This window comes from Streptomyces sp. MBT53, assembly GCF_016654115.1.
Lineage (GTDB): Bacteria > Actinomycetota > Actinomycetes > Streptomycetales > Streptomycetaceae > Streptomyces.
Genome location: NZ_JAEQAZ010000020.1, coordinates 1 through 55,060 on the forward strand (window position 1 = coordinate 1; position 55,060 = coordinate 55,060).

At 70.9% G+C, this 55,060-nt stretch carries 53 protein-coding genes, 1 tRNA gene, 1 pseudogene and 1 riboswitch (1 of these 56 cut by a window edge); of the genes and pseudogenes, 17 read left to right on the plus strand and 38 right to left on the minus strand.

Annotated elements, in window-relative coordinates; translation table 11 throughout:
- Positions 1–42: 42 nt before the first annotated feature.
- Positions 43–849 (plus strand): MBL fold metallo-hydrolase, encoded by an 807-nt coding sequence (locus JHN45_RS10275; protein ID WP_201048780.1) that lies wholly within the window; start codon positions 43–45, stop codon positions 847–849.
- A 2-nt stretch (positions 850–851) separates the two neighbouring features.
- The gene (locus JHN45_RS10280; protein WP_201048781.1) at positions 852–1,262 is read left to right on the plus strand and encodes a nuclear transport factor 2 family protein; all 411 of its coding nucleotides are present in this window, start codon (positions 852–854) and stop codon (positions 1,260–1,262) included.
- A 22-nt stretch (positions 1,263–1,284) separates the two neighbouring features.
- Here JHN45_RS10280 and JHN45_RS10285 read toward each other — a convergent pair whose 3' ends face one another.
- Together JHN45_RS10285 and JHN45_RS10290 are read right to left on the minus strand one after the other, a co-directional pair.
- The gene (locus tag JHN45_RS10285) at positions 1,285–2,211 is read right to left on the minus strand and encodes a helix-turn-helix transcriptional regulator (RefSeq protein ID WP_200712952.1); all 927 of its coding nucleotides are present in this window, start codon (positions 2,209–2,211) and stop codon (positions 1,285–1,287) included.
- 4 nt (positions 2,212–2,215) lie between these two features.
- Complete coding sequence (locus JHN45_RS10290) at positions 2,216–3,115, minus strand: helix-turn-helix transcriptional regulator (protein ID WP_201048782.1); 900 nt, start codon at positions 3,113–3,115, stop codon at positions 2,216–2,218.
- Between the two features lie 241 nt (positions 3,116–3,356).
- Between JHN45_RS10290 and JHN45_RS10295 the strand changes: the two genes are divergently transcribed.
- Both JHN45_RS10295 and JHN45_RS10300 read left to right on the plus strand, forming a co-directional pair.
- On the plus strand, positions 3,357–4,208 hold the full coding sequence (locus tag JHN45_RS10295) for an aldo/keto reductase (protein WP_200712950.1): 852 nt from the start codon (positions 3,357–3,359) through the stop codon (positions 4,206–4,208).
- Positions 4,209–4,278: 70 nt separating this feature from the next.
- Positions 4,279–4,908, plus strand: a complete 630-nt coding sequence (locus JHN45_RS10300) for a flavodoxin (protein WP_200712949.1) — start codon at positions 4,279–4,281, stop codon at positions 4,906–4,908.
- A 40-nt stretch (positions 4,909–4,948) separates the two neighbouring features.
- Here JHN45_RS10300 and JHN45_RS10305 read toward each other — a convergent pair whose 3' ends face one another.
- From JHN45_RS10305 to JHN45_RS10315, 3 genes are all read right to left on the minus strand, one after another.
- Entirely contained in the window at positions 4,949–5,686 is a 738-nt protein-coding gene (locus tag JHN45_RS10305) for an SDR family oxidoreductase (protein ID WP_307783069.1), read from the minus strand.
- Between the two features lie 22 nt (positions 5,687–5,708).
- Positions 5,709–6,518 (minus strand): SDR family oxidoreductase, encoded by an 810-nt coding sequence (locus JHN45_RS10310; protein WP_201048784.1) that lies wholly within the window; start codon positions 6,516–6,518, stop codon positions 5,709–5,711.
- 108 nt (positions 6,519–6,626) lie between these two features.
- Positions 6,627–7,508 carry an aldo/keto reductase gene (locus JHN45_RS10315; protein WP_201048785.1) on the minus strand — a complete coding sequence of 294 codons (882 nt, stop codon included), beginning with the start codon at positions 7,506–7,508 and terminating at the stop codon, positions 6,627–6,629.
- 157 nt (positions 7,509–7,665) lie between these two features.
- On the opposite strand from JHN45_RS10315, the gene JHN45_RS10320 reads away from it, so the two are divergent.
- The gene (locus JHN45_RS10320) at positions 7,666–9,069 is read left to right on the plus strand and encodes an MFS transporter (RefSeq protein WP_201048786.1); all 1,404 of its coding nucleotides are present in this window, start codon (positions 7,666–7,668) and stop codon (positions 9,067–9,069) included.
- 320 nt (positions 9,070–9,389) lie between these two features.
- On the opposite strand, the gene JHN45_RS10325 is transcribed toward JHN45_RS10320, so the two are convergent.
- Positions 9,390–9,463: transfer RNA gene (locus tag JHN45_RS10325), tRNA-Pro, on the minus strand.
- 158 nt (positions 9,464–9,621) lie between these two features.
- On the opposite strand from JHN45_RS10325, the gene JHN45_RS10330 reads away from it, so the two are divergent.
- A complete protein-coding gene (locus JHN45_RS10330; protein WP_201048787.1) occupies positions 9,622–10,329 on the plus strand; it encodes a transketolase in 708 nt (235 codons plus the stop codon).
- A gap of 55 nt (positions 10,330–10,384) precedes the next feature.
- Positions 10,385–11,305: a transketolase family protein gene (locus JHN45_RS10335; RefSeq protein WP_201048788.1), complete on the plus strand. Its 921-nt coding sequence runs from the start codon at positions 10,385–10,387 to the stop codon at positions 11,303–11,305.
- A gap of 23 nt (positions 11,306–11,328) precedes the next feature.
- Here the strand turns inward: JHN45_RS10335 and JHN45_RS10340 are convergent, their stop codons facing one another.
- The 9 genes from JHN45_RS10340 to JHN45_RS10380 all read right to left on the minus strand — a co-directional run bounded on the left by JHN45_RS10340 (position 11,329) and on the right by JHN45_RS10380 (position 18,461).
- On the minus strand, positions 11,329–11,688 hold the full coding sequence (locus JHN45_RS10340) for an MmcQ/YjbR family DNA-binding protein (protein WP_200708942.1): 360 nt from the start codon (positions 11,686–11,688) through the stop codon (positions 11,329–11,331).
- A gap of 30 nt (positions 11,689–11,718) precedes the next feature.
- On the minus strand, positions 11,719–12,258 hold the full coding sequence (locus JHN45_RS10345; RefSeq protein WP_201048813.1) for a GNAT family N-acetyltransferase: 540 nt from the start codon (positions 12,256–12,258) through the stop codon (positions 11,719–11,721).
- A gap of 5 nt (positions 12,259–12,263) precedes the next feature.
- A complete protein-coding gene (locus tag JHN45_RS10350; RefSeq protein WP_201048789.1) occupies positions 12,264–12,842 on the minus strand; it encodes a helix-turn-helix domain-containing protein in 579 nt (192 codons plus the stop codon).
- A gap of 35 nt (positions 12,843–12,877) precedes the next feature.
- Complete coding sequence (locus tag JHN45_RS10355) at positions 12,878–13,780, minus strand: LysR family transcriptional regulator (RefSeq protein ID WP_201048790.1); 903 nt, start codon at positions 13,778–13,780, stop codon at positions 12,878–12,880.
- Between the two features lie 60 nt (positions 13,781–13,840).
- A complete protein-coding gene (locus tag JHN45_RS10360; RefSeq protein ID WP_201048791.1) occupies positions 13,841–15,034 on the minus strand; it encodes a glycine C-acetyltransferase in 1,194 nt (397 codons plus the stop codon).
- 36 nt (positions 15,035–15,070) lie between these two features.
- Complete coding sequence (tdh, locus tag JHN45_RS10365; RefSeq protein WP_201048792.1) at positions 15,071–16,099, minus strand: L-threonine 3-dehydrogenase; 1,029 nt, start codon at positions 16,097–16,099, stop codon at positions 15,071–15,073.
- A 164-nt stretch (positions 16,100–16,263) separates the two neighbouring features.
- A complete protein-coding gene (locus tag JHN45_RS10370) occupies positions 16,264–16,638 on the minus strand; it encodes an SgcJ/EcaC family oxidoreductase (RefSeq protein WP_201048793.1) in 375 nt (124 codons plus the stop codon).
- Positions 16,639–16,653: 15 nt separating this feature from the next.
- Positions 16,654–17,367 carry an SDR family NAD(P)-dependent oxidoreductase gene (locus tag JHN45_RS10375; RefSeq protein ID WP_201048794.1) on the minus strand — a complete coding sequence of 238 codons (714 nt, stop codon included), beginning with the start codon at positions 17,365–17,367 and terminating at the stop codon, positions 16,654–16,656.
- A 173-nt stretch (positions 17,368–17,540) separates the two neighbouring features.
- The gene (locus JHN45_RS10380; RefSeq protein ID WP_200708949.1) at positions 17,541–18,461 is read right to left on the minus strand and encodes a LysR family transcriptional regulator; all 921 of its coding nucleotides are present in this window, start codon (positions 18,459–18,461) and stop codon (positions 17,541–17,543) included.
- Between the two features lie 138 nt (positions 18,462–18,599).
- Between JHN45_RS10380 and JHN45_RS10385 the strand changes: the two genes are divergently transcribed.
- Both JHN45_RS10385 and JHN45_RS52850 read left to right on the plus strand, forming a co-directional pair.
- On the plus strand, positions 18,600–18,893 hold the full coding sequence (locus JHN45_RS10385; RefSeq protein WP_200708957.1) for a muconolactone Delta-isomerase family protein: 294 nt from the start codon (positions 18,600–18,602) through the stop codon (positions 18,891–18,893).
- A gap of 30 nt (positions 18,894–18,923) precedes the next feature.
- Positions 18,924–20,195 carry a YbfB/YjiJ family MFS transporter gene (locus JHN45_RS52850; protein ID WP_236583540.1) on the plus strand — a complete coding sequence of 424 codons (1,272 nt, stop codon included), beginning with the start codon at positions 18,924–18,926 and terminating at the stop codon, positions 20,193–20,195.
- On the opposite strand, the pseudogene JHN45_RS10395 reads toward JHN45_RS52850, so the two are convergent.
- From JHN45_RS10395 to JHN45_RS10420, 6 genes and pseudogenes are all read right to left on the minus strand, one after another.
- A pseudogene (locus JHN45_RS10395) lies at positions 20,164–20,652 on the minus strand (TetR/AcrR family transcriptional regulator); the annotation flags it as partial. The gene JHN45_RS52850 and the pseudogene JHN45_RS10395 sit on opposite strands and share 32 nt — an antisense overlap.
- 23 nt (positions 20,653–20,675) lie before the next feature.
- On the minus strand, positions 20,676–21,251 hold the full coding sequence (locus tag JHN45_RS10400) for a GAF domain-containing protein (RefSeq protein WP_201048796.1): 576 nt from the start codon (positions 21,249–21,251) through the stop codon (positions 20,676–20,678).
- Positions 21,252–21,312: 61 nt separating this feature from the next.
- Positions 21,313–21,930, minus strand: coding sequence for an ATP/GTP-binding protein (locus tag JHN45_RS10405; protein WP_201048797.1), 618 nt, complete (start codon positions 21,928–21,930; stop codon positions 21,313–21,315).
- Positions 21,908–22,279, minus strand: a complete 372-nt coding sequence (locus JHN45_RS10410; RefSeq protein ID WP_200708959.1) for a DUF742 domain-containing protein — start codon at positions 22,277–22,279, stop codon at positions 21,908–21,910. Before JHN45_RS10410 ends, JHN45_RS10405 begins: the two co-directional genes overlap by 23 nt.
- A 2-nt stretch (positions 22,280–22,281) precedes the next feature.
- Positions 22,282–22,716, minus strand: coding sequence for a roadblock/LC7 domain-containing protein (locus JHN45_RS10415; RefSeq protein WP_019069670.1), 435 nt, complete (start codon positions 22,714–22,716; stop codon positions 22,282–22,284).
- A 71-nt stretch (positions 22,717–22,787) separates the two neighbouring features.
- The gene (locus tag JHN45_RS10420; RefSeq protein ID WP_236583541.1) at positions 22,788–25,250 is read right to left on the minus strand and encodes an ATP-binding protein; all 2,463 of its coding nucleotides are present in this window, start codon (positions 25,248–25,250) and stop codon (positions 22,788–22,790) included.
- Between the two features lie 489 nt (positions 25,251–25,739).
- Between JHN45_RS10420 and JHN45_RS10425 the strand changes: the two genes are divergently transcribed.
- Complete coding sequence (locus JHN45_RS10425) at positions 25,740–26,186, plus strand: hypothetical protein (RefSeq protein ID WP_201048798.1); 447 nt, start codon at positions 25,740–25,742, stop codon at positions 26,184–26,186.
- A gap of 73 nt (positions 26,187–26,259) precedes the next feature.
- Here JHN45_RS10425 and JHN45_RS10430 read toward each other — a convergent pair whose 3' ends face one another.
- Positions 26,260–27,486 (minus strand): MBL fold metallo-hydrolase, encoded by a 1,227-nt coding sequence (locus JHN45_RS10430; protein ID WP_201048799.1) that lies wholly within the window; start codon positions 27,484–27,486, stop codon positions 26,260–26,262.
- Positions 27,487–27,741: 255 nt separating this feature from the next.
- Here JHN45_RS10430 and JHN45_RS10435 point away from each other — a divergent pair, with 255 nt between their 5' ends.
- The gene (locus tag JHN45_RS10435) at positions 27,742–28,920 is read left to right on the plus strand and encodes a Glu/Leu/Phe/Val dehydrogenase dimerization domain-containing protein (protein ID WP_201048800.1); all 1,179 of its coding nucleotides are present in this window, start codon (positions 27,742–27,744) and stop codon (positions 28,918–28,920) included.
- A 44-nt stretch (positions 28,921–28,964) separates the two neighbouring features.
- A complete protein-coding gene (locus tag JHN45_RS10440) occupies positions 28,965–29,579 on the plus strand; it encodes a TetR/AcrR family transcriptional regulator (RefSeq protein WP_200710432.1) in 615 nt (204 codons plus the stop codon).
- A 239-nt stretch (positions 29,580–29,818) separates the two neighbouring features.
- On the opposite strand, the gene JHN45_RS10445 is transcribed toward JHN45_RS10440, so the two are convergent.
- The 4 genes from JHN45_RS10445 to JHN45_RS10460 all read right to left on the minus strand — a co-directional run bounded on the left by JHN45_RS10445 (position 29,819) and on the right by JHN45_RS10460 (position 37,514).
- Complete coding sequence (locus tag JHN45_RS10445) at positions 29,819–30,604, minus strand: SGNH/GDSL hydrolase family protein (RefSeq protein ID WP_200710440.1); 786 nt, start codon at positions 30,602–30,604, stop codon at positions 29,819–29,821.
- 189 nt (positions 30,605–30,793) lie between these two features.
- A complete protein-coding gene (locus tag JHN45_RS10450; RefSeq protein WP_201048801.1) occupies positions 30,794–31,720 on the minus strand; it encodes a LysM peptidoglycan-binding domain-containing M23 family metallopeptidase in 927 nt (308 codons plus the stop codon).
- A gap of 4 nt (positions 31,721–31,724) precedes the next feature.
- Positions 31,725–31,887, minus strand: a riboswitch (cyclic di-AMP (ydaO/yuaA leader).
- Between the two features lie 301 nt (positions 31,888–32,188).
- On the minus strand, positions 32,189–34,261 hold the full coding sequence (locus tag JHN45_RS10455; RefSeq protein ID WP_201048802.1) for an alpha-galactosidase: 2,073 nt from the start codon (positions 34,259–34,261) through the stop codon (positions 32,189–32,191).
- Between the two features lie 121 nt (positions 34,262–34,382).
- Complete coding sequence (locus JHN45_RS10460; RefSeq protein WP_201048803.1) at positions 34,383–37,514, minus strand: BTAD domain-containing putative transcriptional regulator; 3,132 nt, start codon at positions 37,512–37,514, stop codon at positions 34,383–34,385.
- A 158-nt stretch (positions 37,515–37,672) separates the two neighbouring features.
- Between JHN45_RS10460 and JHN45_RS10465 the strand changes: the two genes are divergently transcribed.
- Together JHN45_RS10465 and JHN45_RS10470 are read left to right on the plus strand one after the other, a co-directional pair.
- A complete protein-coding gene (locus JHN45_RS10465) occupies positions 37,673–37,966 on the plus strand; it encodes a helix-turn-helix domain-containing protein (protein ID WP_200710439.1) in 294 nt (97 codons plus the stop codon).
- 123 nt (positions 37,967–38,089) lie between these two features.
- On the plus strand, positions 38,090–39,118 hold the full coding sequence (locus tag JHN45_RS10470; protein WP_200710438.1) for a zinc-binding alcohol dehydrogenase family protein: 1,029 nt from the start codon (positions 38,090–38,092) through the stop codon (positions 39,116–39,118).
- 384 nt (positions 39,119–39,502) lie between these two features.
- Here the strand turns inward: JHN45_RS10470 and JHN45_RS10475 are convergent, their stop codons facing one another.
- The 5 genes from JHN45_RS10475 to JHN45_RS10495 all read right to left on the minus strand — a co-directional run bounded on the left by JHN45_RS10475 (position 39,503) and on the right by JHN45_RS10495 (position 46,298).
- Entirely contained in the window at positions 39,503–40,435 is a 933-nt protein-coding gene (locus JHN45_RS10475; RefSeq protein WP_200710428.1) for a catalase family peroxidase, read from the minus strand.
- A gap of 134 nt (positions 40,436–40,569) precedes the next feature.
- The gene (locus tag JHN45_RS10480; RefSeq protein WP_200710427.1) at positions 40,570–41,145 is read right to left on the minus strand and encodes a sigma-70 family RNA polymerase sigma factor; all 576 of its coding nucleotides are present in this window, start codon (positions 41,143–41,145) and stop codon (positions 40,570–40,572) included.
- Between the two features lie 177 nt (positions 41,146–41,322).
- Positions 41,323–41,589: a zf-HC2 domain-containing protein gene (locus JHN45_RS10485; RefSeq protein WP_200710426.1), complete on the minus strand. Its 267-nt coding sequence runs from the start codon at positions 41,587–41,589 to the stop codon at positions 41,323–41,325.
- Positions 41,590–41,633: 44 nt separating this feature from the next.
- The gene (locus tag JHN45_RS10490; RefSeq protein WP_201048804.1) at positions 41,634–43,028 is read right to left on the minus strand and encodes an FAD-binding oxidoreductase; all 1,395 of its coding nucleotides are present in this window, start codon (positions 43,026–43,028) and stop codon (positions 41,634–41,636) included.
- Positions 43,029–43,181: 153 nt separating this feature from the next.
- The gene (locus JHN45_RS10495) at positions 43,182–46,298 is read right to left on the minus strand and encodes a BTAD domain-containing putative transcriptional regulator (protein ID WP_236583542.1); all 3,117 of its coding nucleotides are present in this window, start codon (positions 46,296–46,298) and stop codon (positions 43,182–43,184) included.
- A gap of 137 nt (positions 46,299–46,435) precedes the next feature.
- Between JHN45_RS10495 and JHN45_RS10500 the strand changes: the two genes are divergently transcribed.
- The 3 genes from JHN45_RS10500 (at position 46,436) to JHN45_RS10510 (ending at position 48,558) form a co-directional block, all read left to right on the plus strand.
- On the plus strand, positions 46,436–46,732 hold the full coding sequence (locus JHN45_RS10500; protein WP_200710423.1) for a Dabb family protein: 297 nt from the start codon (positions 46,436–46,438) through the stop codon (positions 46,730–46,732).
- Positions 46,733–46,842: 110 nt separating this feature from the next.
- A complete protein-coding gene (locus JHN45_RS10505) occupies positions 46,843–47,637 on the plus strand; it encodes an SDR family NAD(P)-dependent oxidoreductase (RefSeq protein ID WP_201048806.1) in 795 nt (264 codons plus the stop codon).
- A gap of 123 nt (positions 47,638–47,760) precedes the next feature.
- Positions 47,761–48,558, plus strand: coding sequence for a tyrosine-protein phosphatase (locus JHN45_RS10510; protein WP_201048807.1), 798 nt, complete (start codon positions 47,761–47,763; stop codon positions 48,556–48,558).
- 29 nt (positions 48,559–48,587) lie between these two features.
- Here the strand turns inward: JHN45_RS10510 and JHN45_RS10515 are convergent, their stop codons facing one another.
- The 7 genes from JHN45_RS10515 to JHN45_RS10545 form a co-directional block, all read right to left on the minus strand.
- The gene (locus JHN45_RS10515; protein ID WP_019069690.1) at positions 48,588–48,713 is read right to left on the minus strand and encodes a DUF6126 family protein; all 126 of its coding nucleotides are present in this window, start codon (positions 48,711–48,713) and stop codon (positions 48,588–48,590) included.
- Positions 48,710–49,342 carry a helix-turn-helix domain-containing protein gene (locus JHN45_RS10520; protein WP_201048808.1) on the minus strand — a complete coding sequence of 211 codons (633 nt, stop codon included), beginning with the start codon at positions 49,340–49,342 and terminating at the stop codon, positions 48,710–48,712. The genes JHN45_RS10515 and JHN45_RS10520 overlap by 4 nt, the downstream gene beginning before the upstream one ends.
- 74 nt (positions 49,343–49,416) lie before the next feature.
- Positions 49,417–50,802 carry an aspartate aminotransferase family protein gene (locus JHN45_RS10525; protein ID WP_200710419.1) on the minus strand — a complete coding sequence of 462 codons (1,386 nt, stop codon included), beginning with the start codon at positions 50,800–50,802 and terminating at the stop codon, positions 49,417–49,419.
- A complete protein-coding gene (gene dxs, locus JHN45_RS10530; RefSeq protein ID WP_201048809.1) occupies positions 50,799–52,706 on the minus strand; it encodes a 1-deoxy-D-xylulose-5-phosphate synthase in 1,908 nt (635 codons plus the stop codon). The genes JHN45_RS10525 and dxs overlap by 4 nt, the downstream gene beginning before the upstream one ends.
- A 26-nt stretch (positions 52,707–52,732) precedes the next feature.
- Positions 52,733–53,890 (minus strand): flavodoxin-dependent (E)-4-hydroxy-3-methylbut-2-enyl-diphosphate synthase, encoded by a 1,158-nt coding sequence (gene ispG, locus JHN45_RS10535; protein ID WP_201048810.1) that lies wholly within the window; start codon positions 53,888–53,890, stop codon positions 52,733–52,735.
- 4 nt (positions 53,891–53,894) lie between these two features.
- Positions 53,895–54,917 (minus strand): adenosyl-hopene transferase HpnH, encoded by a 1,023-nt coding sequence (gene hpnH / locus JHN45_RS10540; RefSeq protein WP_043671446.1) that lies wholly within the window; start codon positions 54,915–54,917, stop codon positions 53,895–53,897.
- A 5-nt stretch (positions 54,918–54,922) separates the two neighbouring features.
- On the minus strand, positions 54,923–55,060 hold the 3' end of the coding sequence (locus tag JHN45_RS10545; protein ID WP_200710416.1) for a 1-hydroxy-2-methyl-2-butenyl 4-diphosphate reductase. Its footprint extends 504 nt past the window's final position; only the last 138 of its 642 coding nucleotides appear in the window; its start codon lies off the right edge, out of view; it ends in the stop codon at positions 54,923–54,925.

Here is a 55,060-nt window from a genome sequence, read left to right on the forward strand (position 1 = left end):
GCCCCCCACCCCACCCCATCCCCTGCGCAAAGGAGCCCCCGCATGAGCACGCTCGCCTTCAAGGTCCTCGACCTCGACTTCCCGGCCGGCAGCAAGAACAAGACAGCCACCCTCGTCACCGGCGAAAACGAGGCGCTGCTGGTCGACGCCGCCTTCACCCGCGCCGACGGCCACCGCCTCGCCGCCGAGATCCTCGACTCCGGCAAGAAGCTCACCACCGTCTTCGTCAGCCACGCCGACCCCGACTTCTACTTCGGCGCCGAGGTGATCGCCGACGCCTTCCCCGACGCGACGTTCCTCGCCACCCCACTCGTCATCGAGCACATCCGGCACTCCTACGAAGGCAAGCTCAAGGCATGGGCGGCCCTCGGCCCCAACCTCCCCACCCGCCTGGTCGACCTCACCCCACTGACCGGCGACCTCACCCTGGAAGGCCACACCTTCCAGCTCAAGGGCGGCCCGGCCGCCCTGCCCGACCGCCACTACCTCTGGCAGGCCGAGCACCGCGCACTCCTCGGCGGCGTCCTGCTCTTCCAGCAGGAACACGTCTGGGTCGCCGACACCCCCACCCCGGACGACCGCGCATCCTGGGTCGACCTGCTGGACGAAATGACCGCCCTGAAACCGGAGTTGGTCGTCCCCGGCCACCGCCTGCCCGGCACCGCCGCCGACGCCTCCGCCATCACCGCCACCCGCGACTACCTCCTCGCCTTCGAGGAGGAACTCGGCAAGGCGACCGACGGCGCCGCGCTCACCGAGGCACTGGTCAAGCGCTACCCCGACAACGGCATGCTGATCGCCGCCCAGATCGGGGCGAAGGTCGCCAAGGGCGAGATGAAGTGGGGCTGACCATGACCGAGTTCGACACATCCACGGCACCTGCGGATGTCGTACGCCGCCAGTACCTGGCCTCCGCCGCCGGTGACCTCGAAGCCCTCCGCGCCACCCTCGCCCCCGACGTGGAGTGGACGGAGATGGCCGGCTTCCCCCTCGCCGGCACCTACCGCACCCCCGACGCGGTCACCTCCCACGTGATGGAGAACCTCGGCCAGGACTGGGACGACTGGACCGCCCACGACGACACCTACGTCGTCGACGGCGAGAACATCGTCGTCCTGGCCCGCTACACCGCCGTCAACAAGTCCACCGCCAAGCCGATCGACGTCCGCGTCGCGCACCACTTCGTCGTACGCGGCGGACTCATCGTGCGCTTCGAGCAGTTCGTCGACACCGCACTCGTCCGCGACGCCATGACCCGCTGAGCGAACGGGAGTTCTCTGCTGCTCAGTCGGCCGCCCGGCGCCGGGACAGCTGCCCCTCCTCCACGTCGAGCCCCAACTCCCCACGTTCCGCGTCGAGTTGGATCAGCTTGTCGTGGTCGGAGGTGCCCGGCTCGGCGAAGAACACGACGAGCCGCTGCTTGTGGCTGTGCTCCAGCGGCATCGACTCGTAGCCGAGGTGGAGGTCGCCGACCTCGGGGTGGTGGAAGGTCTTGGGGTCCGGGGCGTGCGGTTTGACGTCGAAGCGGTTCCACAGGTCGGCGAAGTCCGGGCTCTTCGCCAGGAGTTCGCCGACCAGGTCGGCCAGGTCCGGGGCATCCGGTTCGGTGCCTGCCAGGGCGCGCAGCCGGCCGACGCAGGCACGGGCCTGCTCGTCCCAGTCGTCGAGTACGTCGCGGGCGAGGGGGTGGAGGAAGGCGTAGCGGGCGAAGTTCCGCCGCGGCGGCGGCCAGTCGGCCAGGCCGGCGAAGAGCCGGAGCGCGCCGGGGTTGAAGGCGAGCAGGTCCAGGGTGCGGCTGACGACGTAGGCCGCGTTCGGGCGCACGGATTCAAGGAGCGCCAGCAGCTGTGGTCTCACGGTGTGGCCGGGTGCGGGCGGCGCTACGGGGGCGTAGGCGGCACGGGAAGCGAGCTCGCGCAGGTGCCCGTGCTCGGACGCGTCCAGGAGCAGGGCGCGGGCGAGGGCGTCGACGACCGTGGGACCGGGGCGGGTCTCCTTGCCGCGTTCCAGGCGTACGTAGTAGTCGATGCTGATCCCGGCGAGTGTGGCCAGCTCCTCGCGGCGCAGGCCCGGCGTGCGGCGCGGGCCGGGGGCTGCGGTCAGCCCGGCCCGCTCGGGGGTGACCTGCGCACGGCGGGCGCGCAGATAGGCACCGAGGTCGCTCGTGGCACCGGTTGGGTGGCCCTTGGACTTCTCCGTTGCGCGCTCCATGCGTCTATTTTGCCCGCTCTTGAAGGGATGTGGGCCGCCTGCCGGGGTCGGGAACGGTCATGTCCAGCAGGAGCAGGGCGTCGTGGTCGGGGGTGCCGGGTTCGGCGGCGTAGGCGACGAGGCGCTGGCCCGGTGTGCCGTCCAGGTCCATGGACTGGGCGGCCAGGGTGACGTCGCCGACCTGTGGGTGGTGGAACGTCTTGTGGGTGGCCTTGCGGCCCGTGACGTCGTAGCGGTCCCACAGCCTGGCGAAGTCGGGGCTCTTGAGGACGAGTTCGCCGACGAGGGTGGTCAGGTCGGGGGCGTCGGGGGCGGTGCCGGCCAGGGCGCGCAGCCGGGCGATGCAGGCGCGTGTCTGGATGTCCCAGTCGGGGAACAGCTCGCGGGCCGCGGGGTGCAGGAAGAGATAGCGGGCGAGGTTGCGCTGGGTGGCGGGCCAGTCGTCGAGGCCCGCGTACAGGGCGAGGCCGCCGGGGTTGAAGGCGAGCAGGTCCATGCTGCGGCTGACGACGTACGCCGGGTTCGGACGCATCGCATCGAGCAGCAGCTTCAGGTGCGGGCGCACCGTCCGGCTCGGGGCGGGCGGCGGCTCGGGGGCGTACCGCGCGGCGCGGACGGCCAGTTCGCGCAGGTGCTGGTGTTCGGCGTCGTCCAACTGCAGGGCGCGGGCGAGGGCGTCGACGACGGAGGGACTGGGCCGGGTCTCCTTGCCGCGTTCCAGGCGTACGTAGTAGTCGATGCTGACCCCGGCGAGCGTGGCCAGCTCCTCGCGGCGCAGGCCCGGCGTGCGGCGCAGGCCAGTGCCTGCCTTGAGGCCGACCTGTTCGGGTGCCGTCTGTGTGCGGCGGGCACGCAGGAACCGGCCCAGCTCGGCGCCGCCGTCACTGCTCTGCTCAGCTGCCATGCCCTTCAGTGTCACACCGCTCTGACCTGCGCGGCAGGGATGTGAGGGGCCCTGTCACTACCCGGCTCGCCACCCCCTGGCACGGCTCGGCCTGCCACCGGCGGCGAAAGAGCGCGAAGGTGAATTCCGGCGGGCTTCGCACCGGTCGCGTATGGACCTACCTCCCGCCCGTGTTCGAGCGTCGCCCGGCATCCGGCCCGTGCTTGCTCCACACCCGCGTCCCGCTCGAAAGGCACCCCTCATGCAGAGCGTCACCCTGAACAACGGTGTCGACATGCCGATCCTCGGCTTCGGCGTCTTCCAGATCCCGGCGGAGCAGACCGAACAGGCCGTCGCCGAGGCCCTCGCGGCCGGCTACCGGCTGCTCGACACGGCCGCCTCCTACGAGAACGAGGAGGCCGTCGGCCGCGCCATCAAGAACAGCGGCGTACCGCGCGAGGACCTGTTCGTCACCACCAAGTTGTACGTCCAGGACGCACCGGCCGAGGAGAACACCAGGCGGGCGTTCGAGACGTCGCTGGCCAAGCTCGGCCTGGACCACGTCGACCTGTATCTGATGCACCAGCCCTACGGCGATGTGTACGGCCAGTGGCGTGCCATGGAGGCGCTGAACCGAGAGGGCCTGGCCAAGGCCATCGGTGTCGCCAACTTCTACCCCGACCGGCTCCTCGATCTGATCATCAACAACGAGATCACCCCGGCGGTCAACCAGATCGAGACCCACCCCTTCTTCCAACGCGCCGACTACCAGGATCTGATGCGCGAGCACGGGGTCCGGATCCAGTCCTGGGGCGGGTTCGCCGAGGGCAGGAACGACCTGTTCACCAACCCGCTGCTGAGTGAGATCGGCAAGCAGCACGACAAGTCCGTGGCCCAAGTGGTTCTGCGCTGGCTGGTCCAGCGGGACGTCGTCGCGATTCCCAAGTCGGTCCGGCCCGAGCGCATGGCGGAGAACCTCGACGTCTTCGGCTTCGAGCTCACCGACGAACAGATGTCGGCCATCGCCACCCTGGACACTGGCGCCTCGCTGTTCTTCGACCACCGCGACCCGGCGATGGTCCAGTGGCTCAGCGCGCGACGCGTGAACGGCTGAGCGAGCACCGGCGATGAGTCGTACCCCTCGCCGCGCGGTGCTCCGCGGCCTGCTCACAGGAGGAACCGTCATGACGGCCGGTGCCGCGATCGGCGCTTGTTCCGCCTCACCTGCCTCACCCCGACCGGACGAATCCGAGTCAGCCGCACGGTCCGGCACACGCACACCGGGTGCCCGCACCGTCCTGCTGGCCTACTTCTCCCGGCCGGGTGAGAACTACTACAACGGCGGCCGCCGGACCATCGAGATCGGCAACACCGAGGTCCTGGCCCGGATGATCGCGGACCGGATCGACTGCGACGTCCACCGCATCCGGGCCGCGGACCCCTACCCGTCCGGCTACGACGCGACGGTCCGACGCAACGTCCGCGAGCAGGACACCGACGCACGTCCGGCCGTCGCCAACCCGCTGGCCGCCATCGGCCGTTACGACACGATCCTGCTCGGCAGCCCCGTCTGGAACGTCCGCGCCCCCATGATCATGACGACGTTCACCGAAGCCCTCGACTTCCGCGGCAGGGCCGTCGTCCCGTTCACCACCCACGCGATGAGCGGCCTGGGCACCATCGCACGCGACTACGCCGCCTCCTGCCCCGGCGCGACGATCGCCGAGGGCCTCGCGGTACGCGGCGAGGAAGTCCGGGACGCCGCTGCCGCCGTCGACGCCTGGCTGCGGCGCATCGGACTGCCCGCCGCGTGACCGGACACAGGACCTTCGGCCGGGACGGGGGCCCCGCCGGTCACCGCTGCTGACGGGTCGGACGGAACAGGATCTCGTTGACGTCGACTTCCTGGGGCTGGCTCATGGCGAACTCCACGCAGCGGGCGAAGCTGTCCGCGGGGATGGCGTAGTCCTGGTAGAGGCCGGCGACCGCCTCCGCGACGCCTTCGGCCTTGACCGAGGCGGGCAGTTCGGTGTCCACCGCGCCGGGCGAGATGACCGTGGTGCGGATGTCGTACGGCTTGACCTCCTGGCGCAGTGCCTCGGAGATGACGCGCACGGAGTACTTGGTCGCCGAGTAGATCGCTCCGCCGGGGCTGATGACGTGTCCGGCCACCGACGAGACGTTGATGAAGTGGCCGGACCGCTGCTCCTTGAAGTGCGGCAGGGCCGCCGCGATGCCCCACAGAACGCCCTTGATGTTGACGTCGATGGCCTGTTCCCACTCGTCGAACCGCTCCATCTCCAGTGGGGACAGCGGCATGAGACCGGCGTTGTTGAGCATGACGTCGATGCGGCCGTGCAGGTCGACGGCTCGCTGGACCAGCGCCTTCACCTGCTCGCGGTCGCTAACGTCGGTCCGCACGACCGCCTTGCGGTCAAGGCCGAGTTCGTCGGCGAGTTCCTCCAGCCGCTCCAGACGGCGGGCTCCGAGCACGACCTTGGCACCGCATGCGGTCAAGTGCCGGGCGGTCGCCGCGCCAAGTCCGCTGCTGGCGCCCGTGATGACGACGACTTTGCCGGTGATGTTCTCCACGATGGGCCTCCCTGAGAAGCGGTCAGGCGGGCCGGACGGCTTCCAATTCCTGCCGTACGGCTGCGGGTTCGGCGTCGAGCGGCATGTTGGCGCTGTCCAGGGCGGCGTCGAGGGAGCCGGGCGCATCGGCGGTGAGGCCGGCGAACAGCGGGTCGAGGTCGGAGGGGGCGGGCCCCTGCTCGGCGACGAGTTCGAGGGTCTTGTGGTCGGCCTCGGGCGAGGTGAGCGCGGAGACGAGGACCTGGGCGATCTGCCGACGGGAGATGACGCCGTCGGCAGGGCTGCCGGCGTGCCGGGTGTCGCCCTGAAGCATCGTCAGGGCGAGCTGGCCGGGAGCGTTGTAGTCGAACCAGCCCGGGCGGACGATCGTGTACGGACGCCCACTGGCGCGGACCAGGCGTTCCCCGCGGCGCTTCCACGCGTGGGCGTCGGTGATCATGTCGTCGCAGACCGTGCCGTCGGTGTTCCTGGGGCGGCCCGTGACGCCGATCGCGGTCATCAGCGAGATCCGGGCCGGCTGGTCGCCCAGTGCCGCCAGGGTGTTGCGGCCGGCCCCGTAGTCGATGCGTTCCGCCTGGCCGGGCCCACCGTGGGAGCCGTGGGTGAAGACCACGGCGTCGATGCCGTCGACGGCCTCCTTGAGGGAGTCGGCATCGGTGAGGTCCCCGCCGACGAGCCGAGCGGCCTCAGGCAGCACGGCCCGGGCGCGCCCGGGATCGCGGACGAGGGCTTTCACCTGGTGGCCCTGTTCGAGGGCTTCGGCGACGACGAGGGTGCCGACGCTGCCGGTGGCGCCGACGACCAGGACGGTCAGAGGGGTGGGGCGGGTCATGGCGGAGGCTCTTCCGTGACGTGAGGACGGGAGTCAGCGGTACGTCGGTGTGCTGAGTCGATGTGCAGAGGGGAGGCGTCGGCGAACTGCACCGCCTGCACAGCGACTTCACGCCTCGGGAATCTCGATGCCGTAGGCCTCAAGGGTGATGGCGTCCGGCTCCGGACCACCACGTACGCCGGTGTCGAGCGCGTCGATCGCGGCGAGCTGCTCGGTGGTCAGCTCGAAGTCGAAGACGTCGAAGTTCTCGGCGATACGGGCGGGCTTGACCGACTTCGGGATCGCGGAGCGGCCCTCCTGCAGATGCCAGCGCAGCATCACCTGCGCGGCCGACTTGCCGTGCCGCCCGGCGATCTCCAGCAGGACCGGGTCGTCAAAGGTCCGCTTCTCGCCGCCGCGGTAGGAGGTGATGCCGCCGATGGGCGACCACGCCTGGGTCAGGATGCCGTGCCGGCCGTGCAGGCGCTGCAGCGCGGTCTGCTGGAAGTAGGGGTGGACCTCGATCTGGTTGACCACGGGCACGGCGGACGTCTCGGCCAGCAGCCGTTCCAGGTGCTCGGGCATGAAGTTGCTGACGCCGATGGCCCGTACCCGGCCGTCGGCGAGCAGCTTCTCCAGCGCCCGGTAGGCGTCGAGGGTGCGCTCGAAGGCGGAGGGCAGGGGCTGGTGGAGCAGCAGCAGGTCGAGCTGGTCGACGCCGAGCTTGCCCGCGCTCTTGTCGAAGGCGTGCAGCGCGCTGTCGTAGCCGTAGTCGCTGATCCACAGCTTCGTCTCGATGAATACCTCGTCGCGGGCCAGGCCGGAGCGGCGGATGCCCTCGCCGACCTCCCGCTCGTTGCCGTAGGCGGCGGCCGTGTCGATGTGGCGGTAGCCGACGCGCAGGGCCTCCTCGACCGAGGCGGTCGTGACATCGGGCGGTGTCTGGAAGACGCCGAGCCCGAGAGCGGGCATCTCCACACCGTTGCTGAGAGTGATCGTGAGGGGGGACATGTTTCGACGATAGGCAGGCGTCCGACGCCCCCGCATCTCATCTGAGGGGCCCTGTCACTACCCCGCATCCCACACCCCCGCACAACCCGGCCTGGAACACCCGCCGCTCCGCTCCCACGCTGAGAGCTCGAAGGATCACGTCACCAGGAGAGTCCCGATGACCAGCACGCAGGCGCCCGCTCCGGGCAGCGCCGCCACCACTCCGGCCGACCGGGGCAGGACCGCCGCCCCCGCCTTCGCGCTCGGTGCCGCACTGCTCGGCTTCTTCGTCATCACCCTGGACGCGCTGATCGTCAGCGTGGCCCTGCCCACCGTCGGCGCCGATCTCGGCGGTGGTATGACCGGGCTGCAGTGGGTCGTCGACGGCTACACCCTGGTGCTCGCCGCGCTGCTGCTGTCCGCCGGGTCCGTCTCGGACCGGATCGGCGCCCGGCAGGCGTTCGGCGTGGGCATGGGGCTGTTCCTGATCGCCTCGGCGGCCTGCGGCCTGGCGCCCACGCTGCCCGTCCTGGTCGCGGCCCGCCTGGTCCAGGGCGCGGGCGCGGCGGTCATGATGCCCGCCACCCTCGCCCTGATCCGCGAGGCGTACCCGGACGCCGCCCAGCGCGCTCGCGCCCTCGGGTTCTGGGCGCTGGGCGGCTCGGTCGGCTCGGCGGCGGGACCGCTGCTCGGCGGTGCGCTCAGCGCCGTGGACTGGCGGTGGATCTTCTTCATCAACCTGCCGGTCGGCGCCGTGGCCCTGGCACTGCTCACCCGCGTGGCCCGCTCCCCGCGGCGGCCCGTGCCCTTCGACTGGACCGGCCAGCTCAGCGCGGTCCTGGCGATGGGCGGTGTGACGTACGCGCTGATCGAGGGCGGCGAGTACGGCTTCAGCGACACCCCGGTGATCGCCGCCTTCGCGGTCGCGGCACTGTCCCTCACGGTGTTCCTGCGCTCCCAGGCCCGCGGCCGCCACCCGATGCTGCCGCTCGCCTTCTTCCGCTCCCGCCCGGTGACCGTCACCCTGCTGGCCGGGTTCACCCTCAACATCGGCTTCTACGGCCTGACGTTCCTGCTCAGCCTCTACTTCCAGCAGCTGCGCGGCCTGTCCGCGCTCGCCACCGGCATCGCGTTTCTGCCGATGACGCTGCTGACCGGCGTCGTGGCCCTCCAAACTGCCCGACTGGTACGGAAGTTCGGCGCCCGGCTCGTCATGACCGCCGGAATGTGGATCATGGCGGCGGGCCTGCTGCTCCTGTTCTTCCTGCCCGGGACGACCCCCGTCCGGCTGGTCGCGGTCCTGATGATCCCGGTCTCACTCGGCGGCGCCCTCGCCGTACCCGCGATGACCGGACTGATGCTGGAGAGCGTGCGGCCGGAGCAGGCGGGCCTGGCCAGCGGCGCCCTCAACACCTCCCGCCAGTTCGGCGGGGCCCTCGCCGTCGCCGTCTTCGGCGCCCTGATCGCCGACCGGGCCGACTTCCTGCACGGCATGCGCGTCAGCCTGTTCATCGGCGCGGCACTGCTGGTGGCGACCGCCACGGCCGGCGGACTGCTGCTCAGGCCGACGGCGAGCCGGTGATCCGGCGGATCAGAGCAGGGACTCGGCAGAGATGGGCAGCTCGCCCTGGCCTACGACGCCTGCCACTGCGGCGAGAGCGACGGCAAGCCGCGCTTGGACGAGGTCCCCGGCGACCGCGTCGAGGACATCCGCTGCGGCGTCGGCTTACTCCCCCATCGCCCGCGAGGCCGTCGACACCATCCAACAGAGCCTCACCCGGGCCGAGCAGAAGAACCACCGGCAGGCCCGGCTGAAAGGCCTGCGACCACCACCCCCGCAGACACGACAAAGACCGCTCTCCCATCGCCGAGAAAACGGCCTCTGACCTGCGACTTCAAAAGTCGGGACGACAGGATTTGAACCTGCGACCCCTTGACCCCCAGTCAAGTGCGCTACCAAGCTGCGCCACGTCCCGTTGCCCGTCTGACCTGGGGTTTCCCCTGGTCGAACGTGCATGGAAACAATACCGCACTCGCGTCGTTGATCGCGCACGCCTTTATCGGGGGCGGCTTCCCGCCGACCCGCCCCGCAGCGCTTGACCTGAAGTTTGGTTGAGGTTGCACGATCGTCCGCATGACCACCACCACGGAACACAGCCGCCCGTACACGCACGGCGACCTGCCCCGGCTCATGAGCCTGATGACCGGCGACGAGAAGCACGGTCCGGCGGCGACCTCGACGCTGGATGTCCTGTGGGTGCTCTACGACCGGGTGCTGCGGGTCGACCCGGAACGCATGGGCGACCCGGAACGGGACCGGTTCCTGCTCTCCAAGGGGCACGGGCCGATGGCGTACTACGCCGTACTGGCCGCGAAGGGATTCGTCCCGGTGGATTGGCTCCCGGACTTCGGCTCGTACGACTCTCCGCTCGGGCACCACCCGGACCGGGTGCTCGTGCCGGGTGTCGAGATCGGCAGTGGGTCGTTGGGGCACGGGCTGCCGATCGGCGTCGGGACGGCACTGGGGCTGCGCGCGCAGGGGCTCGCCGAGCCGCGGGTCTGGGTGCTGGTCGGGGACGCCGAGCTGGACGAGGGCAGCAACCACGAAGCCATCGCCTTCGCCGGGCCCGCCGGACTGGACCGGCTGGGCACCGTCGTCGTCGACAACTCCTCGGCCACTCATGCCCGGCCGGGCGGCATCGCCGCCCGCTTCGAGGCCGCGGGCTGGTCGACGGTGACGGTCGACGGCCGCGATCACGACGCGCTGTACGCAGCCTTCACCGCGCCGCATCCCGGGCGGCCTCATGTGGTCGTGGCCCGGGTGGAGCCCAAGTCCGCCTGATCGTCCGTCCGTTCACCCACCCACTCACCGATGACTCAAGAAGGGCTCCTTCTCCATGGACACCATGCGTGACCGCTTCGCCCCGGTCGTCTCCCGGCTTCTCGACGAGGATCCACGCGTCGCGGTCGTCCTCGCCGAGATCGGCGTGGCCACTCTCGCCGAGGCTCAACTCCGCCACCCGGACCGGGTGATCAACGTCGGGATCCGCGAGCAGCTCCTCGTCGGGGCGGGCGCGGGACTCGCGCTGACCGGGATGCGGCCCGTTCTGCACACCTTCGCGAGTTTCCTCGTCGAGCGGCCCTTCGAGCAGGTCAAGCTGGACCTCGGGCATCAGGGCGTCGGCGCGGTGCTGGTGAGCGCGGCGGCCTCGTTCGACTGGCCCGCCGGCGGGATGACGCACATGGCTCCGGGCGATGTGGCCCTCCTCGACACACTCGACGGCTGGACCGTGCATGTGCCGGGCCACCCGGACGAGGCCGAGACCCTGCTGCGGCACGCGGTCGCCGCGGGCGACGACAAGGTGTACGTACGGCTGTCGGTGCAGTCGAACGCCGACGGTCTCCCGGTCGACGGCGAGCACTTCATAGCCGTCCGCGAGGGCCGCTCCGGTGTGGTCGTCGCGGTCGGGCCGATGCTCGGCGCCGTGCTCGACGCGACGGAGGGCCTCGACGTCACCGTCCTGTATGCCACGACCGTACGGCCTTTCGACGCGCCCGCGTTGCGCCGTGCCACGCGGACGGCCGGGACGGATGTCGTCCTCGTCGAGCCGTATCTCGCCGGCACCTCGACGGCCGCCGCGAACGACGCCCTCGCCGACCGGCCCCACCGGGTACTGGGCCTGGGTGTGTCCCGTCCCGAACTGCGCCGCTACGGCACGGTCGAGGAACACCTGGCCGCCCACGGGCTCGACGCCCGGTCACTGCGCGAACGCATCGCCGGTTTCGTCGGGGGCGGGCGCGCCGGTACGCGGGGCTGAGACCGGCCGGCGCCTACGGAGGCTCAGCCGTCGGACGGCAGGCCCAACTCCGGGTAGGACTCCAGGAGTCGGGGCGGGGCCGCCTGGCGCCAGGAGTCGGCGAGGATGTCACGCAGTTCCTCCTCGCTGTCCAGCGCGGCGAGCCGGGCCCGGACCCAGGCGAAGCCCGCCTCGTGGTCGGCGACCCAGAACTTCTCCGGCTCGGCCAGGACGAGTTCGTCGCGCTCCTCCTTGGGGCAGCGCACGGCGATGGAGGTCTCCTCCTCGGGCAGCGTGACGAACATCTTCCCGGCGACCCGGAACGTGGGCATGCTCCAGGCGATCTTCTCCGTCGTGTCCGGGAGGGAGAGGGCGATACGGCGTACGTCTTCGGCATCCGGCATGACACGCAACATAGCGGCCGACACTGACAATCACCTGGTGGGAGTGCGTACCCCCGCCCCCACCTTCTTGTAGTAGAGCGTCGTCGGCCGCAGCACCCCGCCCGGACTCGCCGCGTAGTCGGGGATCACGCCCGCCCGGGTCCAGCCGGCCGAGTCGTAGAGGTGCTCGGCGGCGCTGTCCGTCTCGGTGTCCAGGTGGAGGAGGGTGATGCCGGCCGCCACCGCCGCGTCCTCCGCGACGGTCAGGAGTCCGCGCCCGAGGCCCTGTCCGCGGGCGTCCCGGTGCACCATCAGTTTGACCAGCTCGGCTCGGTGGCGGCTGTTGGGCTTGTCGGCGAAGGCGAGGCTCACGGTGCCGACGACCCGTTCGCCAACCCTCGCCGCCCATACGGCGAGCCGCCCGGCGCTCACCGCGTCGGCGCGCTCCCGCCACCAGGCGACGGCCGCAGCACGGTCGAGCGGCGCGAGGAATCCGATCGACGCTCCGTCGTGCACCGTGTCGGTCAGCAGGTCCGCCAACTCCTCCGCTACGGAGAGCAGTTGGGGTGCGTCCAGTCGCTCCGTCCTCATCATCCTCACGGCAGCACCACCGCCAGTACGTAGCGGACCCCGTCCGGACCGGCGCAGCGGAACTGTGTCGGGCCCCACACCCGCAGCCGTAGACAGTCGCCGGTGTCGAGATGGTGGTCGGTGTTCCCGGCCGTCACGTCGAGGGTGCCTTCCAGGACCCAGATGTGCTGTTCGAGGCCGGGAACGGGCGGGCGGTCGTAGGCGATGTCGGCGCCCGGCGTCAGTCGTCCCTCGACGAGTTCGCCTCGCAGGCCGGTGTGCGGGGGCGAGACGGAGCGTCGTAGGAAGCCGGAGGTGCGGTCCTCCCACACCGGTTGGTCGGCGGTGCGCAGCAGCGGGGTGGGCTCGGCCTCCACCTCGCTGAGGAGTTGGGACATGGTCCGGCCGTAGACGCCGCACAGGCGGTTGAGGAGGGCGGCGGTGGGGCTGGTCTCGGCGCGTTCGGCACGGGAGAGGGTCGACCGGCTCACTCCGCTGCGTTCCGCCAACTCCCCTAGGGACCAGCCGCGTTGGGCCCGCAGTTCGGCAAGGCGGGCGCCGAGGCGGGCGTCCATGGGGTCCGGAACCTCGTCTTCGTGCTTCATATCCGGGACGGTATCCCGGATATGAGACGGCGAGGTTACGTCCGTGCCACTTCCGCCAGCGCGTCCAGGACCGGGCGGATCAGCGGGTGCTCCTCCGTGCCGCGCCGTACGGCCGCGAAGACCCGGCGGGTCGGCGCCACCCCGTCGACGGGCCGTACGACGACTCCCGTCAGGTCCATGCCGCGCAGGGCGGAGCGCGGAACGAGGGCGACACCCGCGTCGGCAGACGCGAGAGCGACGACGGCTCGGAAGTCGTCCGAAGAGTGCTCCAGGCGGGGCTGGAATCCGGCGTTCTCGCAGGCCAGGACGACGACCTCGTGGCAGGGGTTGCCGGGGTAGGGGCCGATCCACGGGTCCTTGGCCAGTTCGGCGAGGGGGACCTCGTCGGCGCCGGCGAGGCGGTGGGCGAGCGGGACGACCGCGTCGAAGGGCTCGGCGTAGAGCGGGACATGGATCAGGCGCGGGTCGTCGGCGGGCGGGGCGCCGCGGTACTCGACGGCGACCGCGACATCCACCTGCCGGTCCAGCACCATCGGCAGACTGGCGTCGCCCTCGGCGTCCTGGACGCGGATGCGGATGCCGGGCGCGAGCGCAGAGAGTCGGACCACTGCCGGTGCCACGACCTGTGCGATGCCCGTCGCGAACGCGGCGACCGTGACCGTGCCGGCCTCGCCCGAGCTGTAGGCGGCGAGTTCCGCCTCGGCCCGCTCCAGCTGGGCGAGGACGACGTTGGTGTGGCCGAGCAGGATCTCGCCGGCCGGGGTCAGCCGTACCCCCTTGGCGCCGCGCTCGACCAGGCGGTGGCCGGTCTCCTGCTCCAGGGCGGCGAGCTGCTGGGAGACCGCCGAGGGGGTGAGGTACAGCGCGGCGGCTGCCGCCGTCACGGTGCGGTGGTCGGCCACCGCACGGAGGATATGGAGCCGCCGCGCTTCGATCATGGGACCGATTATCGCAATATGTCCGAGACTCCGGACGAACCCGGGCCCGGGACGAACGAATCAGCCCTCCAGCTCCGCCCGCGCCGCCACGAACGCGTCCACCGCCCGGTTCACGTCGTCCGTCGAGTGCGCGGCGGAGAGCTGGACCCGGATACGGGCCTTGTCCTGCGGCACGACCGGGTACGAGAAGCCGATCACGTACACGCCCCGCTCCAGCAGCAGCTCCGCCATCCGGCCGGCCACGGCCGCGTCGCCGATCATCACGGGGGCGATGGCGTGGTCGCCGGGGAGGATGTCGAAGCCCTCCTCGGTCATCCGGCGCCTGAACAGGGCGGTGTTCTCGGCGAGTTGGACGCGCAGGTCGTCCGCCGACTCCAGCAGGTCGAGCACCTTGAGGGAGGCCGCGGCGATCACCGGGGCGAGGGTGTTCGAGAAGAGGTACGGCCGGGAGCGCTGGCGCAGCAGTGCGACGATCTCGGCGCGGGCGGCGACGTAACCGCCGGAGGCGCCGCCGAGCGCCTTGCCGAGGGTGCCGGTGATGATGTCGACGCGGTCCATGACGCCGTGCAGTTCGGGGGTGCCCCGGCCGCCGGGGCCGACGAAACCGACGGCGTGGGAGTCGTCGACCATGACCATCGCGTCGTAGCGGTCGGCGAGGTCGCAGATCTCGCGCAGCGGGGCGACGTAACCGTCCATGGAGAAGACGCCGTCGGTGACGATCAGCTTGCGCCGGGCGCCCGCCGCTTCCTTCAACTGCTGTTCCAGGTCGGCCATGTCACGGTTGGCGTACCGGTAACGGCGGGCCTTGGAGAGACGGATGCCGTCGATGATCGACGCGTGGTTGAGGGCGTCGGAGATGACCGCGTCCTCGGGGCCCAACAGGGTTTCGAAGACACCTCCGTTGGCGTCGAAGCAGGAGGAGTAGAGGATCGTGTCCTCCTGGCCGAGGAAGGAGGACAGGCGCGCCTCAAGTTCCTTGTGGACCTCCTGCGTTCCGCAGATGAAGCGGACCGACGCCATGCCGTAGCCCCAGCGGTCGAGGGCCGCGTGGGCGGCGGCCACGACCTCGGGGTGGTCGGCGAGGCCGAGGTAGTTGTTGGCGCAGAAGTTGAGGACCTCGCCGGGGCGGCCGCCCGAGGTGACGTTCACCGTCGCGGACTGCGGGGAGCCGATCACCCGCTCGGGCTTGTGGAGTCCGGCGGCGCGGATCTCGTCGAGGGTGGCGCCGATGTCGTCGCGCACGGAGTCGAACATGGGGGAAGCTCCTAAAGTTCCTTCGCCGAAAGGGAGTTACGCGGTCCAGTCGAGGATGACCTTGCCGCCGCGTCCGCTCGCCGCGTCCGCGAACGCCGCCTCGAAGTCGCGGTGTCCGTACCGGCCGGTGATCACGGGCGCGAGATCCAGGCCGCCTTCCAGCAGGACCGACATCGCGTACCAGGTCTCGAACATCTCACGGCCGTAGATGCCCTTGATGGTGAGCATCGAGGTGACGATGCGGGACCAGTCGACGGGGAACTCCTGGGAGGGCAGTCCCAGCATGGCGATCCGGCCGCCGTGGGTCATGTTGGCGATCATGTCGCGCATGGCCTCGGGGCGGCCGGACATCTCCAGGCCGATGTCGAAGCCCTCGCGCAGGCCCAACTCCCGCTGGCCGTCCGCGATCTGAGCGTCTGTCACGTTCAGGGCGAGGGTCACGCCGATCTTGCGGGCCAGGGCGAGGCGTTCCTCGCTGACGTCGGTCACCATGATGTTGCGTGCGCCGGCGTGCCGGGCAACGGCCGCCGCCATCAGGCCGATCGGCCCCGCCCCGGTGATGAGGACGTCCTCGCCGACGAGCGGGAACGACAGCGCGGTGTGCACGGCGTTGCCGAACGGGTCGAAGATCGCGGCCACATCGAGGTCGACGGGGACGCGGTGCACCCATACGTTGGCGGCGGGCAGTGTGACGTACTCCGCGAAGGCGCCGTCCCGGCCGACGCCGAGTCCGACCGTGGCACGGCACAGGTGGCGGCGTCCGGCGAGGCAGTTGCGGCACTTGCCGCACACCAAGTGGCCCTCGCCGCTGACCAGTTCACCCACGGCGATGTCGGCGACGTCCCGGCCTGTCCCGACCACCTCGCCGACGAACTCGTGCCCGAGCACGAGCGGTGTGCTGATCGCCTGTTGCGCCCAGCCGTCCCAGGCCCGGATGTGCAGGTCGGTGCCGCAGATCCCGGTGCGCAGCACCTTGATCAGTACGTCGCCGGGTCCGACGGCGGGCTCCGGAACGTCCACGAGCCACAGCCCGGGCTCCGCCTTCTCCTTGACCAGCGCCTTCAACGCTACGGCTCCTGTGCGTGAGGCCCGGGGCCGGGCTCGGTCCGGGCATGCCGGACGAGCCCGTTCCGGGGTGGGGGGTGGATTGTGCTAGCAATCTGCCCTACCGGAGCGCCCGGGTCCATCGAGGTTTTCTTAAGCGGTGTCGCAGCTTTCCTTCACACCTGTCACCCGTCCAGCCGCGACACCTGGTAGTGGGCGATGTACCAGCCGTCGGCCAGCCTCCGCACCAGCACGGCGAGCTTGACGTCGACCGGCGGCCGGTCGGTGAACGTGAACTCCGTGTCCAGGTAACCGAGTACGAGGTCGTCGGCGTAGCGCCGGGTCTCCAGAACCTCGTAGGCGGCCTTCATTCCGAGCGGCTGGGAGGCGTAGTACTCGGCGACGCCCGCCCGGCCGACGCCGTAGGGGTGCAGGCCCTGGAAGATCGCGTCCTCGGTGAAGAGTCGGGCCACCTGCTCCGGCTCGTGGGCGTCGACGGCCGCTTTCCAGGGGTCGAGAACACCGCGCAGGATTTGTTCGTCGTCGTTCCCGCTGTTCATCTCCGTCGACCTTTCTCAGTGACCGGCGCTCATGCCGCCGTCGACATGGAGGATCTCGCCGGTGACGAAGGGAGCGTTCTCCAAGAAGACCACGGCGTCGACGATGTCGCTCACCTCACCCATCCGGCCGACCGGGTGCAGGGCGGAGAGGAAGTCGTGGGTCTCCTCCGCGTGCATCGGCGTCTTGATGGTGCCCGGCGACACGGCGTTGACGCGGATGCCCCGGGTGGCGTACTCGATGGCGAGGGACTTGGTGGCGGACTGGATTCCGCCCTTCGTCAGCGAGGCCAGGACGGAGGGCACGCGAGCGTCCGCGTTGTCGACCATGCTGGTGGTGACGCTGACGATGTGGCCGCCGCCCTGGGTGAGCAGGTGCGGAACGGCCAGCTGGGTGAGCCGGAAGAACCCGGCCAGGTTGATGCCGAGCACGCTCGCGTAGTCGTCGGCCGTGTAGTCCGTGAAGGGCTTGGCGACGAAGACGCCCGCGTTGTTGACCACGGTGTCGATCCGGCCGAACCGCTCGATCGCGGCGGCCACGACCCGCTCGGCGGTGGCCGGGTCGGCGATGTCGCCCTGGACGGTCAGGATGTCCGCGTCGTCGGCGGGGGCGATGGTGCGCGAGGTGGCGACGACGGCGTGGCCGAGCTTGCGGTAGGCGTCGACGACGCCCGCTCCGATGCCCTGCGAGGCGCCGGTGACGATCGCGACCTTCTGCTGCTGCGTGCTCATGGTGACCTTCTCCGATGTAGTGGTACTTGGCTGGGCGCTTCCGGTCGAGTTACTAGCCGACCGGTCGCCTATTCGTGAAGGTAGGTGATCTGGCGCAGTGAAAGCAAAGGTCAGATGGGCTTTCTCCAGGACCGGAATCCTCGCTGCTGGGAGGCCTGGCCTCCCAGTCCACGTCAGCGGTGCGGGTCGCCCGCCGGCAGCCAGGCGTCGGGGGCGCGCAGCCCGAGGTCGCCGACGCCGTCGCACAGCGCGTCCACGACGGCGAGGACGGCGGCTCGCGTCTCGTCCTCGCGCCACACCAGGGACCAGGTCCAGTGGACCGACGGTCCGGCGACCTCTCGTCGTACGAGGTCGGGCGGGAGCGGAGTGGTCTGTCCCTTGGGCGAGTTGACGACCGGGCGGCGGCTGCGGCGGACGTGGTCGAAGAAGGCGGGGCCGGTGATCCCGCCGTCGGAGATCGCCACCGCGTGCGCCCCGGTGTCGTGGGCCAGTTCCTCGGCGTAGACGTTCCAGGACGACCAGGACTGGGTGTCGTCGTCGAGGAGGACGGACGTGTCCCGGGCGCGTACGTCACCGGTGTCGGTGCCCGTGGCCACCGCGTACAGCCGGTCGGCGCCGAGGAGGCGGGCCCGCAGTCCGTGCCGTTTCAGATCCTCGTCCCGTACCCAGCACACCGCGAGGTCCAGGCTGCCGTCCGCGACCCGGGCGGCCTGGGTGTGCGAGGGCGCGATCCAGGCGTCCACATGGACCTGGGCCACACCCGCGGTGCGCGCGGTCAGGTCCGCGGGGAGCCAGTTGACGTAGCCGAGCCGGACCGCCTCCGAGCCCGCGAGCCGGCCGGCCCGGCGCCGGAGGTCGTCGGCGCGCTCCAGCAGGGCGCGGGTGTGCGGGAGCAGGGCGGCACCGGCGGGGGTGAGCGAGACCGAGCGGCGGTCGCGGTCGAAGAGCCGTACGCCCAGATCGCGTTCGAGGGCCTTGATCTGCTGGGAGAGGGAGGGTCCCGCGATCAGGAGGCGGTCGGCGGCCCGGCCGAAGTTCAGCTCCTCGGCGACGGCGACGAAGTACTTCAGTTGGCGCAGCTCCACCCCCGTCATGCTACGCGGGCTGGGAGGCCGGAACTCTCAGCAGGGAGCGAGCCCGTCGTGGCGCCCGCGCCGGTCCCGGGCCACGATGAGGGCATGGAGACCCGGCACCCTGTCGCCTGGCCGGGCGGGCCCGAACGGAGCGAGGTCATGCGAGAGTTCCTGGTCGAGATCACCACCACCGTCCCGGAGGGCACCCCGCCGGAGGAGGTCGACCGGCGCCGCGCCGCCGAGGCCGTCCGCTCCCGCGAACTGGCCGCGACCGGCCACCTGGGACGGCTGTGGCGCCCGGTCGGCGAACGGCGCAGCATCGGCATCTGGCTCGCCGACGACGAGGACCAGCTCCACGAGAAGGTGCTCGGCACGCTGCCCCTCGCCCCGTGGATGACCTTCGCCGTCACCCCGCTGGAACCGCACCCGAACGACCCCGGCCATGCGGAGTAACTCCCCCTGCTTGTAAGGGATTTGTCTGTCATGAGCCCCAGCGCTCCGGTCCCCTCGGCCCGGACGGAGGGCCCCTTCCTGTCGCCCTGGGCGCATGTCGCACGGGTCGCCGCGGCGCTCGCGGCGGGCATGGGGGTCGGTCGCTTCGTCTACACCCCGATCCTCCCGCTGATGCACGACCGGGCGGGCCTGTCCACCGGCGCCGGCGCCCACCTGGCCACCGCCAACTACGTCGGCTACCTCGTCGGCGCGCTCGCGGGCACCCTCTCCCCCGCCCTGGTCCGCTCCCGCGCGACCCTGCGCGGCGCGCTCGTCCTGCTGATCGGCACGCTGGCCGCGATGCCCGCCACACAGCACACCGGGGTGTGGCTCACGCTGCGACTGCTGGCGGGCGTGGCGAGCGCGCTGATCTTCGTCGTCGCGGTCAACTCGCTCCTCGGCCACCTCCGGGACCACCCGCCGCATCTGCCCGGCTGGGGCTTCGGCGGTGTCGGCGCCGGGATCGCGCTCTCCGGCCTCCTGGTCCTCGCCCTGCGCCCGATCGCGGACTGGCGGACGGCGTGGTGGGCAGCGGCCGCGCTCACCGTCGCCCTGACGGCGGCCTCGTGGAATCTACGGCCGGAGGTGGCAGCCGCGACTGTGTCTGCCCCGGCTGTGTCTGCCGCACCTGTGTCTGCGGCGCACATGTCGACGGGGCCCATGTCGGCCACCCACATGTCGGCCGAGCGCGTGCCGTCCGGACATACGTCGACCGCGCACGTGTCGACAGACCACGTGTCGTCCGCCCACATACCGTCCGGGCACGGGACGCCAGACCACATGTCGTCCGCGCACATGCCGGAAGCCGCTACGGCGACGGTCGACCGCCGTTTCGTCGCCCTGTTCGTCAGCTACAGCCTGGAGGGGGTCGGGTACATCGTCGCCGGGACGTTCCTGGTCGCCGCGATCGCGCAGGGCTCCCCCGGCTGCGGGCCGGCTTCCCGCACCACGCGGTGGCGGTACGACAGTCGGTGCCGGAGCAGGAACGGCGGACCGCGCCCACCGACGCGGGCCGCTGATCAAGCGGGGTGGGCCCGAGCAGGACACGGCAGTCGACCCACAGGAGGGCTCAGCCACCCGGCCGGATCGACGGACCGCACCCACCGACGCCGACCGCTGTTCAAGCGGCGCTCGCCCCCAACAGGGCGCGGCAGTTGGCCCAGAGGGGGGTCAGCCGACCGGTGTTGTTGTAGAGCTTGGCGAACATCACCTGGCCCTCCAACTGCGCGACGACGGACCGTGCCGCCTCCCCGGTGTCCGTGACGGTGACGTCGCCGCGGTCGCGGGCCTCGGTGACGACCGCGTCGACCATCTCGACCTGGGCGTCGAAGATCTCCTGGAGCCGGGTGCGGACGGCCTCGGTCTGGTTGCTCATCTCCAGGCTGAGGTTGCCGAACAGGCAGCCCAGTACGGTGCCGCAGCCCTGTTGTCCGGTGCGCAGGCCCGCCTCCGTCTCCTCGAACAACCGCCGCAGCCGCTCCAGCGGTTCGGCGTCCCCGCCGAGGACACGGGTCCAGTCCCGCCGCTGCTCCGCCCAGTGCTCGTCGACGACGGCCAGCGCGAGGGCCTCCTTCGACTCGTAGAAGTAGTAGAAGCTGCCCTTCGGCACCCCGGCCGCCCGGCAGATCTCGGCCACTCCCAGCGCCGAGTAGCCGCGCGCCTCGAAGAGCGAGCGCCCGGCGGCGAGGATCTTCTCTCCGGCATCACTGGTCCTACCCATACGGCAACTATACGACCGGTCGGCTATGAGCCACTCAGCCCCTCCAGCCGGGCCACCAGTTCCGCCGCGGTCGACTTGATCGTCTCCAGCCCCGGCCTCCCCCACGGCCGCGGCTCCGTGTCGACGACACACACGGTGCCGAGCACCATCCCCGTGGAGTCGATGAGCGGCGCCCCCAGGTAGGACCGGATGCCGAACTCGTCGACGACCGGATTCCCCGCGAACCGCGGATAGTCGCAGACATCCTCAAGAACCAGCGCCTTGCGTCGGACCACCACATGGGGGCAGAACCCATATTCACGCGCCAACTGCCGACCCACCTCGGGCTTGGCATGCTCCCCTCCCTTGGCGGCCCGGGGCAGCCTCGCACCGCCAGGAGTGTGCAGACCGGCGAAGAACTGCCGGTTCTCGTCAATGAAGTTGACCATGGCGTACGGCGCCCCGGTGAGCTCGGCGAGATGGTCCGCGAAGGCGTCGAGCGCCGGGTCCGAGTGCTTGCCCAGGCCCAACCCCCGCAGCCGCCGCACCCGTTGGGGCGCCTCCTTGTCCTCGGGCGTGAGCAGCAGACGACCGGCCGGACGCGGCGGGTCGTAGCTCATGGGCGTACTCCGTCCCTGTGGACGTATGTCATAGACGAACTCCGTGAAGGGTGTGCGGGGATCACATGTGGGCACCATGGCTCGGCGCGTGCGCCGGGGCGTGCTCGATGAGATGGCGTACGAGGGTCAGCAGGGTCTGCACCCCGGAACTGGAGATCCGCGCGTCGCAGCGCACGACCGGGATCCCGGGGTCGAGATCTATGGCGGCCCGCACCTCCTCGGGGTCGTAGCGGTAGGAGCCGTCGAACTGGTTGATCGCGATGATGAATCCGAGGCCGCGCTGCTCGAAGAAGTCGACGGCGGCGAAGCACTCCTCCAGGCGGCGGGTGTCGGCGAGGATGACCGCGCCGAGCGCGCCCTCGGACAACTCGTCCCACATGAACCAGAACCGCTCCTGTCCGGGCGTGCCGAACAGATAGAGCACGTGTTCCGGGTCGAGGGTGATCCGGCCGAAGTCCATCGCCACGGTCGTCTCGACCTTGTTCTCGATGCCTTCGAGATCGTCGGTCGCGGCACTGACCGTGGTGAGCAACTCCTCCGTGCTGAGCGGCGCGATCTCGCTCACCGCGCCGACGAAGGTCGTCTTGCCGACGCCGAAGCCGCCCGCCACCAGGATCTTCAGCGCGGTGGGGAAGGGATCGTGGCCGCTCACGTAGTCAGAGCTGTCGTCGTAGTCCATCGAGCACTGCCTCCAGAAGAGACCGGTCAGTGGGGTTGTGGTGGAACTCGGGCGGCTTGGTGGTCAGCGCTCCGCAGTCGACCAGGTCCGACAGCAGCACCTTGGTGACCACCGCCGGCAGCTTCAGGTGGGCGGCGACCTCGGCGACCGAGACGGGCGCGCGGCACAGGTCGAGCGCCTGCGCGTGCTCGGGGCCGAGATAGCCGAGGGGGGTGGAACCGGTGGCCATCACCTGCGACAGGAGGTCGAGCGCGATGGACGGCCGGGTACGGCCGTTGCTGACCGTGAAGGGGCGCACAAGACGTCCGGCCGCGTCGTCCAACCAAGGCCCGTCGCCGGCCGTCGCCACGCTCAAGGCCTCATCGCAGGGGATTCGACGGCGTGCTGGCGGGGCGCGGTCACGAGGTAGGGGCGGACGCTCTTGACCAGCATCGCCATCTCGTAGCCCAGCACGGCGGCGTCGGCCTCGCGGCCGGCCAGCACGGCGAGACAGGTGCCGGAGCCGGCGGTGGTCACGAACAGCAGCGTCGAGTCGAGCTCGACGACGACCTGCCGGACGTCCCCGCCGTCACCGAAGCGGACGCCCGCGCTCCGGCCGAGGGAGTACAGGCCGGAGGCCAGGGCCGCCATGTGGTCGGCACTGTCGGGGTCGAGCCCGTGGACCGACTTCACGAGGCCGTCGCAGGAGAGCAGTACCGCGCTGGTGGTGTGCGGTACGCGCTGCACGAGGCCGCTCATCAGCCAGTCGAGATCGGATACATGGCCGGTCGGCGCGTCGCTCGCCATGGTGGATCGACTCCTTGGGGTACGAAGGTCTGCGGGAGCGCGGGTGGGGGTGAGGGTGGGGGCGTGCGTGGTCATCCGGCTGATGCGCTCCCGTCGTGCCGGGCGGTGAGGTCGTGACCGGGCGTATGCACGTGGGCTTCGGCTATGGGGGCCGCGTCCATGTGGGGGGCGAGGAAGAAGTGGTCCGTGCCGGTGCCTGCGGCGGAGAGGGCTGAGCTGGTGCCGGTGCCTGCGTCGGTGCCCGCACTGGTGCTGGCGCCTGTGCCGGTGCCCGCGCTGGTGTCGGAACCTGCGTGGGCGGGGCCCGTGTGGTCGGAGCCCATGTGGTCGGAGCCCATGTGAGGCTGGCTCATATACACCCCGCCCGTGTGCACGCCGTTCGTGTGCACTCCGTTCGTGTGCACTCCGTTCGCATGCACCCCGTTCGTGTGCGGGAACTCCGTGTGGCCTGCCTCCGTGTGGGCCGACTCCATGTGCGCCGTGTCCATGTGTGACCCGTCCATGTGTGGCAGCTCCGCATGCGGCACCTCCACGCGCCGGACGTCCATGTGCGGGACCTCCACGTGCGGGACCTCCACGTGCCCGAGGTCCACGTGCCCGAGGTCCACGTGCCCGAGGTCCACGTGAGGTGCCTCCGCGTGCGGCACCTCCACATGAGGTGACGCCATGTCGGTCCCCTCCACCAACTCCGTTGCTTCCATGTGCTGTTGTGCCTCCGCGAGGCCGATCCCGCGTTGGAAGGCCGCCATCAGGTCCGGGTCGTGGCCGACGGGGTGCTCGGAGTCCTGGCGGGGTGCGGGGCCGTCGCGGAGTTGGGGTGCGATGTGTTCCTGGGCGCGGCGCCGGGGCAGTTGGGGCGGCTTGCCCATGGTGCCGCGTACCGCGCCGCCTCGCGGGACGGGCGGTGTGGTCGCGTTCGCCGCCACGGTGGGCCGGTCGTCGGGCCGGATGCCGGGGACGGCCTCCGCAGGGTTGGCCCGTTCCGCGTGGGCGCCGCGCACGGGCAGCGGTACCGGTCCGCCGCCGTTCGGCACCGGCGCGACGGGCGGTGCGGAGTCCCGTCGTTGATGCCGTCCCGGTGCCCCGGACTCACGCTGGTGCCGCCCGGGCGCGGCAGGTGTCGCCGCGGGCGCACCGCGCCGGCCGGCGGTCCGCCTACCACCTTCGGCACCACTTTCGGCACCTCCCTGGACCCCTCCCGCCCGATCCTGCGTCCCGCCCTGCGTCCCGCCTTGTGATCCGCCCTGCGGGGACTGCTGCGGAGGCAGAAGCGGTCGCCCCCCGCCCATCGTGTCCTCCGGTCGGCCTACGGCTCCGGGAGCACCCGGCGCCGTACCCAACAAGGCCTGTGGCACGACGAGTACGGCCTGTACGCCGCCGTAGATGTTGGTCTGGAGGCGAACGTGGATGCCGTGGCGGCGGGCGAGTTGGGAGACCACGAACAGGCCGATGCGGCCGTCGGCCAGCAGGCTGGCGACGTTGACCTGGTCGGGGTCGGTGAGCAGGGCGTTCATCCGGCTCTGTTCGCCGACGGGCATGCCGAGTCCGCGGTCCTCGACCTCGACGGCCAGTCCCGAGGTCACGAGGTTGGCGCGGAGCAGGACTTGGGTGTGCGGGGCGGAGAACACTGTGGCGTTCTCGACGAGTTCGGCCAGCAGGTGGATCACGTCGGCGACGGCGTGGCCGCGCAGGGTGCCGTCGATGGGCGGCACGAGTTTGACGCGGGAGTACTGCTCGACCTCGGCGATGGCGGAACGCAGCACCTCGGTCATGGAGACCGGGTTGCTCCACTGTCTGCGGGAGACGGCGCCGCCGAGGACGGCGAGGTTCTCGGCGTGGCGGCGGATGCGGGTGGCGAGGTGGTCGACGTGGAAGAGGCCCTTGAGCAGGTCGGGGTCCTCGATCTCGTTCTCCAGTTCGTCGAGGATGGAGATCTCGCGGTGCACGAGGGACTGCAGGCGCCGGGCGAGGTTGACGAAGACCTCGACCTTCTGTTCGCTGCCGGCCTGGCTGGAGAGCTGGGAGGCGGACACGACGGCGGTGACGGCGCCGTCGTGGGCGCGTGCCAGGTCGGCGGCGAGCAGGTCGAAGTCGTCGGCGTCCCCCGGCGGCCGGCCGCGCGGTTTGCGCTGGGGCGGGCCCTCGCCGCGGCGCAGCGCTTCGACCAGGTCGCGCAGATCGGCCTCGCCGCGCGCGCTGTCGCGGCGCAGGGAGCCGATGCGGTCGCTGACGGAACCGGCGGCGCGACCGGCGGCCACGGCGGCGATCAGAATGCCCGCGAACGTCACCGACGTGGCTCCGGCGAGGACGCCCCAGAGGGTGAGGCTGGTGCGTGCTCCGGTGGAGCGGACGGTGAACAGGACGGCCGCGCTGGCGCTCAGCGCGACCGCGACGGGCGGGAGCACGGCGAGGCGCAGGAGCTGGGATCGTATGTGCGTCTCGGGCAGTGCGGGCACGGGGCGGGCGGCCGGTCGCCCGTGCCGGCCGCCCTCACGGCGGTCTGCGCGTGCGGCCGGTGCACGGAGTTGAGACATCGGCGTCCTCGTACTGGTGCGTCGGACCTGTTTGCTCGCGCGGGGTGCGCGATTCGGGCATACGCCATCGCGGTGCCGGTCGGGAGAGCCGAAAAAATCGGCCCCGCGTCGCCCGGCGGACACTCACAGTAGTCGTCAACGCATCAGGTGCGGTGGGCAGTTGACAAAGTCCCCCGGGGAGCGTCCCGCTCTGGTATGAGGCTTCGCACGACAGACCGATAACCCCGGCGGCCGTATGCCGAAGAAGGACAAAGAATCGATCGCCCCTGATCGGAACCGGTCACGAACGGGCGTCGAGGGCCGGGGAGTTCGATGCCGCCAGGCTCCGCCGTCCGCGTGCTCGGGGCCCCCGCGTCCGGGTCGGCGGAGTGATTTCGGGTGATCCGTCCCACCGTCCGCCGCAACCCCGGCACGTCACTGGCAGTGTCCGCCGGAGGGCGTCCGCTGAGCGTGCGGAACCGATCCTGTCCGGGTGGTGTCCGGACAGGAGTGGCGTCTCTTCTGTTTCTGATCCTGGCGCTCTCGCCGTTCGTGACACCGTTCGTGTGCGTGGCCGCGGCCGTGGGACTCGCCTGGCGGGCCTGCCATCGGCTGCCGGTCAGCGGATGGTGGCGGCTGCCGAGCGTCGGGACCTGTGCGCTGGTGGCGATACTGGCCGGCTCGGCGACGCTCGGTGCGTACGCGTGGGGCGCCATGTCGGGGTTCTACGTCCTGGACCCGGACCAGATGTGTGCGGCGATGGGTGCGGCGGGCGATCACGTCGTGACGCGGATGACGCTGCCGGTCAGTTCGCAGTGCGTCACGTCGGGCGGCGTGGGCACCGAGCTGGTGCCGGACTGGGTGAACCCGGTGATCTTCCTGGGGCTCCCCGTGCTGATGCTCGCGCTCACCACGGGGACCTACACAGGTGTACGGCGGCTCCGCGCCCTGCGGTGAGACGTCCCCTTCGACGACACGGCGGATCCGGCCGTCGACGCCATCGGCGCCGTCGAGGGGACTGTCGCCCGTGTCAGCGCTCGTTCGCCAGGTCGAGTTCCGCCTGGGTGGCCGCCGCCTTCGGCTCCGGTTCGGACCCCGCGCCCGACTCCGCCCCCACCGGTTCGGCGCCCCGCCAGGGACGCGCGAGTGTGCCTCCGAAAGGACCCCACCAACGGTCCGTCGTCAGTTCGGCGCCCGGTTCGAAGGGCTCGCCCGGCCTCGGGGTGGCCACCGCCTGGCCCGCCGCTTGTGCCGCGTCCGCGGTCCACTCGCCGGGCTCGGCCCATGCGTGCAGCGCCAGATTGAACGTGGCCCAGTGGATGGGCAGCAGCACCCCGTGCGCCTGCCCGCCCTGGAGGTCGAGGTGGGCGCGCATGCCCTCCTCGGGTGTCATGTGGATGTCGGGCCAGAACTCGCTGTAGGCGCCGATCTGGATCATCGTGGCGTCGAACGGGCCGTGCGCGGCACCGATGTCCTTGAAGCCCTCGAAGTAGCCGGTGTCGCCGCTGTGGTAGATCCGGTGCTCGTCACCGACGACGACCCAGGAGGCCCACAGGGTGTGCTGGGTGTTGCGCAGGCCCCGGCCGCAGAAGTGGCGGGCCGGGGTCGCGGTGAGGGTGAGGCCGCCGACCTTGGTCTCCTCGTTCCAGTCCAGCTCGCGCAGCCGGTCCGGGGAGACACCCCAGTGCTCCAGGTGGGCGCCGACGCCCAGCGGCACGGCGAACAGGGTGTCCGTGTCGGCCAACGCCTTGATCGAGGGCATGTCCAGGTGATCGTAGTGGTCGTGCGAGATGACCACGACGTCGACGGGACCGAGGGCGGCGAGCGGCAGGGGCACCGGGTGCAGCCGCTTGGGGCCGGCGAACGGGAAGGGGGAGCAGCGCTCGCCCCAGACCGGGTCGAAGAGGACCCGGTGGCCGTCGATCTCCGCGAGCACGCTGGAGTGGCCCATCCAGGTCAGGCGCAGCCCGGTGGCGGCGGGTTTGGCCAGGTCGGCGAGGGTGGTGGCGTGCACCGGCAGCGTGCCGTCGGGGGCACGGCGGACGCGCGCCTCCTTGTCCAGGTAGGCCTTGCCCATCTCGCGCATCGTGCCGCCGGACGGGCGGACGTTCGTGTTGCCCCCGGGGTTCTGGAAGACCCCGTCCTTGAAGTGGGGCGATCTGCGGATGCGCGCCAGGCGCTCGCCGCTCGGGTCCGCGCCGAAGGCCGCGGGCTGCAGCGCGCGGAGCCCGGAGCTCAGGGTACGGATTCCGGTCACGATGCCTCCAGGTGGAGTCGGTCAGGCTTTCCATTATGGTCGACCCCTGTGACAACGCCGGTGCATGGGCGTCACGGGGCCGTCATTCCAAGGAAAGACCAAAGTTCCGTGCCCGGGGTTGACACCACGGACTGGAATTCGATCTTCCGTTGACAGGACCCGACCCTACTTCCGATACTGACTCGCCGTTCAGTACCCGCCGTCCGGTACGCGCTTCCGCACCTGCCCTGTCGGCCGTCGCCGCGAGGAGTCCGTATGACCGCCCCCCTGATGTCGCTCACCTGGACCGACCACGTCACCGGCCGCCAGGGCTTCCTGGTCGTCGACCGCCTGGTGCGCGGGGTGTCCAGCGGCGGACTGCGGATGCGGCCGGGCTGCACCCTCGACGAGGTGGCCGGGCTCGCCCGCGGCATGACCATGAAGGAGGCGCTGCACTACGACCCGGCGGGGCGCTACATCCCGCTGGGCGGCGCCAAGGGCGGCATCGACTGCGACCCCCAGGACCCGGTGTCGTACGGCCTCCTCGTGCGCTATCTGCGGGCCATGCGGCCGTACGTCGAGAGTTTCTGGACGACGGGTGAGGACCTCGGGCTCACTCAGGACCTGGTGGACCGGGCCGGGGCGGAGGCGGGGCTGGTGTCGTCGATCCAGGCCGTGTATCCGCTGCTCGACGACGAGGCCGCGGCGCGGCGGCGGCTCGCGGACGCGTTCGCGGTCGAGGTGGACGGGATCGGTCTCGACGAGCTGGTCGGCGGCTGCGGGGTCGCCGAGTCGGTGCTAGCGGCGCTGGACCGGGCGGGCGTGCCGTACGCGGGGACGCGGGTCGCCGTGCAGGGGCTGGGCACCATGGGCGGGGCCACGGCACGGTTCCTCGCGCGCGCGGGGCTGACGATCGTCGCCGTCGCCGACGTCAAGGGCACGATCGTGAACCCGGCCGGGCTCGACGTGGACGCGCTGCTCGCGGCGCGGGACGCGTACGGCACCGTGGACCGGTCCGCACTGCGCCCCGGCGACCGCGAACTCCCGGGCGGGGACTGGCTGTCCGTCGAGGCGGAGGTGCTGGTTCCGGCGGCCGTGTCGTACGCCGTCGACACCACGAACCAGGGGGCGATCACCGCGCGCTGGATCGTCGAGGCGGTCAACATGCCGGTGCTGCCGGAGGCGGAGGAGCTGCTCTCCGCGCGCGGTGTCGTCGTACTGCCGGACGTGGTCGTGAACTCGGGGACGAACGCCTGGTGGTGGTGGACCCTGTTCGGCGACATCGGTGCGGACGCGGACGAGGCGTTCGCGCACACCCGGCGTTCGATGCGCGCCCTGATCGAGCTGATGCTGGCCCGCGCGGAGGCCGACGGGACGACACCGCGCGCCGCCGCGCACGCCATCGTCGCCGACCGGCTGCCGGTCATCGCGGAGCGGTTCGGCTGGTACCGGTGAGGTACGGGGCAACGCCTTCGCGGGTCACGGAATAGGGTGACGTCGTGGCGAGAGTGCGGTTGGGCGTGGCGGAGCGGCGGGCGGAGTTGCTGCGGGCCGCCGTGGAGCAGATCGAGGCGCGGGGCGTGGCGGCGGTCAGGATCGCCGACGTGGCCTCGGCGCTCGGGGTGAGCAACGCGCTGGTGCTCTATCACTTCTCGACCAAGGAGAAGCTGGTCGCCGCCGCGTTCACGTATGCCGCCGAGGACGATCTCGCGCATCTGCGCAAGCTGCTCGGCCGCCGTACGACCGCGCTGCGCCGGCTGCGGGCGGCGGTGCGCTGGTACGCGCCGACCGGGCAGGCCAAGGGCTGGCGGCTGTGGATCGAGGGCTGGGCGGCGGCGCTGCGCGAGCCCGCGCTGCTGGAGGTGACGCGCGATCTCGACCGGCAGTGGAAGCGGGCGCTCGCGGAGGTCGTCGCCGAGGGAGTGATCGCGGGCGAGTTCCACTGCGCGGACCCGAACGCGGCGGCCCTGCGCCTCACGGCCCTCCTGGACGGCCTGGCCGTACAGATGACGGCGTACGGGGGCGCGGTGTCGCGGACGCGGGCCCTGGAGTGGGTCGACGAGGCGCTCGCGCGGGAACTCGGCCTGGAGCGGGCTGCGTTGACCGCGTCCTGAGTCGGCCCTCCGCAGACGCGCGGTCCCGTTCGTGGACGGCGAGGAGAGCACGGCGGGCACGGCGGCCAGTCGGGGCGACAGGGCGGCCACGCGCGCGTGCGGACATCGCGGCGAGGGCCGGATCCCCTCGTCCGGCAGGGCGGCCGCGCGCGGACCCACGGGTCCGTCCGCCGTTCACCACTCCCGCGCGGCCACCTCACCGGCCACGTCCGCCGGCACTCCCTGGGCCTCCCGCCCCGTCAGGCCACCCAATCGATCCGCATCTTGATGTCGTCGGGCGACAGCGCGCCCTTGGCCTCCACGTGGTCGCCGGAGGACTCGCCGCGCAGTCGGCGGCCGATCCAGGGCACCAGGTACTCGCGCGCCCAGTGCACGTCGTCGCGGCGGATGTCGAGCGTGCCGCGCGGGGGCAGGGGCGGCCAGGGCTGGTCCGGGTCGGCCGGGACCTCGATGCCGAGGACCTGGCCGGCGCGGAGCGCCACGCGCGTGTGGCCCTCGGGAGAGAGGTGGAGCCGGTCGCCGTCCCAGGCCCGCCGGTCCTGGACCGTCTTGAGGGACCACAGGTCGAGCACGGGGCAGCCGTAGCGGTCGGCGATGGCCCGCACATGTCCGTTGTAGGTGGCGATCTTGCCGCGCAGATGCTTGAGCACGGGCACGTTGCGGGTGTCGAAGCCGGTCGTCACCAGGACGGAGCCGACGGCGGAGGTGAGGTCGGCGACCGCGCGTTCGAAGCGCTCGGCGACCTCGTCGGGGTCGGTGCCGGGACGGATGATGTCGTTGCCGCCCGCGCAGAAGGAGACCAGGTCCGGGCCGATCTCCTTGGCCCGGGTGAGCTGGTCGGCCACGATCTGGTCGAGCAGTTTCCCGCGCACCGCGAGGTTGGTGTACTCGAAGTCGCCCTCGGGCCGCCGGTCCGCGAGCAGTACCGCGAACCGGTCGGCCCAGCCGACCATCGCCCCGTCGGGCCCAGGGTCGCCGACGCCCTCGGTGAAGCTGTCCCCCACCGCCACGTACGACCCGATCACTGATCTGTTGTCACTCTTCGAATCGTTAGCCACGGCAACCATAGTTCACCCTGGACTGTGACCTACGCGATCGTATTTTGGGGTTGACGGGCGGTGAGATAAGCCACTCGTAAAGGGTTGCCCAAAGTCGGAATACCCCCCTGGCCAGGGGTGTTGACGTCGGGAACTGCCCTGCGCCGGGCTCCGGAGTCAGCCGACGGTGACGCCGTGCGAGCGGAGGTAGGCGACCGGGTCCACGTCCGAGCCGTAGTACGGAGTGGTCCGGATCTCGAAGTGCAGGTGCGGGCCGGTGACGTTGCCGGTCGCGCCGGAGAGGCCGATCTGCTGGCCCTCGGTGACGGTCTGGCCGGCCGAGACGGACAGCTGCGACATGTGGGCGTACTGCGAGTACTCGCCGTCCGCGTGCCGGATGACTACCTCGTTGCCGTAGGCCCCGTCGTAGGCCGCCGAGACGACCGTGCCCGCGGCGACCGCCTTGACGGTGGTGCCGGTCGGGACGACGAAGTCGACGCCGGTGTGATAGCCGCTGGACCACATGCTGCCCGCGACGTGGTAGCCGGTGCCGATGGTGCCGCCGGTCACGGGGAGGGTGTAGCCGCTGGAGGTGCTGGTGGTGTCGGCGCTCTGGGTGGCGGTCGACTTCTTCGACGAGGAGGAGGAAGACGACGAAGAGGACGAACCGGTCGACGAACCGGACGACTTGGTCGTGCTCGTCGTGCTGGTCGTGGCCTTCTCGCCGAGCGAGAGCTTCAGGCCCGGGTGGATCAGCGACGGGTCGGCGCCAATGGCCTCGCGGTTGTCCTGGTAGATCTTCTTCCAGCCGCCGGTGACGTCCTGGTCCTCGGCGATCTTCGCGAGCCAGTCGCCCGCCTTCACCGAATACGTCTTCACGCCCTCGGTCTTGGCGATCGCCGCCTTCTCCGTCACCGTTTTCTCGGCGGCCGGAACCGACTGAACGGCCTTTTCCGGAGCGGAAGTCGAAGGGGCCGCATGGGCGCCGGTGGCCCCCATGAGCGGAAGGGCGAGCGCGGCGCCGCCGGTTCCGGCTACGGCTACGGCTATCGAGCGGCTGAGGCGCTGGGACTTGGGACGGCGGTGCTTACCCTTCGCGGGCATGACGAATTCCTCTCCGGCGCCTGCGGGGTGAGCTGTCGGGTGCGGGCTGGAGATGCCCGGCCGCGCACTGGTCGCGGCTTTACCCCAAGCCCGTTCCGGAGACCGGAACAGGCGTCCTACCTGTGGGTCCCCCGCTCCTGCCGCATACGGGTGGGTGTGTGCGGAGTCCGGTCGGCGGCAGGATTGGGCGTCCGTCCGGATTGGTGGCGAACGTAAGCGAGGAAGACGCAAAGGGACAAGCAGGAGGTTCCACGGTTTTGGGTTTCTTGTGACTTCCTGTGGGAATTCACAGTCACCCTCCGTGAATTCCCACAGGACTTCGACCTCAATTCCCCTGGAAAAGCACGTCAATTACGTGAACATGACGAGCGACGTACGGTCACGGATATGACGCTGCTCACGTACAACCCCTCAGGTTCCCTTAATCCAGAGCGAGTTGTAACGAAGGCTGCAATTCGGGCAGAAGGCTCAGATGCGACGCAGCCGGAGAACCGTCGCATCGAGGTCACCGCGCAGCCCGGTCCGCAGCCCGTGGTGCAACAGCACGGCACCCCGGTGGACTTCGCCCGTTTCGAGGCATTCGTACGACGCCGTCGGGTCGAGCCCGCGCAGCCGGAGCGCCGGGACCGGCTCGCCGTAGTGCTGTGCCTGGAGCAGGGCGAGGACGACGCTCTCGTCGCCGCGCGTGTACTGGACGGCGCTCAGTCCGCCGGTCGGCGGGCGCAGCCGGTAAAGGTCGCCGCGCTGCACGAGCGGCCGGATCTCCTTGTAGAGGGCGATCCACTCGCGGGCCTCGGCGAGCTCCTCCCCGGTCCACTCGGAGAGGTCGCCGCCGACGCCGAGCACCCCGGCCATGGCGCTCACGAACCGGAAGCGCAGGCTGCTGACCCGGTCGTTGAGCTGGGTGTTGGGGCTGTCGGTGACCCAGGCGGCCATCACGCGCGCGGGATGGATCTGGCTGAAGCCGTGCTGGATGGCGAGCCGGTCGAGCGGGTCGGTGTTGTCCGAGGTCCACACCTGGTCCGTACGGCTGAGGATGCCGAGGTCGATCCGGCCGCCGCCGCCCGAGCAGGACTCGAAGGCCACACCGGGGTGGGCCTCCCGCAGCCGGTCCAAGAGGGCGTACAGGGCGCGCACATGGTCGACCCAGAGGCGCTGCGGATAGGCGTCGCCGGGCCAGCCCGCGTCGGTGAAGCAGCGGTTGAAGTCCCACTTCACATAGTCGATCGGGGCGCTGGAGAGGAGTCCGTCGAGCTGCTCCCAGAGGTACTCCTGAACGTCCTCGCGGGCCAGGTTGAGGACGAGCTGATTGCGGAACTCCGTCCGCTTTCGTCCCTCTTGGTACTGCACCCAGTCCGGGTGGGCGCGGTACAGGTCGCTGTCCGGGTTGATCATCTCGGGCTCGACCCAGATGCCGAACTGCATGCCCAGTGAGTGGACGCGGTCCGCAAGGGGCTTGAGGCCGGCGGGGAAGCGGTCCGGGTTGGGGGTCCAGTCGCCGAGTCCGGCGCGGTCGCTGGTGCGGGCGCCGAACCAGCCGTCGTCGACCACGAACAGCTCGACGCCGGCCGCCGCCGCACGCTGGGCGAGCACCTCCTGCTGCTCCTCGGAGATGTCGAACTGGGTGGCCTCCCAGGAGTTGTAGAGCACCGGCCGGTCCTGGTCCGCGTCCGGGATGATGTACGTCCGCTGGTAGGCGTGCCAGGTGCGGCTGGCGCCGCCGAAGCCGGCGTCGCTCCACAGGGCCGCGAAGAGGGGTGTCGTGAAGGACTCCCCGGCCGCGAGGCTCAGCAGCCCGGACTCGTCGTACCCGGCGCCGCCGGTGATCTGCACGCGCGCGTCCGGGAGTTGGGCCACGGCGATCCGCCAGGATCCCGACCAGCCGAGGGCGCAGCCGTAGACCTCGCCGCGTTCCTCGGTCGCGTCGGTGTCGAGCGCGACCCAGGGGAGGTACTGGTGTCCGGTGTGGCCGCGGCGGCTGCCGATGACCTTCTCACCGTAGGTGAGGGGGGAGCGTACGAGCCGTGACTCGGCGGCCCAGCGGCCGTGCACGTGCGACAGCTGCCACTCCTCCCGGTCGGGCAGTGTCCAGGTGGCGGAGTCGGCGCGCAGCAGCTCCAGGGGCTCGGTCCCCTCGTTGTCGAGGACCGTCCAGCGCTCCACGACGTCGCCGCGCGTCCGGTAGTGCAGGGTGATCGTCAGTCCGGCGTCGCGGAAGCGCAGCCGCAGTTCGTCGCCGTCCGTGTCGTAGCGGTCGAAGGTCCACTCGGTGCCGCGCCGCTCCGGGGTGCGCACCGACAGGGCGGGGCGGACGAAGCGGGGGCCGCCCTCGACCGGGTACTCCTCGTGTCCGTCGAGCGGGGCCTCGAAGGAGGCGCCGCTGGAGAGCGGGCGGGCGGCGATTTCCTCGGCGTCGGCGAGCGCGATGCGAGGGCCCCAGTGGAGATGGAGCAGTTCGTCGCGCTCGGTGAGATGGACGGCGTAACTGCTCGTGGGTCCGGACAGCACCCACGTACGGCCGTTCTCGGCGGTCTCCAGCATCAAGTCCCTCACAGATTCGAACAAGTCCACTCAAGCGCCAACATCATCAATGGTGCGGGACCTGCGAGGCAACGCCTGTGGAGAACTCATAACCTGTGGAAACCCGTGTCACGCGTCCGGGTCAGCGATGCCGGCCCGGTCCGGTCAGCACTCCGCTGAAGCCGGCCAGCACGGAGGGGTTGTCGACGAGCCAGGCCCGCACCCGGTCCGCCCCGTGCCCGTCGGCCGGACCGGACCGGAAACAGGTGTCCAGGGTGTCGAGGAGGGCGCCGACCGCGCGGCGGGCCAGTGGCTCGCGCACCCGGTCGTGCGCCTTGGCGGCGCGGTCCCTCCACAGCCGGGTCTCGTCGGCCGCCGATGGGCTGGGCGGGCCGAACGCCGCGACGACCATCAGGCCGAGGGCGGACATCGCCCTGCGGTCGAGCGGTGCCGTGGGGCTGTCCCAGACACCGGCGAAGATCGTCCGGGCCTCCGGGAAGCGGCCCCCGTGGAAGGCGAGCGCTCCGCGCAGGACGGCCGCGGCGGCGCGGACGTCGTCCGCGCCCAGTTCGTCGGCGAGCCGCGCCACCTCCGCGAGCCGGTGCTCGGCCGTCGCGACCGCGCCCTCCCCGATGTCCAGGCACACGATCCGCAGCGCGGTGTAGGCGTGGAGGGCGCCCGCGCCGATGGAGCGCAGGGCGAGGACCGCCTCGGACCAGTGTTCGCGGGCCCGGTCACGGAAGCCGCCGCTCTCGTCCGCGTCGCCGCAGAGCACGAGGGAGAACGCCCGCGCGTAGTCGTCGCCCGCTGCGCGCGCCGCCGCGACGGCGGTCCGGCCGTGCGCGCGGGCGCCGTCGATGTCGCCGCGCTGGAGGCAGTACGTCGTCCAGTTGGTCTGCAGGACCGCCCTGTCCCAGTGGAAGGCGGTGCCCGCGATGCCGTTCTCGGCCCGTACGAAGAGTTCCTCCACGTCGGCGTGGCGTCCGCTGAGCATGGCGTGGAACGGTTCGTGGCAGGCTCCCAGGACGGCGACGTCGGGGTTCTTCGCGCGCCGGCACGTCACCTGGTACTGGTCGATGAAGAGGCCGGCCTCGGCGTGCCGGCCGACGACGTGACTGAGCCAGACGAGCCAGGTGAGCGCGCGGAAGAGCGCCAACTCGTCCTCCTCGGTGGGCTCCACGACGTCATAGGCCCGCAGGCCGCGGCGGAGTCGGTCGATGCCCTCCTCCTCCCGGCCGCTGATGGTCCAGTAGTAGGCCCGTCCCGCTTCCAGGCCCAGGGCCTCGGATGTTCTCGCCCGGGCCATCAGGAGGTCGGAGGCCGCCCTGACGTTGGCGGACTCCGCGGTGTGCCGACTGATCCACTCCCCTTGGCCGCCTGGCGCGCTGTCGTGCACGAAGCGCAGGGCCCACGCCATGAAGCGTTCCTCCGCCTCGGCCTCCCGTCCTTCGGCCCTGAGCCGGTCCAGCGCGTACTCGCGGACCGTCTCCAGCATCCGCAGTCGGCTCCCCTCGGGCGTCGGGACGGTGAACAGGAGGGATTTGTCGACCAGTTGGGCCAGTATTCGCAGGGTCTCGTGGCGGTCCGCCCCGGGGAGGGAGAGCGCCGTCTCCGCCGTGTCGAGGGAGCAACCGCCCACGTACAGGGCGAGTTCGGTCAGCACCCGCTGTTCGGTGGCGTCCAGGAGGGCGTAACTCCAGTCGAGGACGGCACGCAGGGTGCGGTGCCGGGCGGGCGCGGTCCGCTTCCCCTTGGACAACAGGGCGAAGCGGTTGTCGAGGCGGCGCTCGATCTCGCGCACGGGCAGCAACCGGACGTGCGCGGCGGCGAGTTCGACCGCGAGCGGCAGACCGTCGAGTCCCCGGCACAGCGAGCGGACGGCGTCCAGCTCCGGCCCCTCCGCGCTGAAATTCGGGTCGATCATGAGGGCCCGGACACCGAAGAGTTCGGCGGCCTCTCCGTCGGACATCGGCGCCAGCGGGAACAGCCGCTCGCCCGCGACGGCCAGCGGCGCCCTGCTGGTGGCCAGGACGGTCAGCGCGGGGCACCGGCCGAGCAGGACCGCCACGAGCGGGGCGACCGTGTCGAGCAGGTGCTCGCAGTTGTCGAGCACGAGCACGGTCTGACGCTCCGTCAAGAACGAGGTGAGCCGGTGCACATAGTCGTGCGGCGGCTGGTCCGGCCGTACCGAGGCGTCCGACAGCCCGAGGGCCGCGGCGATCGCAGGGAGGACACCCGTGCCGTCCACCGCGGCCAGATCGACCCACCACGCGGCGTCGTACGAGGACGCCATCGACGCACAAGTCTCCAGCACCAGCCGCGTCTTGCCGACACCACCGGGCCCTACGACGGTCACCAGCCGCTCCCGCTCCAGGGCCGCCCGCAACCCGTCGAGGTCCGCCCCACGGCCGACGAACGGGCCGAGGGGATGGTCGGGCCCGCCCCGCCCGGGCGCCGGACGGGAGTCGGCGGATGCCGGGACCAGTCGTACGGCGTCCCTGGCCGCCGTCGCGGGAGACCGGTCGCGGGTGAGCAACTCCTCGTACAGGGAGCGCAGTTCCGGGGAGGGATCGACGCCCAGCTCGGAGCGGAGCAGTCGGCGGCCCGCCTCGTAGACGTCCAGGGCCTCGGCGTGGCGCCCGCTGCGGTGGAGGGCGAGCATGAGGCGGGCCCGGGACCGTTCGCGCAGGGGTGCGCCGGCCACAAGTGCCGTGAGTTCGGGGACCAGTTCGGCGGCGCGGCCGAGTTCGAGACCGGCGGCGGCCGCGTCCTCCCGTGCGTCCACGCGCAGTTCCTCGAGGCGCAGCCGTTCGGCGTCGAAGACCCGGCCCTTCAGATCGTCCAGGGCGCGGCCCCGCCACAGCTCAAGTCCCCGCCGCAGAACGTCTTCCGCCTCCCGGTACGCGCCCGCCGCCAGGTGCTCGCGGCCCTCCTGGACCGCCGCCTCGAAGCGGACCGTGTCGAGTTCGTCCTCCGGAGCCAGCACCAACTGGTAGCCGCCGTAACGGGATTGGAGGCGCCGGTCCCCGCCGTGCGCCGCGAGGGCCGCGCGCAGTTTCGTCATCTGGACCTGGAGGGCGTTGACGGGGTCCTTCGCGCCGCGCTCCTCCCACAGTTCGTCGATGAGCGTGTCGCGGTGCACCACCGCTCCCCCGGCCAGCAGGAGCCGGCCGACGACGGCGCGGGAGACGGCACCCGGCAGCGCGACGGCACCGCTCGCGTCGGCGAGTTCCAGACGGCCGAGGAGTCGGAAGTGGATGCCGTCATCGTTCATGTCTCGACCTTCGTGCACGTCGGCCACCGTACGGAAACGGTGGCGGTTACCCGCAAGGGTTGCTGGTACCCGTTGGGTACCATCGCTGGATGACGAAGACATCGGGCCTCTGCGACGACCCCAAGAGCGTCTATCTTGCCGCCTGCCCCTGCCGCGACATGCTGGACCTGCTGGCCAACAAGTGGAGCGCCCTCGCTCTCGGCGCTCTGGAGGACGGTCCGCAGCGCTTCGGCGCGCTGCGCTCCCGGCTCCAGGGCGTGAGCCCCAAGGTTCTCACCCAGACGCTGCGCCGTCTGGAGGACCACGGTCTGGTCGACCGCCGGATCTACGCCGAGGTGCCGCCCCGGGTCGAGTACAGCCTGACCCCGCTCGGCCTGGACGCCTGCGCGCCGCTCGCCCATCTGCGCACCTGGGTGGAGCAGAACATCGACCGTTTTCCCGACGCCGCCTAATCTGACCTGGACACTTCCCGATGGGAAGTAGGCTCCCTTGCTGGTTACTACCTCCCGGTGGATACCGTTCGGAGCGTGGCCGCGGCCCTTCACCGGCCACCGCACGAACCGAGGAGATCCATGATGAGCGTGACCCCGAAGACGATGCCCGCGGTCGGCTACCTCAAGAGCCTGCCGGTCGACGACGACGAAAGCCTGCTGGACCTCGAACTGCCCGTCCCCGAGCCAGGTCCGCACGATCTGCTGGTCCAGGTCGAGGCGATCGCGGTCAACCCGGTGGACTACAAGGTCCGGCAGGGCAACGACCCGGGCGGCGAGCCCAAGGTGCTGGGCTGGGACGCCGCCGGCACGGTCGTCGCGGTCGGCGACGAGGTGGAGCTGTTCGCGGTCGGCGACGAGGTCTTCTACGCCGGCGCGATCGACCGGCCGGGCACCAACTCCCGCTTCCACGCCGTCGACGAGCGCATCGTCGGCCGCAAGCCCAGCACGCTCTCCTTCGCCGACGCGGCGGCACTGCCGCTGACCTCGCTCACCGCCTGGGAGGGTCTGTTCGAGCGCCTGGGTCTGCGGCAGAGTCCGGAACAGACCGGCACACTGCTGGTGACCGCGGCGGCGGGCGGGGTCGGGGCCATGGTGGCCCAGCTGGCCCGCGCTCTCACCGGACTGACGGTGATCGGCACCGCCTCCCGCCCGGAAACCGTCGAGTTCGCCCGCCGTATGGGCGTGACACATGTGGTCGACCACCATCACCCCCTGCCCGCACAGGTGGCCGAGGTAGCACCCGATGGGGTGAACCACATCTTCGGCACCGCAGGCACGGACCGGAACCTCGCCGCGTACGCCGAGATCCTCAAGCCGTTCGGCGACCTGCTCGCCATCGACGACTTCGGTGCCGTCGAGATCGGTCTGCTGAAGTCGAAGAGCATCTCCTTCCACTGGGAGCTCATGTTCACCCGCTCCCTGTACCGGACCCCGGATCTGGCGGCGCAGCACCACATCCTCGGCGAGATCGCCCGGCTGGTGGACGCGGGCAGCCTGCGGACCACGGCCACCCGGGATCTCGGCACGATCAACGCCGCCCATCTGCGCGAGGCGCACCGCATCCTCGAATCCGGCGCCACCATCGGCAAGGTGACGCTCACCGGATTCTGATCGGCCTGTGAACCTCCTCGTTCCTCGTCCCGTTTACCAAGCGGAAGATGAAAAGGCTTTCTCGTAACCACGGAAAGATGACGAGCATGCGGGTCATGAGGTTCACGCCGGAGCAGCGCATCGATCACCTGCTCCGCTGGGCGGCGGAATGGAACGGGACGCGACGGGGGCGAAGTATGTGGGCCTACTCGCTCAGCCTGGGAGGCTCCCACGCCCTGCTGAACGACTGGGTCAACAACGAGCGGCTCATGGATCTCCTCACCTCCGAGGAGAGGAGATCGGTACATGAGGCACGCGAGCGGGCGAGACAATAGCCTTCCCCAGTATTCCGAAGAGCGACGGGCACCGGAGACATCCGGTGCCCGTCGCTCTTCTCCGTCCTGTTCAGCGATTCCGGCTGCGCCGGCGGTAGGACTCTGCGTACGCCCGGGCGCGGAAGGCGAGCACCGGGTCGTCGGAGAGCTCTATTCCGGCGGTGACCCGGGTGGGGTCGAACCGCTGCGCTGCCCAGTAGTCCTGGTCGTCGACCGGTGCGACGATTTCCAGGCGTCCGGCGGTGATCTCCTTGCGCCGCTCCGGCCAGGCGACGGCAGGGTCGTGCGTCGGATCGTCCTCCTCGGCCGGCTGGACCTGGAGCGTGAACGCCAACGGGCCCTGCCCTAGGCGCTGGTGGAGTTCCTCGGTCAGGTACTGGTCAGGGCGCCCGGCCGCCTCCTCGGCGGTCAGTTCCGCGCGGCCGGCCTCCGGCTCCCAGCGGTAGCGCACCGGCTGCCTGTTGCCCGCCGCGTCGGTCCAGACGAACGCGTGGATCGCCCAGTAGGCGGCGGTGCCGTAGCCGACCGGTATAGGTGGGACCTGCGTCACGGCCCCGGCGAGATGCGGATGGGCCGCGACGTAGGCCTGCACCCTGCTCAGGTCGGGCACCCCGGTGGCGGGGTCCGGCCGCAGCGCCTCGGTCAGTTCGAGGAACTGCCCCGGGGTGGAGGCGACGAACAGCGGCACCGTCATCGCGACGAGGTCGGTGTCGCCGCCGTCGGGCAGCTGGAAGCGTACGGCCATCCCGCGGGCCACCGGCACGGTGTCGCGTGAGCGCGGATTCCCCTCCGAGTTGGAGAACCGTACGACGACGGGGGTCGGCGCGCCCTGGAGATGGGCCGCCGTGGTGAGGCCAGCCGCGTCCCCGGTCGGGGTGAACGTCGCCTTGAAGCAGACGCCCCGCGCGCCGGAGCGCCGGTGTCCCGGATACAGGCCGTGCATGCGCTCCATGCTGTCGACGACCTGCTCGGCGGTGGGCGGGGCTGCGGGGGTGCTCGACATTCGTTCCTCCACGACGGAAGTGAGGTGCTCGTCCGAGCCGGCGCGGAAGAGCCGGTCGCCGGACCCGTCACGTGCGGTATACGAGGAGGGCCGCAGAAACGGTTCACGCGCCCGAGGCACCCGCCCGGCATCCCCTACGGCGTGTAGCCCCGCTCCGTCAGCGCGGCCCGAAGTGCCTTGAGGGCCAGGTGTGTTCGGGACTTGACCGTGCCCGGCGGGATGCCCAGCATGCTCGCCGTGCGGGCCACCGACTGGTCGAGGAACTCGACGTGGACGAGGATCTCGCGATGCTGCAGCGTCAGGTCCGCCAGGGCCTCGCGGACGATCTTCCTGGTGAGCGCGGGGTCCATGTGTTCCGGTCCCGGCAGGTCCCGCAGCGCGGTGTCGGCCGTCTCCGGTGGGCGGGCCTGGCGGGCGCGGTAGCCGTCGATGACGAGGTTGCGGACCACGGTGACGAGCCAGGGCCGGATGCCCTCGGCTCCCGGGTCGAGGATGTCGGTGTGCTGCCAGGCGCGCAGGACCGCTTCCTGGACCAGGTCCTGGGCCTGGTGGCCGTCGCCCCGGAGCAGTCCGGTGGCCACTCGCAGCAGATACGCGCCGTGCTTGTCGTAGACGGCGCGGATGAACGCCTCGTCCCGGGCCCGGTCACGCGCCCCGCCGTCGGGGCGGGTCGGCCGTATGTCCCGGATCGTTGTGCTGTGTTGCCTCATTGCCACGTTCCCCCAGTGCGCCGTGGGTCCTGCGCGGCGCACCAATTCGTTGAACTCTGAACGGGGAAACCTTGGGAGGCACCTCTTGCCGGCCGCTTGATGTCCGCTTTCCCCGCCCGCGCCCCCGAGGACAGGAGCGGGAAAGGAAACGGACAGCGGGCACGCGCGCGTGCCGGCTCACTGACGACGGGGTACGGGCGGGACCTCGGCCAGGGCGGCCCGGACCGCCGCCTCCCGCAGTTCGAAGAGCCGGTCGGACCAGTCGCCCAGCAACTCCTCGTCGGGCAGCAGCCGGACGGCGGCGAGCGCGGTGCGGATCTCGTCCACCTCGCCCGCGCAGCCCGGGCACGCCCGCACATGGCGGCCGACGCGTACGGTCTCCCCGGGATCGAGGGCCGCCATGGCGTAGGCGGCCAGTTCGGTTGTCTCCTGCTCGCATGTCACCGCGGTCTCCAGCCTGCCTACGCCGTCCGTCCCTCGGTCCCGGTCTATTCCGGGGCGATGGTGTGGTTGTTCACCCGGAAGAGGTTCCGCGGGTCGTACCGCCGCTTCAGTCGGCGCAGCCGGGCCAGGTCGGCGTCGGTGAACACGTTCTCCGCCCGGTCGTCGCGGCCCGCGAAGTTCGTGTACGTGAGACCCGTGGACCACGGGCGCAACCGCTCGACCAGCCCGCCCAGCATCGCCGTGCCGGCCTCGACGACCTCCGGCGGGCCCACCGTCGCTCCCCACACGTTGAACACCGCGTCCCGCGCGGCGACGGGAGCGGCCGCGGCGGGTCGGGCCGACAGCGCCCCGCCGAGATGCCTCAGCTCCAGGACCGTGACGAGACCCCAGGCGGCGATCTGGGCGCTCTCCACCAGGGAGTCGACGGCGGCGGCCGGCAACTCGGCCAGCAGGGCGCCCTGTTCCTCGTACGGGAAGGGTTCCGCCGGGTCGGTGTGCACGAGGGCGTACGAGCCGTAGGGGTGCCGGGCGATCGTGTCGAGGATCCCCGAACCGATGGCCCGGAAGGGGGCGATGAGCTTCTCGGCGTCCTCGTCGGTGCCCAGGTGGGTCACCCGGACGTGGGCGAGGAACCGGCCGCGCAGCGGTTCGGGCACCTGCGGGACCGGCGGGAAGTTCAGCAGCGCCACCGAGCAGGTGAAGGCGTCGGGTGCGGCGCGGACCACCTCGGGGAAGGCGCGGAGCACGGCCTCGACGTCCTCGGCGGGGAAGTAGATGCCGCCGCCGTAGAAGGAGGTCACGGGGAAGAGCCCGATCTCCAGTGCGGTCACGACACCGAAGTTGCTGCGTCCGCCGCGCAGGGCCCAGAAGAGGTCCGGTTCGGCCTCCGCCGACACCCGGCGCGGGACGCCGTCCGGCGTGACCACCTCGATCGCCACGACGTGGTCGGCGGCCCAGCCGTGGGACCGGCCCAGGAAGGGGCTGAGTCCGCCGCCGAGGGTGAAGCCCACGACCCCCACGTCCGGGCTGGACCCGTTCAGCGGTGCGAGCCCTTCCTCCTGGGCCGGTCCCACGACGTCCGACCAGCGCGCGCCCGCGCCGACTCGGGCCACCCCGCGCTCGATATCGATGTCGACCGTGCGCATCGCGCCCGTCGTGACGAGCAGGAAATCCTCCTCGTCCGGGAACGGCTGGTGTCCGGTGGCCAGCACCCCGACGGGCAGGTCGTGCGCGGCGGCGAAGGCGACCGCGGTCTGCACATCGGCGGCGCCGCCGGCCGCGACGACCATGCGGGGCCGCTGCCGCGAGCGCAAGTTGAACCCCGCGACCGCCGCCTCGTAGCCCTCGTCGCCGGGGACGAACACGGATCCCCCGATCCGGTCGGCCAGTTCGGTGACGGCTGCTGCGCCGACAACGGTCCGGCGCTGGTACTCGGTCATGCTGCTGTGCCTTTCGTCGGAGCGTCGGCCGCCCGGAAAGCAGACGGAAACGGCTCCCCGACGCGACCGGGTGCCGTCCGATGGCTGCTACGGCGCACACTCCGAAGAGGTTCACGGCGTGCGCGTGCCGCCTTGACGAAAGTTCGAGGACGGTCAGCAGAAGGCGGCGAGCACCGAGGGACCGCCCGCGAGCCAGGCGCAGACCTGGTTCGGGTCGCCCCGCCCGCTCCCCCCGGAGCGGTGGTGGGTGTCGAGCCTCTCCAGCAGGACGCCCACCGCGTGCCGGGCCAGCGGCTCCAGCAGTCCGCCCTGGGTCCGGCGGGCCCGGTCGGTCCAGGTCCGCGCGTCGGCGGCGGAGCCGGGCGGGCCGAAGGCCGCCAGGACCGCGAGTCCTACGGCGGAGACCGCTCTGCGGTCGGCCGGTGCCGCCGGACAGTGCCAGACCCCGTCGAAGATCGTCGCCGCGTCCGTGAAACGGCCGTCGTGGAAGGCCAGCACTCCGCGCAGGTTGGCCACGGCCGCCTGGAGGTCGTCCGCGCCGAGTTCGTCCGCGAGCCTGCGGACGTCGACGAGCCGCCCCTCGGCGGTGGCGAACTCCCGCTCGGCGATGTCCAGGCAGGCCAGTCTGAGCACGGTGTAGGCCCAACGGGTGCGCGCTCCGACGGCGCGCAGGATGCGGGCCGCCTCGGTCCACTGCTCGCGGGCCCGGTCGCGGAGGCCGTCGCTCTCGTCCGCGTCTCCGCACAGGGTGAGGGAGAAGACCCGGAGGAAGTCGTCCTCGGCCGCGCGGGAGGCCGCCACGGCGAGCAGACCGTGGCGGCGGGCCCCCTCGACGTCCCCGCGCTGCAGGCAGTAGGTCGACCAGTTCGTCTGCAGGACCGCCCGGTCCCAGTGGAACTCGGTGTGCGCCACGGCGGTCTCGGCCGAGGCGAACCGTTCCTCCACATCGTCGCGGCCGTCGAGCATCGCGTGCAGCGCGTCGTAGCACCGGCCCAGGACCACGAGGTCGGGGTTCTTCGCCTGCTGCCAGACCGCTGTGTGCCGTTCCCCATAGGAACCGGCTTCCGTGTGGTGCCCGGCGACATGGTTGAGCCAGGTGAGCCAGGCGATGGTGTAGAAGAGGGCCCACTCGTCCTCCTCGGTGGGCTCTGCCGTCCGCCGGCCCGCCGCGGCGTCGTAGGCGAGCAGGGTGCGGTGGAGGCGGTCGATGCCCTCCTCCTCCCGGCCGCCGATGAACCAGAAGTAGCCCAGTCGCGCTTCCAGCAGCAGTGCCTCGGCCTCCCTGGACCTGGCCGTCATCAGGTCGGAGGCCGCCCGGATGTTGGCGGACTCCTCGGTGAGCCGGCGGGTCCACTCCTTCTGGGCGGGGGACGAGAGGCCCGCGCTGCCGTCGCGGACGAAGTGGGCGGCCCAGGCCATGAGCCGTTCCTCGGCGTCCGGCGCGCGGCCTTCCTCGCGGAGCCGGGCGAGGGCGTACTCGCGGACCGTCTCCAGCATCCGCAGCCGGGTCCCGTCCGGGGTGGAGAAGGGGACGACGAGGGACTTGTCGACCAACCGCGCCAGTACGTGCAGCAGTTGGGCACCGTCGGCCCCGTGCAGCGCGGCGGCGGACTCCACCATGTCGAGGGAGCAGCCGCCGACGTAGAGGGCCAGTTCCGTGAACAGCCGCTGCTCGGTGCCGTCGAGGAGGGCATAGCTCCAGTCGAGGACGGCGCGCAGGGTGCGGTGTCTGGCCGGTGCGGTGCGGTCCCCCTTGGTGAGCAGGGCGAAGCGGTTGTCGAGGCGGGCCTCGATCTGCCGCACGGACAGCAACCGGACGTGGGCGGCGGCGAGTTCGACCGCCAGCGGCAGTCCGTCGAGTCTGCGGCACAGGGAGCGGATGTCGCGCAGCGCGGCCTCGTCCGGGGCGAAGGACGGGTCGATCATGGCGGCGCGGGCACCGAACAGGTCCGCGGCCTCCTCGTCCGCCATGGGTGCCAGCGGGTACATCACCTCGGCCGGGACCTCCAGCGGCGCCCGGCTGGTGGCCAGCACGGTCAGCGCGGGGCACCGGCCCAGCAGTGTCGCCACGAGCGGGGCCACGGCGTCGAGGAGATGCTCGCAGTTGTCGAGCACGAGCACCGCCTGACGAACCGTCAGGAACGAGGTGATCCGGTGCACATAGTCGTGCGGCGGCTGGTCCGGCCGGACGGACGCGTCGGAGAGGCCGAGTGCGGCGGCGACCACGGCGAGCGCGTTCGCGTCGTCGGCGGGGGCCAGGTCGACCCACCAGACATGGCCCCGGGAGGGTTGCAGGAGCGCGCACACCTCCAGTGCCAGCCGCGTCTTGCCGACACCGCCCGGCCCCAGCACGGTCACCAGCCGCTCGCGGTCGACGACCTCCCGCAGCGCGCCGAGTTCCCTGTGTCTGCCGACGAACGGGCCGAGCGGCCGGATCGGACCGCCTTCGCCGACCGCCGGCCGGACGTCCGTACGGACGGAGGACAGCGCGGACGGACAACCGGACGCGGCGGCGGGCCCTTGGAGAGCCGGGTCCTGGCGGATCATCGCGGTGTGCAGGGAGCGCAGCTCCGACGAGGGCACGGCGCCGAGCTCGGTCCGCAGCAGCAGCCGGCCCGTCTCGTAGATCTCGAGGGCCTCGGCGGTCCGCCCGCAGCGGTGCAGCGCGAGCATGAGGCGGGCCCAGGACCGCTCGCGCAGCGGTGCGAGGGAGACCAGGGCCGTCAGTTCGGGGACCAGTTCCCGCGCCCGGCCGAGGGCGAGACCGGCGGTGGCCACGTCCTCCAGGGCGCCCAGCCGCAGCTCCTCGAGACGGGTCCGCTCGGCTTCGAAGAACCGTCCCTCCAGGCCGTCCAGGGCGCGCCCCCGCCACATCGCGAGCGCCGACCGCAGCTCGACCTCGGCCTTCTCCCACTCCTCCGCCGCCAGATGCTCACGGCCCGCCCGGACCGCCGCCTCGAAAGCGGTTGCGTCGATCTCGTCGTCCGGACCCAGGACGATCCGGTACCCGCCGTGCCCGAACAGCAGCCGCGTGTCCTCGCCGCCGGCCGCGAGCGCCGACCGCAGTTTGGCCATCTGGACCTGGAGCGCGTTGACCGGATCCTTCGCCCCGCGCTCCTGCCACAGCTCCTCGATGAGCGTGTCCCGCCGCACGACGGCTCCGTGGGCGAGCAGCAGCCGCCCCACGATCGCCCGGGAGACGGCGCCGGGCAGGGCGATCGCGCCGTTGCCGTTCACCAACTCCGGGCGGCCGAGCAGTCGAAAGAGCATGGCCGCCATTCTGCCGTCGGCGGCCGATTGCGCCGAAAGGGCTTGTCGGCGCGTCGCGCCGGCAGGTGAACCGAGTCGCCGGAGGCCCCGTAGACGTCCACGTCCACCGAGACGCGACATCGACGGCAGGAGCGGAAATGATCCGGAACCTCGTCTTCTTCAAGCTGAACGACGGTCTCACCCGCGAGTCCCCGGAGGTTGTGGAGGGATTCGAGCTCGTACGGAACCTGGAGCGCGAGATCCCCGAGATCCGGCAGTGGGAAGTGGGATGGCACGCGTTCGACGAGACGCCCGTCTCCTACGACTTCGCCCTGAACAGCCTCTTCGACGACACCGCCGCCTTCCAGCGGTACTTCAACCACCCCGCGCACCTGGCCGCCATCGCCCACTGGATGGACCACGCGACCTGGGTGGTCGTCGACATGCACGTCTAGCGGGGCGGGCAGCAGCCGAAGTGGCGGGCCGGTCGTGCTGCCGCCAGGCTGACGGCAGACGTACCGGCACGCAGGACGGACAGACGGACGCACCGAGGGACTGGTTCCACATGCAGATCGATCTGACGGGACGCACCGCGCTGGTGACGGGTTCGACGCAGGGCATCGGCGCGGCGATCGCGGCCGGACTCGCGCCCTCGGGCGCCCGGGTGGGGGTGAACGGCCGCAACGAACAGCGAGTCGCGGAGGGCGTGGCACGGCTGGCGTCCGAGGTGCCGAGCGGCGCCTTCGTGCCCGTGACCGCCGACGTGACGACCGAGGAGGGCGCCGCCCGCGTCCTGGAGGCGCTGCCGGAGGTGGACGTCCTCGTCAACAACCTCGGTGTGTTCGGCGCCGCCGACCCGCTGGAGATCAGCGACGAGGAGTGGCGCCGCTATTTCGAGGTGAACGTGCTGGCCGCCGTACGGCTGATCCGTATGTACCTGCCCGGCATGACGGGACGCGGCCGGGGCCGGATCCTGAACATCGCCAGCGACTCGGCGATCGTCATCCCGGCCGAGATGATCCACTACGGCATGTCCAAGACCGCGCTCCTCGCCGTGAGCCGCGGCTTCGCGAAGCAGGCGGCGGGCACGGGCGTGACGGTCAACTCGGTGATCGCGGGCCCCACGCACACGGGCGGCGTCGAGGACTTCGTCTACGAACTCGTCGACCGCGAGCTGCCGTGGGACGAGGCGCAGCGCGAGTTCATGCGCAGGCACCGGCCGCAGTCCCTGCTGCAACGGCTGATCGAGCCCGAGGAGATCGCCAACATGGTCGTCTACCTCAGCTCCGACCAGGCCTCGGCGACGACGGGCGGTGCGCTGCGGGTCGACGGGGGTTACGTCGACTCGATCCTGCCCTGACACCTCTCGGAAGAGAGCCAGGTCAGCGCCTCTGGGGCATCCCGGGACGCGGTACGCATGTCGTATCGTCGACAGGGTGCCCGCCGGTGAGCCGCGCCGTCGGGCCGAGTGGGAGGAGCCCTCGTGACGCAGCAGATTCCGTCGACCGAGCCGGAGTTGTCCGGAGTGCGCAATTTCCGGGACGTCGGCGGGCTCCCGACGGTGGACGGACGGCGGGTGCGGTACGGCGTGCTGTTCCGCAGCGGCCATCTCGCGCACGCGACCGAGGAGGACGCCGCGTTCCTCGACTCATTGGGCCTGCACACGATCTTCGACTTCCGCAACGCGTCGGACCAGAAGCTGGAGGGCCCCGACGTCGAGCTGCCCGGCGTGCGCAACGTGAACCTGCCGCTGAGCGACCCGGCGGACGGCTCCGAGTTCTGGAAGATGGTCCGCGACGGCGAGATAGAGCAACTGCGCGAGATCCTCGGCGGCGACAAGGGCGCCAACCGCATGATCGCCTCGTACCGCACGATCATCAAGGAGCGGACCGCCGAGCACTCCCAGGTGCTCCACTCACTCGCCGAGGACAGCGTTCCCGCGCTGATGCACTGCGCGGCGGGCAAGGACCGCGCGGGCCTGTCGATAGCCGTGACGCTGCTCGCCGTCGGCGTGGAGCGCGAGGCGATCGTCGCCGACTACCTGGAGTCGAACGCGAAGCACCGCCGCTACCAGGTCCGCCGCAGCAACTCCTCCGTCGCCGGCTACTCCCCCGAGGTGATGGAACTCCTCAGCCCCCTCTTCGACGCCCGCGCCGCGTATCTGACGGCGGCCTTCGACACCGTCGAGGAGACCTGGGGCAGCGTGGACGCCTACCTGGAACAGGGGCTCGGCATCACCCCGGAGATCCGGGAGCGGCTGCGCGAGCGCCTGCTCGACTGACCACTCTCTGAACTCGCGCCCGCAGTACGCTACTTGGCGCCCACGGAGAACAACAGATAGATGAAGGCCGCGAAGAGGTGGCCGACGGCGATGTAGATGAGCAGCCGTACCCACAGGGCACGGGGGAACCTGTCCTCGATGTTGTTGCCGCTCATGGTGTGTCTCCGGTGATCGGGCCCAGGCACAGGGTGGCCGTGGGACTCTGCAGCAGGGTGTGGACGAAGAGCACCTCGACGCCGTCCTCGTCGGCGGCGGCGAGGCGGTGCGGGGTGAGCGAGTCGAAGTGCGCGCTGTCGCCGGGCGCGAGGATGTGCGCGGTGTCGCCGAGGCGCAGCCGCAGCCGCCCGGTGAGGACGTACAGCCATTCCTCGCCGGGGTGCACGCGCACGATGTCGCCCTGGGAGCCGTGCGGGATGCGGACGCGCAGCGACTGCATCCCGCGGCCGGGGGCGCCGGCCTGCCAGTACGTCCAGCCGCCCGCCCGGGTCGGTTCCATGTCGGCGGCGCGTACGACGGCTTCCCGGTCGGTGACCGTCTCGCCGAGCAGATCCGAGACTGTCGTACCGTAGATGCGGGCGAGCGCGAGCAGCATCGGCAGCGAGGGCTGGCGCTGCCCGGTCTCCAGGCGGGAGAGATGGGCGGGCGAGAGTCCGGCCGAGCGGGCGGCGGTCTCCAGGGTGAGGGAGGCGCGGCGGCGCAGGGCGCGGAGCTGGGGTGCGACGGTGGCCGGCAGGTCGTCGGCCGGTCCGGCCGGGGGTTCCGGCTCGGTCTCGGAGGAGCTCATGCCTCCATTCAGCCGGACTTTTGCCCCTGCGGCAAATTTCTTGTCACAGAGGCAAAAATCTCGGTTCTCGCAGCTCAGCGGTTGGCGACCGCCTGCTTCACGAGCGTCCGGCTGAAGTCCCACATCAGCCCGCCGCCGCTGTGCGCGTCGTCCATCACGGCCGTGAAGGCCTCGACGAACCGGTCCACCTCGCGCTCCCCGACGATCAGCGGCGGGATCAGCTTGATGACCTCCAGGTGGTCGCCGGAGACCTGGGTGAGGATGCGGTGCCGCTGGAGCAGCGGTACGACCACCATCTGCGCGAACAGGCCCTTGCGCGCGGCCTGCAGCATGGTCCAACGGCTGCGCAGCTTCAGCGACTTGGGCTTCCCGAACTCGATGCCGATCATCAGGCCCCGGCCGCGTACGTCGGCGAGCAGCTCGTACTTGTCGACGAGCGCCGCGAGCCGGGTCCTCAACTGGTCCCCGGTGGCACGGGCGTTGGCGACGATCTGCTCGTTCTCCATGACGGACAGCACCGCGAGTCCGGCCGCCATGGCCTGGGCGTTGGACCCGAAGCTCGCCGAGTGGACCAGGACGCGGTCCATGGACGAGTAGACCTTCTTGAAGATCCAGTCCTTGCCGAGGGTGGCGCCGACCGGCACATAGCCGCCGGACAGCGCCTTGGCCACGCACACCAAGTCCGGTTCCACGCCGTCCTCGTGTTGGTAGGCGTAGAAGTCGCCGGTGCGGCCGAGCCCGGTCTGCACCTCGTCGGCGATGAGCAACGCCTTGTGCCGGCGCAGGAGTTCCTGCGCCGAGCGCAGATAGCCGGGCGGTGCCTCGTGGACGCCCTTGCCCTGGATCGGTTCGACGACGAGGGCGGCGACGTCGCCCTTCTTCAACTCCCGTGCCAGGGCGTCGAGATCACCGAGCGGTACGGCGGTGTCGGGCAGCAGCGGGGCGAAGCCGTCCCGGAAGCCGTCCTCGCCGTTGACCGAGAGCGAGCCGGTGGTCAGACCGTGAAAGGCGTGGTCGCAGTACAGGACGCGCGGCTTCCCGGTGGCGTACCGGGCGAACTTGAGCGCGGTCTCGACCGCCTCGGTACCGCTGTTGCCGAAGAAGACCCGGTCCAGGTGCGGGCTGTGGGTGAGGAGCTTCTCGGCGAGCAGGCCGGGCAGCGGCTGGCAGTCGAAGCGGGTGAGGTCGGCGAGCTGGGCGTCAAGGACGTCGTGCAGCGCCTTGCGGACGACGGGGTGGTGGCGGCCGAGGCCCATCACCCCGAACCCGGCGAGCATGTCCAGGTAGTCGTTGCCGTCCGCGTCCCAGAAGTAGGCGCCCTCGCCCCGCTCGTAGACCTTGTCGAAGCCGATGGTGTGCAACATGCGCGGGAGCTGGTGGTTGAGGTACTTGCTGTGCAGCTCGTAGCGCTCGGCTCCGCGCTCGGCCAAGAGCGCGGTGAGGTCGAACTCCTTGGTCATTCGGGTTTCTCCTTGGCTGCGTGGCCGGTCGCGTCCTTGACCGCCAGGCTTGCGCTGATCCGTCCGGCGACCTCGACGGGTGTGAGGCCGATGTCGGCGAGCACCTCGCCACGTTTGGCGTGCGCGAGGAACTGCTCCGGGATGCCGAACCGCCGTACGGGGACGTCGACTTCGGCGTCTCCCAGGGCCAGCGCCACGGCGGCGCCGACCCCGGAGGCACGGCTGTTGTCCTCCACGACGGCTACGAGGCGGTGTTCGGCGGCGAGGCCGGGCAGCGCCGGGTCGACGGGTTTGACCCAACGGGGGTCCACGACCGTGCAGTTGATGCCCCGGGCTTCGAGGAGTTCGGCGGCCTGGAGGCAGACGGGCGCCATGACTCCTACGGCGACGAGCAGCACCTCGGGTGTCTCCGCGCCCCGGTGCAGGACGTCGAGGCCGCCCACGCGGTCGATCGCGGAGATCTCCGGTCCGACCGACTCCTTCGGGAAGCGGACGAGGGTCGGCGCGTCGTCCACGGCGACGGCTTCCCGCAGCTGGGCGCGGAGTTGGTCGGCGTCACGGGGAGCGGCGATCCGCAGGCCGGGCACGACTTGGAGGATGGACATGTCCCACATGCCGTTGTGTGACGCTCCGTCAACTCCCGTGACCCCGGCGCGGTCCAGGACGAACGTCACCCCGCAGCGGTGCAGCGCCACGTCCATCAGGAGTTGGTCGAAGGCGCGGTTGAGGAAGGTGGCGTAGACGGCGACGACGGGATGCAGTCCACCGGTCGCGAGCCCGGCCGCCGACACGGCCGCGTGCTGCTCGGCGATGCCGACATCCCACACCCGGTCGGGGAACCTCGCGGCGAACTTGCCGAGGCCGACCGGGTGCAGCATGGCCGCCGTGATGGCCACGACGTCGTCCCGTTCCTCCCCGATGCGCAGGATCTCGTCGCCGAACACACTGGTCCAGGAAGGGCCGTTGGAGGGCACGAGGGGCTCGCAGGTGAGCGGGTCCATCACGCCGACGGTGTGGAAGTGGTCCTCCTCGTGGGCGAGGGCGGGTTCGTAGCCGCGCCCCTTCTCCGTGAGGCAGTGGACCAGGACCGGGCCGTGGAAGCGTTTCGCGCGGCGCAGCGCGGACTCGACGGCGCCGATGTCGTGTCCGTCGATCGGGCCGACGTACTTGAGGCCCAGATCCTCGAACATGCCCTGCGGGTTGAACGCGTCCTTGAAGCCCTTCTTCGCGCCGTGCAGCGACTCGTAGACGGTGTTGCCGACGACCGGGGTGCGCAGCAGGACGTCCTTGCCCCAGGCGAGAACCTTCTCGTAGCTGTCGGTCGTGCGCAGGGTCGCCAGGTGGTTGGCGAGGCCGCCGATCGTGGGCGAGTAGGAGCGCTCGTTGTCGTTGACGACGATGATCAGCGGGCGGTCCTTGGCGGCGGCGATGTTGTTCAGCGCCTCCCAGGCCATGCCGCCGGTGAGGGCGCCGTCGCCGATGACCGCGACGACATGGCCCTTCTTCCCTTGCACCTGGCGGGCCTTGGCGAGTCCGTCGGCCCAGCCGAGCGCGGTGGAGGCGTGGCTGTTCTCGACGATGTCGTGCTCGGACTCCTCGCGCGAGGGGTAGCCGGACAGGCCGCCCTTGCCGCGCAGCTTGGAGAAGTCCTGACGGCCCGTCAGGAGCTTGTGCACATAGCTCTGGTGGCCGGTGTCCCAGACGATGCGGTCGACCGGTGACTCGAAGACCCGGTGGAGCGCGATGGTCAGTTCCACCACGCCCAGGTTGGGCCCGAGGTGGCCGCCGGTCCTGGCCACCGCGTGCACCAGGAACTCCCTTATCTCTTCGGACAGTTCGCCGAGTTCCGCCTCGGACAGCCCTTTCAGGTCGCGTGGTTGACGGATGCTCTCCAGAATCGTCACGTCGGGCCCCCTTCGGTCCGTGCTGTTCAGCTCACGGTGACGGCCGGCTCCCCCGCCGCGACGCCGTCCTGCTCCATCTGCTCGGCGATCTTCATCGCCTCCTCGATGAGGGTCTCCACGATCTTCGACTCGGGGACGGTCTTGACGACCTCGCCCTTGACGAAGATCTGGCCCTTGCCGTTGCCGGAGGCGACGCCGAGGTCCGCCTCCCGCGCCTCACCGGGTCCGTTGACGACGCAGCCCATGACCGCGACGCGCAACGGCACCTCCATGCCTTCCAGACCCGCCGTGACCTCGTCGGCGAGCTTGTAGACGTCCACCTGGGCGCGCCCGCAGGACGGGCACGACACGATCTCGAGACGGCGGGGCTTGAGGTTCAGCGACTCCAGGATCTGGAGGCCGACCTTGACCTCCTCCACCGGCGGGGCGGACAGCGACACCCGGATCGTGTCGCCGATGCCCTCGCTGAGCAGCGCCCCGAAGGCGACCGCCGACTTGATCGTGCCCTGGAAGGCGGGCCCGGCCTCGGTGACCCCGAGGTGCAACGGGTAGTCGCTCTGCGCGGCCAGCAGCCGGTAGGCGTTGACCATCACCACCGGGTCGTTGTGCTTCACGGAGATCTTGATGTCACTGAAGCCGTGCTCCTCGAAGAGCGAGGCCTCCCACAGGGCCGACTCGACGAGCGCCTCGGGCGTCGCCTTGCCGTACTTCTGGAGCAACCGCCGGTCCAGGGAACCGGCGTTGACCCCGATGCGGATCGGCGTGCCGTGGTCCTTGGCGGCCCGCGCGATCTCCTTGACCTTGTCGTCGAACTGCTTGATGTTGCCGGGGTTCACGCGAACTGCCGCGCACCCGGCCTCGATTGCGGCGAAGACGTACTTGGGCTGGAAGTGGATGTCCGCGATCACCGGGATCTGCGACTTGCGCGCGATGGTGGCCAGCGCGTCCGCGTCGTCCTGCGTGGGGCAGGCGACGCGGACGATCTGGCAGCCGGACGCGGTGAGTTCGGCGATCTGCTGGAGGGTGGCGCCGATGTCCGACGTACGGGTCGTGGTCATCGACTGGACCGACACGGGGGCCCCGCCCCCGACCGCCACCGGCCCGACCTGGATCTGCCGCGACACACGTCGCGCGGCGATCGGCCGGACCGGCATCTCGGGGACGCCCAGGGACACTGCGGTCATGACGTCAGTCGCGGTTTCCGGCGACGGTCTCGCGCATGGCCCGCAGCGACTCCTTGAGGGAGCCCATGGTGGCGAGGACGGCGGTGGGCTCGTAGCCGCAGTGCGCCATGCAGTTGGCGCAGCGCGGGTCCTTGCCGCGGCCGTACTTGTCCCAATCGGTCTCCTCGATCAGCTCCCGGTACGTGGGCACGTACCCGTCGCTCATCAGGTAGCAGGGGCGCTGCCAGCCGAAGAGCGAGTAGTTCGGGATCGCCCAGGCCGTGCACGGGAAGTCGACCTTGCCCTCCAGGAAGTCCAGGAAGAGCGGGGAGTGGTTGAGCCGCCACTTGCGGCGGTTGCCGCCCGCGAAGGCCTTCTTGAACAGCTCGTGGGTCTGCGCGACACCCAGGAAGTGCTCCTGGTCGGGCGCCTTCTCGTAGGCGTAGGCGGGCGAGATCATCATCTCGTCGACCTTGATGTCGTCGTTGAGGAAGTTCAGGACCTCGATGATGGTCTGCGGGGTGTCCGTGTTGAAGAAGGTCGAGTTGGTGGTGACCCGGAAGCCGCGCTTCTTGGCCTCCTTCATCGCCTCCACGGCCTCGTCGAACACACCCTCCTTCGCGACGGACTCGTCGTGCCGCTCGCGCAGCCCGTCGATGTGCACCGCGAAGGCGAAGTACGGGGAGGGCGTGAACTTGTCGAGCTTCTTGCGCAGCAGCATGGCGTTGGTGCAGAGGAAGACGTACTTCTTCTTCGCCACCAACTGCCGCACGATCTCGTCGATCTGAGGGTGCATCAGGGGCTCGCCGCCCGCGATGGACACCATCGGCGCACCGGACTCGAGCACCGCCCCGACGGCCTGGGCGACCGGCATGCGCTGCTTGAGCACACCCGCCGGGTGCTGGATCTTGCCGCAGCCCTCGCACTTCAGATTGCACGCGAAGAGAGGTTCCAGCTCCACGATCAGGGGGAACTTGTCCCGCTTGCGGAGCTTTTGTTCAGCCAAGTATGTAGCGACCTTGATTGTCTGGCGCAGCGGCATGGCCATCTGGCTCACCTCCGAGGGAGCAGCAAAGAACGGTGCCATTCGAAAAAAGCGGGAAGAACGGAACGAAGAACGCGGAAAGCCGATATTCCACCGCGCACCGTGCCGATCCGGACGAGTTCATGTTCAGGAGCGTCCACGACCAC

Excerpts from the sequence above, each read along its gene's own strand:
- JHN45_RS10400 (WP_201048796.1), bottom strand. The coding sequence starts at position 21,251 with ATGAGCTACGACCCGCCGCGTCCGGCCGGTCGTCTGCTGCTCACGCCC.
- JHN45_RS10370 (WP_201048793.1), bottom strand. The coding sequence starts at position 16,638 with ATGAACAGCGGGAACGACGACGAACAAATCCTGCGCGGTGTTCTCGAC.
- JHN45_RS10515 (WP_019069690.1), bottom strand. The coding sequence starts at position 48,713 with ATGAGCGGCAACAACATCGAGGACAGGTTCCCCCGTGCCCTGTGGGTA.
- JHN45_RS10335 (WP_201048788.1), top strand. The coding sequence starts at position 10,385 with ATGGACACCATGCGTGACCGCTTCGCCCCGGTCGTCTCCCGGCTTCTC.
- JHN45_RS10340 (WP_200708942.1), bottom strand. The coding sequence starts at position 11,688 with ATGCCGGATGCCGAAGACGTACGCCGTATCGCCCTCTCCCTCCCGGAC.
- JHN45_RS10475 (WP_200710428.1), bottom strand. The coding sequence starts at position 40,435 with ATGTCGAGCACCCCCGCAGCCCCGCCCACCGCCGAGCAGGTCGTCGAC.
- JHN45_RS10275 (WP_201048780.1), top strand. The coding sequence starts at position 43 with ATGAGCACGCTCGCCTTCAAGGTCCTCGACCTCGACTTCCCGGCCGGC.
- JHN45_RS10360 (WP_201048791.1), bottom strand. The coding sequence starts at position 15,034 with ATGTTCGACTCCGTGCGCGACGACATCGGCGCCACCCTCGACGAGATC.
- JHN45_RS10385 (WP_200708957.1), top strand. The coding sequence starts at position 18,600 with ATGCGAGAGTTCCTGGTCGAGATCACCACCACCGTCCCGGAGGGCACC.
- JHN45_RS10500 (WP_200710423.1), top strand. The coding sequence starts at position 46,436 with ATGATCCGGAACCTCGTCTTCTTCAAGCTGAACGACGGTCTCACCCGC.
- hpnH (WP_043671446.1), bottom strand. The coding sequence starts at position 54,917 with ATGGCCATGCCGCTGCGCCAGACAATCAAGGTCGCTACATACTTGGCT.
- JHN45_RS10345 (WP_201048813.1), bottom strand. The coding sequence starts at position 12,258 with ATGAGGACGGAGCGACTGGACGCACCCCAACTGCTCTCCGTAGCGGAG.
- JHN45_RS10280 (WP_201048781.1), top strand. The coding sequence starts at position 852 with ATGACCGAGTTCGACACATCCACGGCACCTGCGGATGTCGTACGCCGC.
- JHN45_RS10525 (WP_200710419.1), bottom strand. The coding sequence starts at position 50,802 with ATGACCAAGGAGTTCGACCTCACCGCGCTCTTGGCCGAGCGCGGAGCC.
- JHN45_RS10290 (WP_201048782.1), bottom strand. The coding sequence starts at position 3,115 with ATGGCAGCTGAGCAGAGCAGTGACGGCGGCGCCGAGCTGGGCCGGTTC.
- JHN45_RS10380 (WP_200708949.1), bottom strand. The coding sequence starts at position 18,461 with ATGACGGGGGTGGAGCTGCGCCAACTGAAGTACTTCGTCGCCGTCGCC.
- JHN45_RS10375 (WP_201048794.1), bottom strand. The coding sequence starts at position 17,367 with ATGAGCACGCAGCAGCAGAAGGTCGCGATCGTCACCGGCGCCTCGCAG.
- JHN45_RS10480 (WP_200710427.1), bottom strand. The coding sequence starts at position 41,145 with ATGAGGCAACACAGCACAACGATCCGGGACATACGGCCGACCCGCCCC.
- JHN45_RS10295 (WP_200712950.1), top strand. The coding sequence starts at position 3,357 with ATGCAGAGCGTCACCCTGAACAACGGTGTCGACATGCCGATCCTCGGC.
- JHN45_RS10300 (WP_200712949.1), top strand. The coding sequence starts at position 4,279 with ATGACGGCCGGTGCCGCGATCGGCGCTTGTTCCGCCTCACCTGCCTCA.
- JHN45_RS10285 (WP_200712952.1), bottom strand. The coding sequence starts at position 2,211 with ATGGAGCGCGCAACGGAGAAGTCCAAGGGCCACCCAACCGGTGCCACG.
- JHN45_RS10435 (WP_201048800.1), top strand. The coding sequence starts at position 27,742 with ATGACCGCCCCCCTGATGTCGCTCACCTGGACCGACCACGTCACCGGC.
- JHN45_RS10405 (WP_201048797.1), bottom strand. The coding sequence starts at position 21,930 with ATGGACTACGACGACAGCTCTGACTACGTGAGCGGCCACGATCCCTTC.
- JHN45_RS10450 (WP_201048801.1), bottom strand. The coding sequence starts at position 31,720 with ATGCCCGCGAAGGGTAAGCACCGCCGTCCCAAGTCCCAGCGCCTCAGC.
- JHN45_RS10495 (WP_236583542.1), bottom strand. The coding sequence starts at position 46,298 with ATGCTCTTTCGACTGCTCGGCCGCCCGGAGTTGGTGAACGGCAACGGC.
- JHN45_RS52850 (WP_236583540.1), top strand. The coding sequence starts at position 18,924 with ATGAGCCCCAGCGCTCCGGTCCCCTCGGCCCGGACGGAGGGCCCCTTC.
- JHN45_RS10470 (WP_200710438.1), top strand. The coding sequence starts at position 38,090 with ATGAGCGTGACCCCGAAGACGATGCCCGCGGTCGGCTACCTCAAGAGC.
- JHN45_RS10415 (WP_019069670.1), bottom strand. The coding sequence starts at position 22,716 with ATGGCGAGCGACGCGCCGACCGGCCATGTATCCGATCTCGACTGGCTG.
- JHN45_RS10315 (WP_201048785.1), bottom strand. The coding sequence starts at position 7,508 with ATGTCCCCCCTCACGATCACTCTCAGCAACGGTGTGGAGATGCCCGCT.
- JHN45_RS10320 (WP_201048786.1), top strand. The coding sequence starts at position 7,666 with ATGACCAGCACGCAGGCGCCCGCTCCGGGCAGCGCCGCCACCACTCCG.
- JHN45_RS10465 (WP_200710439.1), top strand. The coding sequence starts at position 37,673 with ATGCTGGACCTGCTGGCCAACAAGTGGAGCGCCCTCGCTCTCGGCGCT.
- ispG (WP_201048810.1), bottom strand. The coding sequence starts at position 53,890 with ATGACCGCAGTGTCCCTGGGCGTCCCCGAGATGCCGGTCCGGCCGATC.
- JHN45_RS10310 (WP_201048784.1), bottom strand. The coding sequence starts at position 6,518 with ATGACCCGCCCCACCCCTCTGACCGTCCTGGTCGTCGGCGCCACCGGC.
- JHN45_RS10355 (WP_201048790.1), bottom strand. The coding sequence starts at position 13,780 with ATGATCGAAGCGCGGCGGCTCCATATCCTCCGTGCGGTGGCCGACCAC.
- JHN45_RS10490 (WP_201048804.1), bottom strand. The coding sequence starts at position 43,028 with ATGACCGAGTACCAGCGCCGGACCGTTGTCGGCGCAGCAGCCGTCACC.
- JHN45_RS10420 (WP_236583541.1), bottom strand. The coding sequence starts at position 25,250 with ATGTCTCAACTCCGTGCACCGGCCGCACGCGCAGACCGCCGTGAGGGC.
- JHN45_RS10455 (WP_201048802.1), bottom strand. The coding sequence starts at position 34,261 with ATGCTGGAGACCGCCGAGAACGGCCGTACGTGGGTGCTGTCCGGACCC.
- JHN45_RS10350 (WP_201048789.1), bottom strand. The coding sequence starts at position 12,842 with ATGAAGCACGAAGACGAGGTTCCGGACCCCATGGACGCCCGCCTCGGC.
- JHN45_RS10520 (WP_201048808.1), bottom strand. The coding sequence starts at position 49,342 with ATGAGCTCCTCCGAGACCGAGCCGGAACCCCCGGCCGGACCGGCCGAC.
- JHN45_RS10460 (WP_201048803.1), bottom strand. The coding sequence starts at position 37,514 with ATGAACGATGACGGCATCCACTTCCGACTCCTCGGCCGTCTGGAACTC.
- JHN45_RS10505 (WP_201048806.1), top strand. The coding sequence starts at position 46,843 with ATGCAGATCGATCTGACGGGACGCACCGCGCTGGTGACGGGTTCGACG.
- JHN45_RS10330 (WP_201048787.1), top strand. The coding sequence starts at position 9,622 with ATGACCACCACCACGGAACACAGCCGCCCGTACACGCACGGCGACCTG.